This window comes from Kitasatospora sp. NPDC059160 (assembly GCF_042755465.1).
Lineage (GTDB): Bacteria > Actinomycetota > Actinomycetes > Streptomycetales > Streptomycetaceae > Kitasatospora.
Genome location: NZ_JBHZCN010000056.1, coordinates 1 through 57671, shown reverse-complemented (window position 1 = coordinate 57671; position 57671 = coordinate 1). Strand labels below are relative to the sequence as shown.

At 73.3% G+C, this 57671-nt stretch carries 50 protein-coding genes and 1 pseudogene (1 of these 51 running past the window's edge); 40 read left to right on the top strand and 11 right to left on the bottom strand.

The features are described 5' to 3' along the window. The 3 genes from ACFXOZ_RS23825 to ACFXOZ_RS23815 all read left to right on the top strand — a co-directional run. Positions 1-610: the 3' portion of a radical SAM protein gene (locus tag ACFXOZ_RS23825; protein ID WP_380592499.1), read on the top strand. 509 nt of this gene lie to the left of the window's left edge; the window shows 610 of its 1119 coding nt (coding positions 510-1119); the start codon falls outside the window, past its left edge; its stop codon occupies positions 608-610. A 2-nt stretch (positions 611-612) separates the two neighbouring features. Then, positions 613-810, top strand: a complete 198-nt coding sequence (locus ACFXOZ_RS23820; RefSeq protein ID WP_380409893.1) for a hypothetical protein — start codon at positions 613-615, stop codon at positions 808-810. An 84-nt stretch (positions 811-894) separates the two neighbouring features. Next, positions 895-1740 (top strand): GNAT family N-acetyltransferase, encoded by an 846-nt coding sequence (locus ACFXOZ_RS23815; protein WP_380528941.1) that lies wholly within the window; start codon positions 895-897, stop codon positions 1738-1740. Between the two features lie 943 nt (positions 1741-2683). On the opposite strand, the gene ACFXOZ_RS23810 is transcribed toward ACFXOZ_RS23815, so the two are convergent. After that, entirely contained in the window at positions 2684-3412 is a 729-nt protein-coding gene (locus ACFXOZ_RS23810) for a gamma-glutamyl-gamma-aminobutyrate hydrolase family protein (protein WP_375890872.1), read from the bottom strand. Between the two features lie 158 nt (positions 3413-3570). Here ACFXOZ_RS23810 and ACFXOZ_RS23805 point away from each other — a divergent pair, with 158 nt between their 5' ends. The 3 genes from ACFXOZ_RS23805 (at position 3571) to ACFXOZ_RS23795 (ending at position 7122) form a co-directional block, all read left to right on the top strand. After that, positions 3571-4971 (top strand): glutamine synthetase family protein, encoded by a 1401-nt coding sequence (locus ACFXOZ_RS23805; protein ID WP_380592497.1) that lies wholly within the window; start codon positions 3571-3573, stop codon positions 4969-4971. Between the two features lie 59 nt (positions 4972-5030). Then, positions 5031-5819 (top strand): 3-oxoacyl-ACP reductase, encoded by a 789-nt coding sequence (locus ACFXOZ_RS23800; protein WP_380592495.1) that lies wholly within the window; start codon positions 5031-5033, stop codon positions 5817-5819. 109 nt (positions 5820-5928) lie between these two features. Beyond that, positions 5929-7122 (top strand): DUF2510 domain-containing protein, encoded by a 1194-nt coding sequence (locus ACFXOZ_RS23795; RefSeq protein ID WP_380592493.1) that lies wholly within the window; start codon positions 5929-5931, stop codon positions 7120-7122. A gap of 141 nt (positions 7123-7263) precedes the next feature. On the opposite strand, the gene ACFXOZ_RS23790 is transcribed toward ACFXOZ_RS23795, so the two are convergent. From ACFXOZ_RS23790 to ACFXOZ_RS23780, 3 genes are all read right to left on the bottom strand, one after another. Continuing rightward, on the bottom strand, positions 7264-8187 hold the full coding sequence (locus tag ACFXOZ_RS23790) for a lytic polysaccharide monooxygenase (protein WP_375890880.1): 924 nt from the start codon (positions 8185-8187) through the stop codon (positions 7264-7266). Positions 8188-8435: 248 nt separating this feature from the next. After that, on the bottom strand, positions 8436-8873 hold the full coding sequence (locus tag ACFXOZ_RS23785) for a hypothetical protein (protein WP_380592491.1): 438 nt from the start codon (positions 8871-8873) through the stop codon (positions 8436-8438). A gap of 58 nt (positions 8874-8931) precedes the next feature. Next, the gene (locus ACFXOZ_RS23780; protein ID WP_380528951.1) at positions 8932-10143 is read right to left on the bottom strand and encodes an alanine racemase; all 1212 of its coding nucleotides are present in this window, start codon (positions 10141-10143) and stop codon (positions 8932-8934) included. A gap of 91 nt (positions 10144-10234) precedes the next feature. On the opposite strand from ACFXOZ_RS23780, the gene ACFXOZ_RS23775 reads away from it, so the two are divergent. Then, positions 10235-11008 (top strand): SseB family protein, encoded by a 774-nt coding sequence (locus ACFXOZ_RS23775; protein ID WP_380592489.1) that lies wholly within the window; start codon positions 10235-10237, stop codon positions 11006-11008. Positions 11009-11068: 60 nt separating this feature from the next. Here ACFXOZ_RS23775 and ACFXOZ_RS23770 read toward each other — a convergent pair whose 3' ends face one another. Next, positions 11069-11446 carry a DUF1844 domain-containing protein gene (locus ACFXOZ_RS23770; protein WP_360230223.1) on the bottom strand — a complete coding sequence of 126 codons (378 nt, stop codon included), beginning with the start codon at positions 11444-11446 and terminating at the stop codon, positions 11069-11071. Between the two features lie 499 nt (positions 11447-11945). On the opposite strand from ACFXOZ_RS23770, the gene infC reads away from it, so the two are divergent. The 12 genes from infC to ACFXOZ_RS23710 all read left to right on the top strand — a co-directional run bounded on the left by infC (position 11946) and on the right by ACFXOZ_RS23710 (position 24344). Next, positions 11946-12695 (top strand): translation initiation factor IF-3, encoded by a 750-nt coding sequence (gene infC, locus ACFXOZ_RS23765; RefSeq protein ID WP_380528973.1) that lies wholly within the window; start codon positions 11946-11948, stop codon positions 12693-12695. A 137-nt stretch (positions 12696-12832) separates the two neighbouring features. Then, positions 12833-13027 (top strand): 50S ribosomal protein L35, encoded by a 195-nt coding sequence (rpmI, locus tag ACFXOZ_RS23760; RefSeq protein ID WP_030055648.1) that lies wholly within the window; start codon positions 12833-12835, stop codon positions 13025-13027. Between the two features lie 109 nt (positions 13028-13136). Next, positions 13137-13532, top strand: a complete 396-nt coding sequence (gene rplT, locus ACFXOZ_RS23755; protein WP_030055649.1) for a 50S ribosomal protein L20 — start codon at positions 13137-13139, stop codon at positions 13530-13532. Between the two features lie 125 nt (positions 13533-13657). After that, entirely contained in the window at positions 13658-14524 is an 867-nt protein-coding gene (locus tag ACFXOZ_RS23750) for a TrmH family RNA methyltransferase (protein WP_375890886.1), read from the top strand. A 115-nt stretch (positions 14525-14639) separates the two neighbouring features. Further along, positions 14640-15743: an ATP-binding protein gene (locus tag ACFXOZ_RS23745; protein WP_375890888.1), complete on the top strand. Its 1104-nt coding sequence runs from the start codon at positions 14640-14642 to the stop codon at positions 15741-15743. Positions 15744-15966: 223 nt separating this feature from the next. Further along, a complete protein-coding gene (pheS, locus tag ACFXOZ_RS23740) occupies positions 15967-17088 on the top strand; it encodes a phenylalanine--tRNA ligase subunit alpha (RefSeq protein WP_375890889.1) in 1122 nt (373 codons plus the stop codon). Further along, positions 17088-19589, top strand: coding sequence for a phenylalanine--tRNA ligase subunit beta (gene pheT / locus ACFXOZ_RS23735; protein ID WP_380592486.1), 2502 nt, complete (start codon positions 17088-17090; stop codon positions 19587-19589). Before pheS ends, pheT begins: the two co-directional genes overlap by 1 nt. Before the next feature lie 110 nt (positions 19590-19699). Beyond that, entirely contained in the window at positions 19700-20137 is a 438-nt protein-coding gene (locus tag ACFXOZ_RS23730; protein WP_380528959.1) for a GntR family transcriptional regulator, read from the top strand. Continuing rightward, positions 20134-21060: an ATP-binding cassette domain-containing protein gene (locus ACFXOZ_RS23725; protein ID WP_375890895.1), complete on the top strand. Its 927-nt coding sequence runs from the start codon at positions 20134-20136 to the stop codon at positions 21058-21060. The genes ACFXOZ_RS23730 and ACFXOZ_RS23725 overlap by 4 nt, the downstream gene beginning before the upstream one ends. Further along, positions 21057-22022 (top strand): hypothetical protein, encoded by a 966-nt coding sequence (locus tag ACFXOZ_RS23720; protein WP_380592484.1) that lies wholly within the window; start codon positions 21057-21059, stop codon positions 22020-22022. Before ACFXOZ_RS23725 ends, ACFXOZ_RS23720 begins: the two co-directional genes overlap by 4 nt. 119 nt (positions 22023-22141) lie before the next feature. Next, a complete protein-coding gene (locus tag ACFXOZ_RS23715; RefSeq protein WP_380592482.1) occupies positions 22142-22984 on the top strand; it encodes a chitosanase in 843 nt (280 codons plus the stop codon). A 274-nt stretch (positions 22985-23258) separates the two neighbouring features. Continuing rightward, a complete protein-coding gene (locus ACFXOZ_RS23710) occupies positions 23259-24344 on the top strand; it encodes a sugar ABC transporter substrate-binding protein (RefSeq protein WP_380528967.1) in 1086 nt (361 codons plus the stop codon). A 76-nt stretch (positions 24345-24420) separates the two neighbouring features. Here ACFXOZ_RS23710 and ACFXOZ_RS23705 read toward each other — a convergent pair whose 3' ends face one another. Further along, the gene (locus ACFXOZ_RS23705) at positions 24421-25290 is read right to left on the bottom strand and encodes a 3-hydroxybutyryl-CoA dehydrogenase (protein ID WP_375890902.1); all 870 of its coding nucleotides are present in this window, start codon (positions 25288-25290) and stop codon (positions 24421-24423) included. 284 nt (positions 25291-25574) lie between these two features. Here ACFXOZ_RS23705 and ACFXOZ_RS23700 point away from each other — a divergent pair, with 284 nt between their 5' ends. Continuing rightward, positions 25575-26393: an SDR family NAD(P)-dependent oxidoreductase gene (locus ACFXOZ_RS23700; protein ID WP_380592480.1), complete on the top strand. Its 819-nt coding sequence runs from the start codon at positions 25575-25577 to the stop codon at positions 26391-26393. 51 nt (positions 26394-26444) lie between these two features. Here the strand turns inward: ACFXOZ_RS23700 and ACFXOZ_RS23695 are convergent, their stop codons facing one another. Continuing rightward, positions 26445-27374: a polysaccharide deacetylase family protein gene (locus ACFXOZ_RS23695; RefSeq protein ID WP_380592478.1), complete on the bottom strand. Its 930-nt coding sequence runs from the start codon at positions 27372-27374 to the stop codon at positions 26445-26447. A gap of 219 nt (positions 27375-27593) precedes the next feature. Between ACFXOZ_RS23695 and ACFXOZ_RS23690 the strand changes: the two genes are divergently transcribed. Both ACFXOZ_RS23690 and ACFXOZ_RS23685 read left to right on the top strand, forming a co-directional pair. Continuing rightward, positions 27594-28484, top strand: coding sequence for an SAM-dependent methyltransferase (locus tag ACFXOZ_RS23690; protein WP_375890908.1), 891 nt, complete (start codon positions 27594-27596; stop codon positions 28482-28484). Positions 28485-28622: 138 nt separating this feature from the next. Continuing rightward, positions 28623-29180 carry an HD domain-containing protein gene (locus tag ACFXOZ_RS23685; RefSeq protein WP_380592476.1) on the top strand — a complete coding sequence of 186 codons (558 nt, stop codon included), beginning with the start codon at positions 28623-28625 and terminating at the stop codon, positions 29178-29180. A 77-nt stretch (positions 29181-29257) separates the two neighbouring features. Here the strand turns inward: ACFXOZ_RS23685 and ACFXOZ_RS23680 are convergent, their stop codons facing one another. Both ACFXOZ_RS23680 and ACFXOZ_RS23675 read right to left on the bottom strand, forming a co-directional pair. After that, a complete protein-coding gene (locus ACFXOZ_RS23680; protein WP_375890911.1) occupies positions 29258-29635 on the bottom strand; it encodes an RNA-binding S4 domain-containing protein in 378 nt (125 codons plus the stop codon). 59 nt (positions 29636-29694) lie between these two features. Next, positions 29695-30099 (bottom strand): VOC family protein, encoded by a 405-nt coding sequence (locus ACFXOZ_RS23675; RefSeq protein ID WP_375890912.1) that lies wholly within the window; start codon positions 30097-30099, stop codon positions 29695-29697. Positions 30100-30182: 83 nt separating this feature from the next. Here ACFXOZ_RS23675 and ACFXOZ_RS23670 point away from each other — a divergent pair, with 83 nt between their 5' ends. The 16 genes from ACFXOZ_RS23670 (at position 30183) to cobA (ending at position 50434) form a co-directional block, all read left to right on the top strand. Continuing rightward, positions 30183-31394 (top strand): methyltransferase, encoded by a 1212-nt coding sequence (locus ACFXOZ_RS23670; protein ID WP_380529871.1) that lies wholly within the window; start codon positions 30183-30185, stop codon positions 31392-31394. 133 nt (positions 31395-31527) lie between these two features. Beyond that, positions 31528-32556 carry an N-acetyl-gamma-glutamyl-phosphate reductase gene (gene argC / locus ACFXOZ_RS23665; protein WP_375890916.1) on the top strand — a complete coding sequence of 343 codons (1029 nt, stop codon included), beginning with the start codon at positions 31528-31530 and terminating at the stop codon, positions 32554-32556. A 17-nt stretch (positions 32557-32573) separates the two neighbouring features. Continuing rightward, the gene (argJ, locus tag ACFXOZ_RS23660) at positions 32574-33722 is read left to right on the top strand and encodes a bifunctional glutamate N-acetyltransferase/amino-acid acetyltransferase ArgJ (protein WP_380529874.1); all 1149 of its coding nucleotides are present in this window, start codon (positions 32574-32576) and stop codon (positions 33720-33722) included. A gap of 111 nt (positions 33723-33833) precedes the next feature. Further along, entirely contained in the window at positions 33834-34709 is an 876-nt protein-coding gene (gene argB / locus ACFXOZ_RS23655) for an acetylglutamate kinase (RefSeq protein WP_375890951.1), read from the top strand. Next, on the top strand, positions 34706-35911 hold the full coding sequence (locus tag ACFXOZ_RS23650) for an acetylornithine transaminase (RefSeq protein ID WP_380529868.1): 1206 nt from the start codon (positions 34706-34708) through the stop codon (positions 35909-35911). The genes argB and ACFXOZ_RS23650 overlap by 4 nt, the downstream gene beginning before the upstream one ends. 23 nt (positions 35912-35934) lie before the next feature. Then, the gene (locus tag ACFXOZ_RS23645; protein ID WP_375890920.1) at positions 35935-36480 is read left to right on the top strand and encodes an arginine repressor; all 546 of its coding nucleotides are present in this window, start codon (positions 35935-35937) and stop codon (positions 36478-36480) included. Positions 36481-36610: 130 nt separating this feature from the next. Then, on the top strand, positions 36611-38041 hold the full coding sequence (gene argH, locus ACFXOZ_RS23640; protein WP_375890922.1) for an argininosuccinate lyase: 1431 nt from the start codon (positions 36611-36613) through the stop codon (positions 38039-38041). A gap of 108 nt (positions 38042-38149) precedes the next feature. Beyond that, positions 38150-38407 carry a hypothetical protein gene (locus ACFXOZ_RS23635; protein ID WP_375890924.1) on the top strand — a complete coding sequence of 86 codons (258 nt, stop codon included), beginning with the start codon at positions 38150-38152 and terminating at the stop codon, positions 38405-38407. Positions 38408-38657: 250 nt separating this feature from the next. Continuing rightward, positions 38658-39161: a GNAT family N-acetyltransferase gene (locus ACFXOZ_RS23630; RefSeq protein WP_380592474.1), complete on the top strand. Its 504-nt coding sequence runs from the start codon at positions 38658-38660 to the stop codon at positions 39159-39161. A gap of 548 nt (positions 39162-39709) precedes the next feature. Beyond that, a complete protein-coding gene (locus ACFXOZ_RS23625; protein ID WP_380529863.1) occupies positions 39710-40750 on the top strand; it encodes a methionine ABC transporter ATP-binding protein in 1041 nt (346 codons plus the stop codon). 5 nt (positions 40751-40755) lie between these two features. Next, positions 40756-41484, top strand: coding sequence for a methionine ABC transporter permease (locus ACFXOZ_RS23620; RefSeq protein ID WP_380529872.1), 729 nt, complete (start codon positions 40756-40758; stop codon positions 41482-41484). A 58-nt stretch (positions 41485-41542) separates the two neighbouring features. Further along, a complete protein-coding gene (locus ACFXOZ_RS23615; RefSeq protein ID WP_375890929.1) occupies positions 41543-42367 on the top strand; it encodes a MetQ/NlpA family ABC transporter substrate-binding protein in 825 nt (274 codons plus the stop codon). Between the two features lie 208 nt (positions 42368-42575). Further along, entirely contained in the window at positions 42576-43211 is a 636-nt protein-coding gene (locus ACFXOZ_RS23610) for a GNAT family N-acetyltransferase (RefSeq protein WP_375890931.1), read from the top strand. 163 nt (positions 43212-43374) lie between these two features. Then, positions 43375-44631, top strand: coding sequence for a precorrin-6y C5,15-methyltransferase (decarboxylating) subunit CbiE (gene cbiE, locus ACFXOZ_RS23605; RefSeq protein WP_380592472.1), 1257 nt, complete (start codon positions 43375-43377; stop codon positions 44629-44631). Positions 44632-45115: 484 nt separating this feature from the next. Further along, positions 45116-49081, top strand: a complete 3966-nt coding sequence (cobT, locus tag ACFXOZ_RS23600; protein ID WP_380592470.1) for a nicotinate-nucleotide--dimethylbenzimidazole phosphoribosyltransferase — start codon at positions 45116-45118, stop codon at positions 49079-49081. Between the two features lie 105 nt (positions 49082-49186). Then, positions 49187-50434 (top strand): uroporphyrinogen-III C-methyltransferase, encoded by a 1248-nt coding sequence (gene cobA / locus ACFXOZ_RS23595; RefSeq protein WP_375890936.1) that lies wholly within the window; start codon positions 49187-49189, stop codon positions 50432-50434. Positions 50435-50471: 37 nt separating this feature from the next. Here cobA and ACFXOZ_RS23590 read toward each other — a convergent pair whose 3' ends face one another. Next, a complete protein-coding gene (locus ACFXOZ_RS23590; protein WP_375890937.1) occupies positions 50472-53213 on the bottom strand; it encodes a SpoIIE family protein phosphatase in 2742 nt (913 codons plus the stop codon). A gap of 89 nt (positions 53214-53302) precedes the next feature. Here ACFXOZ_RS23590 and ACFXOZ_RS23585 point away from each other — a divergent pair, with 89 nt between their 5' ends. Further along, positions 53303-54109, top strand: coding sequence for a TrmH family RNA methyltransferase (locus ACFXOZ_RS23585; RefSeq protein WP_375890939.1), 807 nt, complete (start codon positions 53303-53305; stop codon positions 54107-54109). Positions 54110-55355: 1246 nt separating this feature from the next. Here the strand turns inward: ACFXOZ_RS23585 and ACFXOZ_RS23580 are convergent. Next, positions 55356-56690: pseudogene (locus ACFXOZ_RS23580) on the bottom strand (serine/threonine-protein kinase); the annotation flags it as partial. A gap of 406 nt (positions 56691-57096) precedes the next feature. Between ACFXOZ_RS23580 and ACFXOZ_RS23575 the strand changes: the two are divergent. Further along, on the top strand, positions 57097-57297 hold the full coding sequence (locus tag ACFXOZ_RS23575; RefSeq protein WP_360230161.1) for a hypothetical protein: 201 nt from the start codon (positions 57097-57099) through the stop codon (positions 57295-57297). The last annotated feature ends 374 nt before the right edge of the window (positions 57298-57671 follow it).

Here is a 57671-nt window from a genome sequence, read left to right as displayed (position 1 = left end):
CCTCTTCCGGGAGTGCCCGCCCTACCGGGTTACGGTGTCGATGTACGGCGCCGCGAAGGCCAGTTACGACGAACTGACGCAGCGCCCGGGTGCCTGGGATCTGTTCGTCCAGGGGATGAACGCCGCCCGCCACGCCAAGCTGCCGCTGCGGATGAGCATCGTCGTCACCGAGGGCAACGCGGACGAGGAACAGGCGATGATCGATCTGTGCCGGTCGTGGGGGCTGGAGTACAACGTCTTCACCAACATGACGCCGACGATCTACGGCGGCGCCGAGTCGCTGACCGCGCAGTCCAAAGAGCACTTGCGGATGCGACGACCGTTCGCCGGGTGCAACGCGGGCCACACGTTCTTCCACGCCGACCCGCACGGTCTGGTGTCCATCTGCAAGATCGGCCGTGACGACCAGATCAGCCTCCCCGGCGAAGGGATCGACGGCCTCGCCCGGCTCGGCGCCATCGCCGACCGTCTCATGCTTCGCACCGGTGGCTGCTCCGGCTGCCAGCTCTCGGGGTCGTGCACTGTGTGCCGGCCGCTGGCCAAGCACTACCAGGAGGCGAAGGCACCACTCGCAAGTTACTGCCAGCACGGGATCAAGAAAGCAGGATGACCATGACCGCTGTAGCTGTCGAACTCTCCCCGAGGCGCCCGCTGCCGGGTGACGGCCCGTCCCAGCGTCTGCCGTACCTGACGCGGCCCCTCCAGGCCCCCGCCCAGCCGGTCACCGAGATCACCACCGTGGCTGACCTGGACGACATCATGGAGTCGATCAAGTGCTCGTGCTCCGCGGGCGACGACAACCCGCACTGATCGCGTTCGGTCGGTAACGCTCAGGCCCTGGCGCGGTTCGCGTCAGGGCCTGAGGCCTGTGCGGGAGCCGAGTAGCGTGGGTTCATGGGATTCCGCTGGGACTGGATGCGTCCCCGAATGTCCGTGCCGTGCCTGCCGACGCTCGGCCCCCTGCACCCCGAGGGCCTGAGCTCGGAGCTGATGGATGACGTGTTCGCCGTCGCCGGCACCGGGGAGTTCCTTCCGCACGACAAGGACCGGCGATGGTCCGATCGCAAGGGCGAGTGGGTCGTGGTGAACGACATCGTCCAGGACCGGGAACGAACCCTGATCCCGACCCTCACCGACCGTGGAGTCCTACGCGTTCACCTCTACGGGTCCCGAGGGCACCTGTTCGAAGCTCAGGAGGCAGCCGCCAAGCTTGCCGCCGTCCACGGAGCCGGGAAGGCCCGCGTCGTGTGGTTCCAAGAGGGGCCGGACGCCTCTGCCGCGTGTACCCGGGTCCAGCTCAGGAGCTTCGACCGTCCCGCTCCCGCCGTGGACGGGATCGGGGTCCTGTCCGAGGCGGCCGCAGGGGTGGCGGGCACCTTCGACGACTTCTCGGCGAATCTCGCCGACGAGGGGTTCGCCTTCCTGAACTCCAGGCTCGACACCGTCGGCCCGGTCCTGGTCGCGGTGCGCGATGGTCGGGTGGTCGGGGCGATCGGCCCGATGGAGACGATGTCCGACCCGATCGGTCAAGTCAGGCTCCTGCCGCAGTACTTCGGGGTCCTGCCCGAGTGCCGGGGCCTCGGCCTCGGGCGCCTGCTGTGGCGCGCCGCGATGCACTGGGGGCAGGAGCACGGCGCGGACTACCAGCTGCTGCAGACCACCGTCGGTGGCCCGTCCGACCGGCTGTGCCGGAGTGAGGGGCTGATCGATCTCGGCGTGGTCTGCACCCTGGACGTCTGAGATGCCACGAGGGCGGTGCGGGCGCGGGTGGCGCCTCTGATGGTTACAGAGGCGGTGCAGCCGTTGGTGGCGGGGCGTTCCGCCCGGTCGGCGCAGGCGTGGCAGACGCCGGGCCGGGGGACGGGGTCGCGGCACTCGTTGCACTCGGCGTAGCGGGGAGTGGGAGGGCTTTCCGGGGTTCGGGGTGGCGGGAGTTTGTGGCGGAGGCGGTAACCGAGTACGGCTGGTGCCGAGTGGATGGGGGTGGGCAGGCCCGGGAGGAGGGCTTGGGCCAGGTCGGCCGGAGTGCTGCCGCGTTGGAGCCACTGGGCGACCAGGGGCGCCAGCTGCTCGGCCTCGGATTGACCCAGCCGCAGGCGGGGTTCGGGGCGGATCACCCGGAACAGGGCGGCCACCGCCTCGCGGAGAGGCGGGGGGAGGGTGGTTGCTTGCTCCGGTTCCTTTACTACGGGGCGGTCTGCGCGGCCGATGGCCGGTTCACCGGGTGCCGGACGGGTGGCAGCCGGTGTGCTCGGCCACGGGGTGTCGTAGACGTGGTTCTCTGTGCGGACGGTGCCGTCGGGCAGCCGGACCAGTTCGACGCGGTAGTAGCCGGCGTCGGTGAGTTCTTTGAGGGCCTTGCGGATCGCGCCGCGCCCCTGGGGGCTGGTGTCGGCCATGTGCCGTCCGTCCTCGTGCCAGCCGTCGGGGCGGGAGAGGAGGTCGGCGAGGAGGCCTCGGGCGGTGTAGCTCAACCTTCTGTACTGCAACATGGAGTTGGGCAACACGGTGAAGTGACGTGCGTGGTGGGTACGATGTACTCGCATCGGGAGCTCGACTCCTGGTGCCGGACCCCGGAGCGTTGGCGCGCTGCCGGGGTCAACTGTTTGTGGTTCGGGTGCGCAACGTAACACGGCCCTTGCCCGGTCAATTGTCCTTCAAGACAAGGGTGGTTATCGCACTTTCAGGCGAGGGTGGCCGCGTCCAGGGAAGCTGCGGTGGCGGCGCGCACGAGGGCCTGCATGAGGCGGAGGTCGGTGCCCTGTTCGGGGTGCCACTGGACGCCGATGGTGAAGCCGGGGCCCTCGACGGCCTCCACCGTGCCGTCCGGGGCGAGGGCGCTGACGCGCAGGCCGGTGCCGAGGCGGTCGACGGCCTGGTGGTGGAAGGTGGGCACCTCCAGCTCGGTCTCCGGGAGCAGGCCGCCGACCAGGGTGCCGGGCACCGGGCGGACCAGGTGGGCGCCGTAGCACCCCGGTGTGCCCGCGTGGACGTCCACGTCGAGGACGTCCGGGAGGTGCTGCACCAGCGTCCCGCCGCAGACCACGTTCAGCACCTGCATGCCCCGGCAGATCCCCAGCACCGGCATGCCCGCGGCCAGGGCGCCGCGCAGCAGGGCGACCTCCCAGACGTCGCGTTCCGGGGAGTCGACGTCCGTCAGCGGGTGGGCGGGTTCCCCGTAGTACGCCGGGTCGATGTCCGGTCCGCCGGCGATGACGAGGGCGTCGAGCCGGGCGAGGGCCTCGGGGGCGCGCTCGGGGGCGTCGGGCGGGAGCAGGACGGCGATCCCGCCGGAGTCCTGCACGTAGGCGGTGTACCGCTCCGGCACCAGGGCGACGCGACGGCCGCGCCAGTCGCTCCAACTCGCGTCCACCAGGTAGGTGCTGACACCGATGAAAGGCCTGCGATCCATGGCGCGCATTCTCCTCCCGTACCGTCCGGTACCTCGCCAATCACGCGCCTCGGCGCGCCACACCCGTCCGCCCTCTTCCGCCCCGTGAGCCGCAGGCCGTACGGTTCGCTGTGACCGCTTGATCTCGAAGAGTGATCGTGGAGGAGGAGGGTTTCGGCATGCCCGAGAACGCCATGCCCGAGAACGCCCCCGCGGGTTCGCGGCCCCGGCCGCCACTGACCCTGGACGAGCTGCGGGTCCTGGTGGACGCGGGCGAGGTGCACACCGTCGCGCTCGCCTTCACCGACATGCAGGGCCGGTTGCAGGGAAAACGGTTCGCCGCCCGCTTCTTCCTCGACGAGGTCGCGGATAACGGCGCCGAGGCCTGCGACTACCTGCTCGCCGTGGACGTCGACCTGAACACCGTGGACGGCTACGCCTTCTCCTCCTGGGCGACCGGCTACGGCGACTTCGCGATGCGCCCCGACCTCGGCACCCTGCGGCTGACGCCCTGGCAGCCCGGCACCGCCCAGGTCACCGCCGACCTGGCCCGGCACGGCGGCCACCCCGTGGACGCCGCCCCGCGCCAGCTGCTGCGCCGCCAGCTCGCCCGGCTCGCCGAGTACGGGCTGAGCGCCGACATCGGCACCGAGCTGGAGTTCCTGGTCTTCCGCGACACCTACGAGCAGGCCTGGCTGGGCGGTTACCGCGGCCTCACCCCGGCGAACCTCTACAACGTGGACTACTCGATGCTGGGCACCGCCCGGGTCGAGCCGCTGCTCGCCCGGATCCGCAACGAGATGGCGGGCGCCGGGCTGACCGTCGAGTCCGCCAAGGGCGAGTGCAACCTCGGCCAGCACGAGATCGCGTTCCGCTACTCCGACGCCCTCACCACCTGCGACCAGCACAGCGTCTACAAGACCGGCGCCAAGGAGATCGCCGCCCAACAGGGCTGCGCGCTCACCTTCATGGCCAAGTACGACGAGCGCGAGGGCAACAGCTGCCACATCCACCTGTCGCTGCGCGACGCCGTCGGCGCCCCCGCCTTCGCCGACCGGGACGGCCGGATGACCGACACCATGCGGCACTTCCTGGCCGGGCAGCTGGCCGCGCTGCGCGAGTTCAGCCTGCTGTACGCGCCGAACATCAACTCCTACAAGCGCTACCGCCCGGGCTCCTTCGCCCCGACCGCCGTCGCCTGGGGCCGGGACAACCGCACCTGCGCCTACCGGGTGGTCGGCCACGGCCCGGCCCTGCGGATGGAGAACCGGGTGCCCGGCGGCGACGTCAACCCGTACCTCGCGGTGGCCGGGATGATCGCGGCCGGACTGGACGGCCTGCAGCGCAAGCTCGACCTGCCCGCGCCCTGCCTGGGCAACGCCTACGGGGTGGAGGAGTACGCCCGGGTGCCCGGATCGCTGCGCGAGGCCGCCGAGTTGTGGGCGGGCAGCGAACTGGCCCGGACGGCCTTCGGGGGCGACGTGGTCGAGCACTACCTGAACATGGCCCGGGTCGAGCAGGCCGCCTACGACGGGACCGTCACCGACTGGGAGCGCTACCGCTCCTTCGAACGGATGTGAGGCGGGACATGACCGAACCGACCGAGAACGTCCCCATCCACACCGAGGAGTGACGGTCCATGACCGAGCAGGACGACATCGTCTGCCGCCGCCTGGTCGGCCGCACCGCCGTGGTCACCGGCGCGGGCAGCGGGATCGGCCTGGCCGCGGCCCGCCGGCTCGCCGCGGAGGGCGCCAGGGTGGTCTGCGCGGACCTGGACGAGGAGAGCGGACGGGCGGCCGCCAAGGCGGTCGGCGGGCTGTTCGTGCACACCGACGTCACCGACCCGTCCATGGTCGAGGCGCTGTTCGACGAGGCGTACGAGACCTATGGCAGCGTGGACGTCGCGTTCAACAACGCGGGCATCTCCCCACCGGAGGACGACTCGATCCTGACCACCGGGCTGGACGCCTGGCGCAAGGTCCAGGAGGTCAACCTGACCTCGGTCTACCTGTGTTGCAAGGCCGCGCTGCCGTACATGCGCCGGCACGGGCGCGGCTCGATCATCAACACCGCCAGCTTCGTGGCCCGGATGGGCGCGGCCACCTCGCAGATCTCGTACCCCGCGTCCAAGGGCGGGGTGCTGGCGATGTCCCGCGAGCTGGGCGTGCAGTTCGCCCGGGAGGGCATCCGGGTCAACGCGCTGTCACCCGGGCCGGTGGACACCCCGCTGCTGCGCGAACTGTTCGCCGCGGACCCGGAGCGGGCGGCCCGCCGACTGGTGCACATCCCGCTCGGCCGGTTCGCCCGGGCCGAGGAGATCGCGGCCGCGGTGGCCTTCCTCGCCAGCGACGACTCCTCGTTCATCACCGCGAGCGAGTTCCTGGTGGACGGCGGCATCTCCGGGGCGTACGTCACCCCGCTGTAGGCCCGCGCCCCCGCCCCGTCGGGGGTTCTCACCGTAATCTCATCGAAAACCTCCGGAATTCCCGGCTGCGCTGATTTCGCGTTTATCCGGCTACCTTTAGATTCTTTCTGTGAGCGAGCAGATCCCCGCCGGGTGGTACCCGGACCCGAAGAACGCCGGCGACCCGAGACCGCAGCGCTGGTGGGACGGCAAGGGCTGGACGGCCGACACCCGGCCCGCACCCTCGGGCGCCCCGCAGCCGGAGTCCCCGGCCGCGGCGGCCCCGGGGCCGGAGACGGCCGAACAGCCCAGGGTGCTGGAGGGCGAGGTCCTGGACAGCGGCCCGACGGTCCGCTACCCGGAACCGCCGCCCTTCGGCACCGCCTACGGGATGCCCGGCGCGCCCGGCGAGCTGCCGCGCAAGCCGCGCCGCAAGCCGTCCAAGCTGGTGGTGGCCACCGTCGTGGCCGCCGTGCTCGGCCTGGGCGCCGGCTCGGGGATCACCTACCTGGCGATGGACGGCCACGACAACGGCCGGCCGCAGCGCAGCGCCGCCCGCAACCAGCCGGCCCCGAACGGCGACGGACCGTTCGGCTTCCCCGGCTTCGGCGGCGGCGGCAACGGCGCCAACGGGGGCAACGGCGGGAGCGGTAACCCCGGCGGTGGCGGCGGCAACGGCAACGGCAGCGGGAAGTCCAGGCCGGGCGCCAACAAGGCGATCGACCTGGTGAACGGGCTCACCCTGCCCACCCCCTCCGGCTGGCAGGCGGGCACCACCAACGACGGCTACGCCGCGCTGAGCGTCGGCGCCTACAAGTGCCCGGACGGCACCGACAGCTGCACCCTCGGCGGGGTGAACACCGGCCGGATCAGCGGCGGCGGCACCGACGCCCAGGCGGCGGCGAAGGCCGACATCGACAAGGCCGTCAAGGACTCCTACGGCGATGTCACCGGCCACCAGGAGCTCAAGTCCGAGGCCGTGAAGGTCAACGGCCAGGACGGCTACCTGGTCCGCTGGAAGGTGGACGCCGCCAAGGGCAACAGCGGCTACGTCCAGACCGTGGTCTTCCCGACCGCGGACGGCAAGGCGCTGGTCTCGGTGCACTTCGGCTTCGACATCGCCGACAAGGCACCGGACGTCGGCGTGATGGACACCATCGTGAAGGGCATCACCGACTTCAAGGGCAAGATCCCGGGCCTGCCCGGCCTGCCGGGCTCCGGCCCCGGCTCCGGTGCGGGCGGTGGCTCCGGCAGCGGCAGTGGCTCCGGTTCCGGCAGCAGCCCGGACGGCGGCCCGGACGTCTCCGGTACGGCCACCACGTGAGCCCCCCGCTCCTCACACCGTGACGGCCCGCCCGGGAGGAACCCTCCCGGGCGGGCCGTCGCCGTTCACCTCACGGCGCCGGTGGAGCCGCGGAACCGGGCCGGACGGGGGTGGGCCGGCCCGGCCCCGCGTCGTCCGGCGTCAGGAGTCGCGTCGAACAGCCTCGACGCGACGGCGCCGGAGCACCATGCCCGCCCAGCCGACCCCGAGCGCGGCGGCACCGGCGAGCAGCAGCGGCCCGGTGGCGGAGGTGCCGCCCACGGCCGCCGAGGTGGTCGGGAGGGGCTGGCCGGCCGGGGCGTTCGGGTCCCCGCCGTGCCCGTGGTGGGCGACCGTGGACTTGGGGGCGTCGGCGGCGATCTGGGCGTCGCTCGGCGCGGCCGGGGCGGCGAACGAGGAGACGGCCGGGGCCCCGGCGGCGCTGGCGGACTTGCCGAAGTCGACGTCCGAGCAGCTGTAGAACGCCTCCGGGCTGTCGCTGCGCTGCCAGATCATGTAGAGCAGCTGGCGGCCGGTGCGCTGCGGCAGGGTGCCCGGGTAGGTGTAGTACCCGTTGGTGGCGGTGCGGTCGACCTGCACCTGGGCCACCGGCGTCGGGTCGAGGTCCGACCACTTGAGCGGCTTGGTCGGGTCGTAGCCCGGCTTGGTGATGTACACGGTCTGGGTGCCGACGTGCGGCGCGGTGGTGCGGAACTGGAAGGTGAAGCTGCCGGCGCTGACCGGGGTGGCCGGCCAGTCGGTGCGGGGCCAGTCCAGGGCCGCGTACTTGTCGCGGTTGGCCGAGCAGAGCTTGCCGTCCGGGATCAGCGCCTGGTGGTTGCCGTTGGCGTTGGCGATGTTGACCTCGTTCCAGTCGTACAGCGGCTGGGTGCCGCTCGCGGCGACGAGGTCCTTGCAGACCTGGGACACCGGGTGCTCGGGGCCCTCGGCGTAGCAGGCGGCGATCCGGCTGACCGGTCCGGTCATGGTGCCGTGGGCACTGGCGGTGCCGGCGGTGGTCGCGGCCACCGCGAGGACCGCGGCGCCGACCACGCCGACGGACAGGGCACTTCGCTTGATGGACATGGGGTGGGGACTCCTTGGCCGTCGTTCCGGGCGGGTGTGGGGGAGCGGACACGCCTGCCCGTTCGGGGGCCGCCGGCCCGGATCGCGGACCCCCGGCCAGAGCGTAGGATTGGTCTGGACCATAAGGCAATAGCTCGGCGTGATGCGGTTATTGACGGACTGTAGGCGCCCGAGCAGCACAAAGGCCCGATGGGACACCGGGGTTAGGTGTTCCATCGGGCCCGCTTAAGGCTGGGGAAAGGTCGGGCTCAGAAGTTCAGGTTGCCGTTGACCGTGTCGGACTGGACCAGCTTGCCGACGTGACCGCTCTGGATGACGTTGCCGTTCACCGTCATGTCCCTGAGTTCGTTGTGGTACACCGTGACGGCCGGAGCCGGGGAGTCCTGGGTGAACTCCGCCAGGATCTCCCGGAGTTCGCCCGCCGCCTCCGGGTGCTCGCGGAACAGCCGGCGCAGCCGGGTGCGCAGCACGGCTGTCTGGTCCGCCAGCGCCTCCTCGTCGTCGCCGGCCTCCAGCACCTCGGCCCGGATCACCTCCAGCTCGGTGCTGGTCGCCTCGTCCTCCGCGCCGCGCCCGAACATCCGGGAGACCCGCGAACTGACCTGCTGCCAGGCCGCGGTGGCCATCAGCCCGGCCAGCGAAGAGGCACCCGACGTCACCATCTGCTGGACGATCTCGGCTTCCATGCTGCTCCCTCGTCGTTCGTCGTGACGCCACCACGGTAGGGCAGGGCCGGACGAACCGTCAGAGGAACGCCTTCCCCTCGCCCCGGTACGTGGGGACGGTCCGGACGATCCGGTCCCCCTCGATCAGGTGCAGTTCGGCGAAGCGCTCGCACAGCTCGCCCGCCTTGGCGTGCCGGAACCAGACCCGGTCGCCGATCAGCAGGTCGTCGGCGGCCGGGCCGATCAGCGGGGTCTGCACCTCGCCGGCGCCCTCCATCGGGTCGTACTGCAGGCCCGGCGGCAGGTACGGCACGGGGGCGCGGTCCGGTCCGGTCGGGCCGGAGGCCGGGTAGCCGCCGCCGAGCACCGTGACCACCCCGACGCCGGGGCGGCGCACCACGGGCTGGCCGAACAGGGCGGCCGGGCGGCCCCGGAAGGCGCGGTAGTTGTCGAACAGCTGCGGCTGGTAGAGCCCGGAGCCGGCGGCGACCTCGGTGACGGCCCGCTCGGCGACGGTGGACTCCACGCTGCCGGTGCCGCCGCCGTTGACGAACTCCAGCTCGGTGACCTGCCTCAGCCGCCGCACCACGGCCGCGCGCCGCTCGGCCAGTTCGGTCCGGGCCCGGCTCTGCATCAGCCGGACCACCTGGGAGCGCACCGGCCGCCCCGGCACCCGGTCCCCGACCCCGGCGACGTGTCCCTCGTACGCCATCAGGCCGACCACCCGGAACCCGGCCCGGCGCTGGACGAGTTCGGCGAAGGCGCCGAGCTCCTCCGGGGTGCGCAGCGGTGAGCGCCGGGCGCCCACCCGGACCCGGCCGCCGAACAGGTGCAGCGCGGTGTCCAGTTCCAGGCAGACCCGGACCTCGGCGTCGCCGCTGCGGGCCTTGTCGATCAGGTCCAGCTGGGCCGGGTCGTCCAGGACGACGGTGACCCGCTCGGCCAGCTCCTGGTCGCCGGTCAGTTCGGCGTAGCCCGCGCGGTCGGTGGAGGGGTACGCGAGCAGGACGTCGCGCACGCCGGTGCGGGCCAGCCAGAGCGACTCGTCCAGGGTGAAGCTCATCACCCCGGCGAAGCCGTCCACGGCCAACGCCCGGTCCAGCAGGGCCCGGCAGCGCAGGGACTTGCTGGCGACCCGGATCGGCTTGCCGCCCGCCCGGCGCACCAGGTCGGCGGCGTTGGCGTCGAAGGCGGCGAGGTCCACGACGGCCACCGGTCCGTCCAGATGGGCGGTGGCCCGGTCGTAGCGGTGCCGGTCCGTGACAGGGGTGCGCGCAACGAGGATGGGCATGGGCGCAGGGTGCCACAGCGCGCTACCGGTGGGTAGAGGTTGTGTGCACGGAAATGCGGACGGCGGTGCCCGGTGGCATAGGGTCGGCGGGGTGGACCGCAAAGACTTCTCCAACCCGGCGTTCGTCGGCAAGAGCATCCCGAATCCCGGCTTCTCCGACGACGACGGCACGGCGGACGCGGCCCTGACGGCAGCGCTGGCCCGCTGGTCGCAGGACCGTACGGCGGAGCCCGAGGTGCTGGCGGCACTGACCCCGACCCGGTTGATGGTCCCGATCGTGGCCGTCCTGGGCGAGGTCGAGGTGGACGAGCACGGGCACAAGCACGACAAGTCCAGTGACATGGCCGTCCCGGTGCTGGAGGCCCCGGACGGGCGCCGCGCGCTGCCGGCCTTCACGTCACTGGCGGCGCTCGCCCGCTGGCGGGCCGATGCCCGCCCGGCGCCGACCGCGGCCCCGCAGGCGGCGATGGTCGCCTTCTCCGAGCGCGCCGACACCCTGGTGATCGATCCGGCCGGGCCGGTGCCGTTCCTGCTGTCGGGCGCCCGGTTGCGGGCACTGGCGGAGAACCGGCCGTACCTGCCGCCGGTCCGGGACCCGGACGTGCGGGAGGCGGTCCGGGCGCTGCTGGCGGCCGAGCCCGAGGTGGCCGGCGGGGTGCTGGCGCCGGCGGAGGACTCGGACGGGGTGCTCGCGGTGGTGTTCGACCCGGCGCTGGACCAGGCGGGGCTGGAGGAGGCCGCGCAGCGGGTCGGCCGGGCGGTGGCCGGGGATCCGGTGCTGCGGGTGCGGCTGGACCGGGGGCTGGACCTCGCGGTGCTGCCCGCGAGCGCCCAGCTGCCGGGGGAGCCGCTGTACCGGCGCTGAACGCAATGCAAAACGGGACCACCTACCACATGTGGTAGGTGGTCCCGTTGTTGATCCCGATCAGGAGTACACCGGCCCGGTGAACTTCTCGCCCGGCCCGGTGCCCGGCGCGTCCGGCACCAGCGAGGCCTCGCGGAAGGCCAGCTGGAGCGAGCGCAGCCCGTCGCGCAGCGGGGCGGCGTGGAAGTTGCTGATCTCCGGGGCGCCGGCGGTGACCAGCCCGGCGAGGGCGGTGATCAGCTTGCGGGCCTCGTCGAGGTCCTTGTCCTTCTCGCCGCCCTCGGCCAGACCGCACTTGACCGCGGCCGCGCTCATCAGGTGCACCGCGACGGTGGTGATCACCTCGACCGCCGGGACCTCGGCGATGTCGCGGGTGAGGTCGTCGAAGCCGATCGCGTCGTCGTCCGTGCCGGGGGTCTGGGTGGGCTCGCTGCTCAAGGGGGGCTCGTTCCGTCGTGCGGTGTGGGTACAGGTGGAGCGTACAAGGGGGCCGGAACGCGCCGGGAGGGCAGTGCGCCGCGCCGGAGTCCGGCGGAGCGGGGGCGGAATAGCGTTCGACAGCGCGACGCTGTAAGCTTCGAGACTGACCGGCCGGGCTCCCTCATGGGCACCTGGCCAGCAAGTGGAGGCTCCACCCAGGAGGCCCGAGAGGGCAACCGCGAAAGTCTCCCACCCGATCGGCCTCGCGGTCGACGGGTCCCGGTCCGCGACGGGCGCCGAGGCGCCGAGTCGCCCGCAGCGTCCCTCACCGGATGCCGCCCCCGGATGTGTGGAGCCCCGCTTGTACCGAGCGGGGCTTTTTTCGTGTCGCGGTGCACGCGGTGCCGAGAGGTACCGGGCAGCGCAGCACGAATGAAGCCCCGCCCAGTGGTCGAGTCCACTACGTGCGACCGCCGTCCGACGGCCGCATCGCAGAAGGTGCAACCGAGGAGGCCCCATCAGCACCGAGCCCCGCATCAACGACCGGATCCGCGTTCCGGAGGTGCGACTCGTCGGTCCCAGCGGCGAGCAGGTCGGCATCGTGCCGCTTGCCAAGGCGCTGGAGCTCGCGCAGGAGTACGACCTCGACCTGGTCGAGGTCGCGGCGACCGCCCGGCCGCCGGTGTGCAAGCTCATGGACTACGGCAAGTTCAAGTACGAGTCGGCCATGAAGGCCCGTGAGGCGCGCAAGAACCAGGCGCACACGGTCATCAAGGAGATGAAGCTCCGGCCGAAGATCGACCCGCACGACTATGACACCAAGAAGGGTCACGTCGTCCGGTTCCTCAAGCAGGGCGACAAGGTCAAGATCACGATCATGTTCCGTGGTCGTGAGCAGTCCCGCCCCGAGCTGGGCTTCCGTCTGCTGCAGCGGCTCGCCGACGACGTCCAGGACCTGGGCTTCGTCGAGTCCTCGCCGAAGCAGGACGGCCGGAACATGATCATGGTTCTTGGCCCGCACAAGAAGAAGACCGAGGCGATGGCCGAGGCCCGCGCCCTCGCGGACGCCCGCAAGGCCGAGCGACTGGGCCGGACCCCCGGCTCCGACGCCGCCGCGGACGACGACGACCTGCTGGCCGACGACCTGCTGGCCGACGACGCCGAGGTCGAGGACGCCGAGACCGAGGCGCAGGACGCCCCGGCCGAGGAGCCGGCCGCCGAGGCCGAGGCCCCGGTCGAGCAGCCGGCCGCTTCCCAGGGCGCCTGAGCCGCAAGGCTCACTGTCCGGGTTCGGCCCCCAGGGTGACGGGGCGTCCCGCCCGGTCACCACAGATCCATCCAGTTCACGCCCGCGCGGCGCAGGTCGCGCGGGCGTGGACGGGACTGACGAGGAGATACGGCGAAATGCCGAAGCAGAAGACGCACAGTGGCGCCAGCAAGCGCTTCAAGATCAGTGGCTCTGGCAAGGTGCTGCGCGAGCGCGCCGGCCGCCGCCACCTCCTGGAGCACAAGCCCTCGACGCTGACCCGCAAGCTGGCCGGGACCGTCGAGCTGGCCCCCGCTGACGCCAAGAAGATCAAGAAGCTTCTCGGCAAGTGATCGCCCTCCCGCCCGGTGCGAGCCGTGTGCGGGGCAGCTGATCCTTCCCGACCCATTCGAATGACGGACCACGTGAAGTAGTCCGTGGTCCAACCCAAGGAGTAATCAAGTGGCACGCGTCAAGCGGGCAGTCAACGCCCACAAGAAGCGCCGGGTCATCCTGGAGCGCGCCAGCGGCTACCGTGGCCAGCGCTCGCGCCTGTACCGCAAGGCCAAGGAGCAGGTCACCCACTCGCTGGTCTACAACTTCAACGACCGCAAGAAGCGCAAGGGCGACTTCCGTCAGCTGTGGATCCAGCGCATCAACGCTGCGGCCCGTGCCAACGGCATCACCTACAACCGCTTCGTGCAGGGCCTCAAGGCCGCCAGCGTCGAGATCGACCGCAAGATGCTGGCCGACCTGGCCGTCAACGACCCGGGTGCGTTCGCCTCCCTGGTCGAGGTCGCCCAGAAGGCGCTGCCGGCCGACGTGAACGCCCCGAAGGCTGCCGCCGACGCCGCCTGATCTTCCGAGATCGGTTGAGCTCTGACCGGACCCGCAGGCTCTCCTGCGGGTCCGGTTCTGCGTTCCCCCCACCTCCAGCCTCCGTCAGCCTCCGTCAGCCGACGGCGCCCCCAGAGAACGAGACCATGTCGACCACCGAGACCCCCCTGCTCACCTCCCTGCGCTCGCCGCGCGTCGTCGCCGCCCGCCGGCTCGCCAAGCGGAACCAGCGCACCAAGGAGCGCCGCTTCCTGGCCGAGGGCCCGCAGGCCGTCCGGGAGGCCGTCGCGTTCGGCCGGCTGCCGGGGACGGACGAGCACGCCGTGGTCGAGGTGTACGTGGGCCTGGAGGCCGCCGAGCGGCACGCGGACATCGTCGAGGCGGCCCTGGCCGAGGGGGTGCCGGTGCTGACCGCCACCGACGAGGTGATCGCCGACATCTGCGACACGGTGACCCCGCAGGGGATCGTGGCGCTCTGCCGCTTCATCGACACCCCGTTCGCCGAGGTCCTGGCGGCCCGGCCGAAGCTGGTGGCGATCCTCGCCCACGTGCGCGACCCCGGGAACGCCGGGACGGTGCTGCGCACCGCCGACGCGGCCGGCGCGGACGCCGTGGTGCTCACCGACGCCTCGGTGGACCTGTACAACCCCAAGGCCGTCCGGGCCTCCGTCGGCAGCCTGTTCCACCTGCCGGTGGCGGTCGGCGTGCCGGTCGAGGAGGCGGTCGGGCAGCTGCGCGCGGCCGGGATCCGGGTGCTCGCCGCGGACGGCGCGGGGGAGCGCGACCTGGACCGGGAGCTGGACGAGGGCACGCTGGGCGCGCCCGGCGCGTGGGTGTTCGGCAACGAGGCGTGGGGGCTCCCGGAGGAGACCCGCGCGCTCACCGACGAGGTCGTGCGCGTCCCGATCCACGGGCACGCCGAGAGCCTCAACCTGGCCACCGCCGCGGCCGTCTGCCTGTACGCCTCGGCCCGGGCCCAGCGGTCGCCCGGCGGCTGCCGCTCGAACGGCTGATCTGCCCCGGGCGCGCGGCGTTCTCACGTTGCAAGCCCTACTACGGGGGCCTGGGAGGCGCTAGGGTCTGCCTCGGTGGGGGGAACGGCACGGTGGGTAATCGGGGAGGCAACCCATGGTCGGCAGCGGACCCGAGCTCGACCCGGACGACCTGCCGGACGGCCTGGTGGTCGCCGACGCGCTGGGCCGGGTGGTTCGCTTCAACCGGGCCGCGGCCCGGCTCACCGGCGTGCTCCCGGACGCCGCGCTGGGCAGCGCGCTGGAGGACGTCCTGCCGCTGGAGGACCTGGACGGCCGCCGCTGGTGGCAGCTGACCGACCCGTACGGAGGCCTGGCGATCCGCACCCGCCAGCCCGAGCGCAACCTGCTGCTGCCCGGCGGCCGCGAGGTGCTGGTCTCCGCCCGGTACGTCCGGGCGGTGCCCCAGGGGCCGCTGGAGCGCCTGGTGATCGCCCTGCGCGGGACCGAGGCCCGGCGCCGCACCGAGCGCAGCCACGCCGAGCTGATCGCCACCGTCGCGCACGAGCTGCGCTCCCCGCTGACCAGCGTCAAGGGCTTCACGGCGACGCTGCTGGCCAAGTGGGAGCGGTTCACCGACGGGCAGAAGCGGCTGATGCTGGAGACGGTGGACGCCGACGCGGACCGGGTCACCCGGCTGATCGCCGAGCTGCTGGACATCTCCCGGATCGACGCCGGGCGGCTGGAGCTGCGCAAGCAGGTCGTCGACCTGGCGGCCGCGGTGCGCCGGCACGTCGAGCGCAAGGTCGCCACCGGGATCCCCGAGGAGCGCTTCGACATCCGGATCAGCGAGCCGCTGACCGTGCTGTGGGCGGACCCGGACAAGGTCGACCAGGTGCTGGGGAACCTGCTGGAAAACGCGGTGCGGCACGGCGAGGGAACTGTCACCATCGAGGTGGCACCGGCCAAGGAGGTCGTCGAGGCGCCCGTCTGGGAGCGCTCCGGCACCCCTCCCCGCATCGTGGAAGGCACCGCGGTCACCGTGAGCGACGAAGGAAGCGGCATCCCCGAGGAGTCGATGCCGCGCGTCTTCACCCGCTTCTGGCGGGGCTCCAAGCGCGGTGGCACCGGCCTGGGCCTCTACATCGTCAAGGGCGTCGTGGAGGCCCACGGCGGCTCGATCCGGGTCGACCGCGCCCCCGGCGGCGGGGCCAGGTTCCGATTTATCCTGCCCGCCGGCATCCCCGACTTCATGCTCTGAGCAGCCCCTGAGGTCGGCCCCGGGCGGGCTTGACGGCAGTCGCGCTACGCGCTGCGACTACACTCGACCTTTGGCGTTGCGCAACGCCCTGTGCGGCTGTGCCGTGGACACCACTCCCCGTGAGCACGGAGAACGGCTGCCCGCGCCCCGGCCCCGCCGGGCGTGACGCGAAGGCGAGCCCACACACCTGAGCACGGACGAGCAGGAGCACGGGAAGATAGAGATGTCGGCACCCAACAAGTCGTACGACCCGGTCGAGGTCGAGGCCCTCAAGCCCGAGGTGGTGGAGCAGGCGCGCGACGAGGCGATCGCCGCCTTCGCCGCCGCCGGCTCCCTGGACGAGCTGAAGCAGGCGAAGGTCGCCCACACCGGCGACCGTTCCGCGCTCTCGCTCGCCAACCGCGAGATCGGCGCCCTCCCGCCGCACGCCAAGGCCGCCGCAGGCAAGCTGATCGGCCAGGCCCGCGGCGCCGTCAACCAGGCGCTGGCCAAGCGGCAGGCGGAGCTGGAGGCGGAGCGGGACGCCCGCGTGCTGGTCGAGGAGGCGGTGGACGTCACGCTGCCGTACGACCGCGCACCGCGCGGCGCCCGGCACCCGCTGACCACGCTGGCCGAGCGCATCGAGGACACCTTCGTCGCGATGGGCTACCAGGTGGCCGAGGGCCCCGAGGTCGAGGCCGAGTGGCTGAACTTCGACGCCCTCAACCTGGGCCCGGACCACCCGGCCCGCTCGATGCAGGACACCTTCTTCGTGCAGGCCCCGGACGGCTCCGCCGACTCCGGCGTGGTGCTGCGCACCCAGACTTCCCCGGTCCAGGCCCGCACCCTGCTCGACCGCGAGCCCCCGGTCTACGTGGTCTGCCCCGGCCGGGTCTACCGGACGGACGAGCTGGACGCCACCCACACCCCGGTGTTCCGGCAGGTCGAGGGCCTCGCCGTCGACGAGGGCATCACCTTCGCCGACCTCAAGGGCACCATCGAGGTGCTGGTCGAGAAGCTGATCGGCGGCGGCCTGGAACTGCGCTGGCGCCCCTCGTACTTCCCGTTCACCGAGCCGAGCGCCGAGATCGACCTGCAGTGCTTCGTGTGCCGCGGCGAGAGCGTCGGCAACCCGGACCGCCCGTGCCGCACCTGCTCCTCCGAGGGCTGGATCGAGCTCGGCGGCTGCGGCGTGGTCAACCCGCGGGTGCTGGTCGCCTGCGGCGTGGACCCGAACCGCTACAGCGGGTTCGCCTTCGGCCTGGGCCTGGAGCGGATCCTGATGAATCGTCACAACGTCGCCGACATGCGCGACATGGTCGAGGGTGACGTGCGCTTCACCCTCCCGTTCGGGATGGAGATCTGATGCGCGTCCCGCTTTCCTGGCTGCGCGAGTACGTCGACCTTCCGGCCGGCGAGACCGGCCGTGACGTGGCCGAGCGCCTGGTCCGGGCCGGCCTGGAGGTCGAGACCGTCGAGCAGATCGGCGCCGACCTCAAGGGCCCGCTGGTGGTCGGCGAGGTGCTCTCCATCGAGGAGCTGTCCGGCTTCAAGAAGCCGATCCGGCACTGCTTCGTCAACGTCGGCGACGCCAACGGCACCGGTGAGCCGCAGGAGATCGTCTGCGGCGCGACCAACTTCGCCGTCGGCGACAAGGTCGTCGTCGTGCTCCCCGGCGCCGTGCTGCCCGGCCCGTTCCCGATCGCGGCCCGCAAGACCTACGGCCAGACCTCGGCCGGCATGATCTGCTCCGCCCGCGAGCTGGGCATGGGCGACGACCACAACGGCATCATCGTGCTCCCGCCGGAGTACGAGCCCGGCACGGACGCCATCGAGCTGCTCCAGCTGGTCGACGACGTGCTGGACATCGCCGTCACCCCGGACCGCGGCTACTGCCTGTCGATGCGCGGCGTGGCCCGGGAGGCCGCCGCCGCGTACGGGCTGCCGCTGGCCGACCCGGCGCTGCTCGACGTGCCGCCGGCCAACTCCTTCGGCTACCTGGTCAAGGTCAACGACCCGGCCGGCTGCGACCGCTTCGTGGCCCGCACGGTCGTCGGCGTCGACCCGACCGCCAAGTCCCCGATCTGGCTGCAGCGCCGCCTCCAGAAGGCGGGCATCCGCCCGATCTCGCTGACCGTCGACATCACCAACTACGTGATGCTGGAGGTCGGCCAGCCGCTGCACGCCTACGACAAGCAGCGCGTGACCGGCCCGATCACGGTCCGCCGGGCGGCCGAGGGCGAGCTCCTCACCACCCTCGACGGGGTCGAGCGCAAGCTCGCCGCCGAGGACCTGCTGATCTGCGACACCAGCGGCCCGATCGGCCTGGCCGGGGTCATGGGCGGCGCCTCCACCGAGATCCTCGACCCGGCCGCTGGCCCGGGCACCACCGAGGTGATCATCGAGGCCGCGCACTTCGACCCGGTCTCCATCGCCCGCACCGCCAAGCGGCACAAGCTGCCCTCCGAGGCGTCCAAGCGCTTCGAGCGCGGCGTCGACCCGGAGGCCACCCGCGCCGCCGCGCAGCGCGCCGTCGACCTGCTGGTGCTGATCGCCGGCGGCACCGCGGAGGCCGGGGTCACCGACATCGCGGCCCCGCACCCGCTGCGCACCATCACCATCGCCGCCGACCTGCCGGACCGGGTCGCCGGGACGGTGTACGGCCGCGAGAGCGTCACCCGGCGGCTGCAGGAGATCGGCTGCTCGGTCTCGGGTGCCGACGTCCTGGAGGTCACCCCGCCGACCTGGCGGCCCGACCTCACCGACCCGTACGACCTCGCCGAGGAGGTCATCCGGCTGGAGGGGTACGACAACGTCCCCGCCCGGATGCCGAACGTCCCGCCGGGCAAGGGCCTGACCGAGGCCCAGCGGGTGCACCGCCGGATCGGCGTGGCGCTGGCCGGGGCCGGCTACGTGGAGGTCAACAACTACCCGTTCCTCGGCGAGGCCGCCTTCGAGGCGCTCGGCCTGGAGCCGGAGGACCGCCGCCGCCGTACGGTCAAGCTGGTCAACCCGCTCAACGACGAGGAACCGTCGCTGCGCACCACGATGCTGCCGGGCCTGCTCGGCACGCTGCGCCGCAACATCGGCCGGGGCAACACCGACCTGGCGGTCTTCGAGACCGGCACGGTGTTCCTGCCCAAGGACGAGCTCTCGGTGGCCCCGCGCCCGGCCGTCGACCGCCGGCCGAGCGACGCCGAGCTGGCCGAGCTGGACGCCGCGCTGCCGGACCAGCCGCGCCGGGTCGCCGTCGCCCTCGCGGGCGAGCGGCTGCCGTCCGGCTGGTGGGGCAAGGGCGACCAGGCCTCCTGGGCGGACGCCGTCGAGGCGGCCCGTACGGTGGCCCGCGCGGCCGGCGTCGAGCTGACCGTCCGCCAGGGCCAGCTGGCGCCCTGGCACCCGGGCCGCTGCGCCGAGCTGGTCGTGGCCGGCACCGACCGGGTGGTCGGTCACGCGGGTGAGCTGCACCCGCGGGTGGTCAAGTCGCTGGGCCTGCCGGCCCGTACGGCGGCGATGGAGCTCGACATCGACCTGCTGACGGCCGACGGCCCGGCGAAGGTCGACGGCCCGGCGGTCTCCGGCTTCCCGGTGGCCACCCAGGACGTCGCGCTGATCGTCGACACCGCCGTCCCGGCCGCCGAGGTTGAGGCCGCGCTGCGTTCGGGTGCGGGCGAACTGCTGGAGGCCATCCGGCTGTTCGACGTGTTCACCGGCGAGCAGGTCGGCGAGGGCAAGAAGTCGCTGGCCTACGCGCTGCGCTTCCGCGCGGCCGACCGCACCCTGACCGCCGACGAGGCCACCGCCGCCCGCGAGGCGGCCGTCGCCGAGGCCGTCACCCGCACCGGCGCGGTGCTGCGCGGCGCCTGATCCGCCGCCAGGGCCTGACAGGGCCCCGTCCGGACCGTTTCGGTCCGGACGGGGCCCTTTGCGCTTCCTTGGGTTGACGGCCTGTCATCCGATCGTTTATCTCTTTACCTATGGAACTAGATAAAGGCGCTGACCAGCCCTCTCCGATCGAGTTCCGCCTGGACCCGGCCTCCGGCGTCCCGACCTACCTGCAACTCGTGCAGCAGGTCGAACAGGCGCTGAGGATGGGCTGGTTGACGGAGGGGGACCAGCTGCCCCGGGTGCGTGAGGTGGTCGCCGGGCTGGCGATCAACCCCAACACCGTGCTCAAGGCCTACCGGGAGCTGGAGCACCGCGGCCTGGCGGTCGGACGGCGCGGCCAGGGCACCTTCGTGCGCGGGCTGCCCGCCGGAGTGGTGCCGCTGCGCGAACGGGCCGCGCTGCGGCGGGGGCTGCTGGACTGGATGCGCTCGGCGCGGACCGCCGGGCTGGACGAAGGGGGGATGGTCGCGGTGTTCGAGGACGCGCTGCGCGACCTGCGCGAGGGCCGGGACGGGGTGGTGGCGTGACGGCCGCGGACACCGTGATCGACTGCGGCGGGATCGGCAAGCGCTACCGCCGCTCCTGGGCGCTGCGGGACTGCCACCTGGCCGTCCCGGCCGGGCACGTGGTCGCGCTGGTCGGCCCGAACGGCGCCGGCAAGACGACCCTGCTCAGCCTGGCCGCCGGGCTGACCCTGCCGAGCGAGGGCGCGATGACCGTCCTCGGCGACCAACTCCCCGGCTCGCCAAGGGCCTTGGACCGGATCGGCTTCGTCGCCCAGAACGCCGCGCTCTACCCCGGCCTGCCCGTGCGCGATCTGCTCGCGATGGGCCGCCACCTCAACCGGCGCTGGGACGACGCCCGGGCGCGCACTCACCTGGACGGCCTCGGCATCCCGATGGACCGCAAGTACGGCCGGCTCTCCGGCGGCCAGCAGGCGCAGGTCTCGCTCGCCCTGGCCCTCGCCAAACGGCCAGAACTGCTGCTCCTGGACGAGCCGTTGGCCGCGCTCGACCCGCTCGCCCGGCACGACTTCATGGCCGTGCTGCTGACCGCGGTGGCCGAGGACGGCCTCTCGGTGCTGTTCTCCTCGCACGCCGTCAACGAGCTGGAGCAGAGCTGCGACTACCTGGTGGTGCTGACCGGCGGCCGGGTCCAGGTGTCCGGGGAGGTGGACGACCTGGTCGGCGGCCACCGGATGCTCACCGGCCCCACCGCCGAGGCCGACGCGGTCGCCGAACGGCTGCCGGTGGTCCGCGACCGCCGGGCCGGCGCCCAGTCCCACCTGCTGGTGCGCACCGGCGGCCCGGACGCGCCGGTCTCCGCCGGCTGGCGCCAACAGCGCATCGGCCTGGAGGAGTTGGTGCTCGCCTACCTGCGCGAGCCGACCGCCTCCGCGCTGCCCGGCCCGCGCGGGGCCGTCCGTACGAACCAGAAGGTACCGTCATGAGCGCCACCACCCTCGCCCCGCCCCGCTCCGCCGTGCTGCGGGCCGCCGGGCTGCGCCACCGGCCCGCGTTGCTGACCCTGCTCGCGGTGATGGGCGTGGTCTCCGTCGCCCTGTTGCTGCACGGCTGGTACCTGCACGACGGCCTGGACCGCACCGGCGCGGGCTCCTGCGATCCGACCACCGCCGCCTGCGCGGCCACGTTCAAGCGGTTCCTGCACCAGTACGCCGACACCATGCCGATGCTCGGCAACGTGTCCTACGTCCTGGGCGGCATGTTCGGTGCCTTCCTCGGCGGCCCGCTGCTGGCGCGGGAGTTCGAGCACGGCACGGTGCGCTTCGCCTGGACCCAGGGGGCCGGGCGGACCCGCTGGACGGCGGGCGGCCTGGTGCTGGGCGGCGCGGTGCTGGCCGTGGTGGCGGCGCTGTTCGGGCTGGTGCTGCGCTGGTGGAACGCACCGCTGGAGCTGCTGGGCGGACAGTTCCACCCGGACCTCTTCGGGCAGGCGTCGCCGGTGCTGGTCGGGCGGGTGCTGGTGGCCTTCGGGGTCGCGGCGCTGGCCGGCGCGGTGCTGCGCCGCACCGTGCTCGCGGTGGGCCTGGGTCTGGCGGCCTCGGTCGCCCTGCCGTTCCTCGCCGTGGCCGTGCGCTCGCACTACATGGCCCCGTTGGACGAGCCGGTGCGCGCCATGACGTCCCTCGCGGTGGACGACCGCTGGGTGCTGAGCGTCTGGTACTCGGACCCGGCCGGGAACCGGCTCTCCGAGGCGGACTTCTACAACCTCGGCGGCGACTACGCCCACCTCCAGTCCCTGGTGCACGACGGCGGGTACACCATGCACGAGGTGTACCAACCGGCGGACCGGTTCTGGCCGTTCCAGTGGATCGAGTTCGGCTGGACGACCCTGCTCGCGGTGGCGCTGTGCGCGGCGGCGGTCTGGTGGGTGCGGCGGCGGGCGGTCTGACCTGCGCCGTCCTTGATTGTTTGAAGTGTTTTCGTCAAAACCCTTGCGGCGGCGGCGGTTCCGGGCGTTTCCTTCTCGTTAGGAAGCTTTCCTAACCGATCGAGGAACCGGAGCGTCCCATGCGTCCTCAGCCCCGTCGCGCCCTCCACATAGCCCTCGCCGCCGCCCTGGTGGCCGCGCCCCTCACCGTCGCGGCCGCCTCGGCCGCCCAGGCCGCCCCCGCGGCCGCGGCCTCCGTCCAGCTCAAGGGCGTCGGCCTCGACGACCCGCACAAGAAGGACATCGCGATGCAGCTGGTGTCCAGTGCGGAGAACTCCTCGCTGGACTGGAAGGCCCAGTACAAGTACATCGAGGACATCGGTGACGGCCGCGGCTACACCGCCGGCATCATCGGCTTCTGTTCCGGCACCGGCGACATGCTGGACCTGGTCCAGCACTACACCGACCTCAAGCCCGGCAACGTCCTCGCCAAGTACCTGCCCGCGCTGAAGAAGGTCAACGGCAGCGCCTCGCACTCCGGCCTCGGCGACGCCTTCGTCAAGGACTGGGCCGCCGCCGCCAAGGACCAGACCTTCCAGCAGGCCCAGAACGACGAGCGCGACCGGGTGTACTTCAACCCCGCCGTCAACCAGGCCAAGGCCGACGGCCTGCGCGCGCTCGGCCAGTTCGCCTACTACGACGCCATCGTGATGCACGGCCCCGGCAACAGCTCCGACAGCTTCGGGGGCATCCGCGCGGCCGCGATGAAGAAGGCGAGGACGCCCGCCCAGGGCGGCGACGAGGCCACCTACCTCAAGGCCTTCCTGGACGCCCGCAAGGTGGTCATGAAGAAGGAGGCCGCGCACTCCGACACCAGCCGGGTCGACACCGAGCAGTCGGTGTTCCTCAACGCCAAGAACTTCGACCTCAACCCGCCGCTCAAGTGGAAGGTCTACGGCGACAGCTACAGCATCAACAGCTGACGCCCGGGCCGACGCCGTGGCGGGAACCCGTTTCCCCGGGTTTCCGCCACCTCGGCGTTTCGATCACCCCCGTTCTGATCACCCCCGTTTTGATCACCCCCCCGCGAAAAGCCCAAGGGACTGTGAAAGTCCTGTTCATCCCGTAACGAATCGAGCAGGGGCATAACGAACGATCCCTCCCGCATTGACGCATTCGCCCGGTGGCGCTTGACTCCGTCCCCTGCCGCAGGGTTGCGGCGCAGTACAGGAGGCACCACCGATCATGATCAGACCCATGCGTCTCGCGGCCGCGGGCACGGCCACCGTGTCGCTCGCACTCGCCCTCACGGCCTGCGGCCAGACGGTGGCGGGACAGGCGCCGGCGGCGGGCGGGAGCGGGGGTGGCGGTGAGGGCATCGGGCTGCTGCTGCCGGAGAGTGCGTCCTCCACCCGGTACGACGCGTTCGACAAGCCCCTGATCGAGCAGACGGTGACGGGCCTCTGCACCAAGTGCACGGTGAGCTACGCCAACGCGGGAGGCGACGCGTCCGTCCAGAAGAAGCAGTTCGACGACCTGCTCGCCAAGGGCGTGAAGGTCATCCTGCTCGACCCGGTCGACGCCAAGCTCACCGGACCGTGGGTGGACGCCGCCAACGCCAAGGGCGTGAAGGTCGTCGCCTACGACCGGCTGGCCCAGGGCAAGGTCGCCGCGTACGTCTCCTTCGACAACCAGCAGACCGGTCAGCTCCAGGGCCAGTCCCTGCTCGACGCGCTCGGCCCGAAGGCCTCCTCGGCCAACGTCGTGATGATCGACGGCGCCGAGTCCGACCCCAACGCCGCGCAGTTCAAGGCGGGCGCGCACCTCGCGCTGGACGGCCGGGTCAAGATCGCCTACGAGCAGTCCGGCGAGTGGAAGCCTGACGTGGCCACCGCGAAGACGAACGAGGCCATCCAGAGCCTCGGGAAGAACGGCATCCAGGCCGTCTACGCCGCGAACGACGGCATGGCCGCCGCCGTCATCGAGGCCCTGAAGGCCGCGGGCCTCAAGAACGTGCCGGTCGGCGGCCAGGACGCCTCCCTCGACGCCGTCCGCCGGGTGCTCACCGGCGAGCAGGCGTACACCATCTACAAGCCGTACAAGCCCGAGACGGACGCGGCGGGCAGCATCGCCGTCCAGCTGGCCGAGGGCATGGACATCAGCACCACCGCCGCCACGCTCACCGACAGCGGCGGGTTGAAGATCCCCTCGCTGCTGCTCACCCCGATCGTGGTGACCAAGGCGAAGGTGGAGGCGACGGTCGTCGACGGCGGGCTCTACAAGGCGTCCGACATCTGCACCCCGCAGTACGCCCAGGCCTGCGCGGAGGCCGGGGTCAAGTAGCGCGGGCCGCGGGGCGGCCGGAAAAGGGGCGGGCCCGTACCGGAGACCGGTACGGGCCCGCCCCTCACGTCCGGGCTCAGGCGCTCGCGGTGTAGTCGTAGAAGCCGCGGCCGGACTTGCGGCCCAGCAGGCCGGCGTCGACCATCCGGGACAGCAGCGGGGGAGCGGCGTACAGCGGCTCCTTGTACTCGTCGTACATCGATTCGGCGATCGAGACGATGGTGTCCAGGCCGATCAGGTCGCACAGCCGCAGCGGGCCCATCGGGTGGGCGCAGCCGGCCTCCATGCCCTTGTCGATGTCGGAGGCGGTGGCCACGCCCGACTCGAACATCCGCACCGCGGACAGCAGGTACGGCACGAGCAGGGCGTTGACCACGAAGCCGGCCCGGTCGCGGGCCCGGATCGGCTCCTTGGCGAGGGCCTGGGTGGCGAAGGCCTCGACCCGCTCGGTGGTGGTCGCCGAGGTGGTCAGGGTCGGGATGACCTCGACCAGCTTCTGCACCGGCGCCGGGTTGAAGAAGTGCAGGCCGATGACCTGCTCCGGGCGGGAGGTGGCGGCGGCCAGCTTCACGATCGGGATCGAGGAGGTGTTGGAGGCCAGGATCGCGTCCCGGCGCTCGACGACCTGGTCCAGGGTCTGGAAGATCTTGACCTTGATGTCCTCGCGCTCGGCGACCGCCTCGACCACCAGGTCGCGGTCGGCGAAGTCGGACAGGTCGGTGGTGAAGGACAGCCGGGACAGCGCCTCGTCCCGCTGCTCGGGGCTCAGCTTGCCGCGCTTGACCGCCGTGTCCAGGGAGTTGGTCAGCCGGGTGCGGCCGAACTCCAGCGCCTCACCGCTGGCCTCCGACACCAGGACGTCCAGTCCGGCCCGGGCGAAGACCTCGGCGATGCCCGACCCCATGAGACCGCAGCCGACTACTCCGACGCGTGCGATGTCACTCACTCAGTTGCCCTTCGGTGGTGCTGGGGGTCGCCCAGCGAACTGGTGGCCCAGCGAGCTCGCTGGTCAACGGGTCGGTGTACCGGAATGGGTGCACCGGTCACCGCCCCGACGACGTTACTACTCCGTACTCGCCAGTAGGTCACCCCCTCCCCGGCACAGTGCCAGCCCGGACGGCCCCCCGATCGGGTGAGGCCGCACCGCCTGCGGGTGCGCCCGGGCCCGCCGCCGCCCGCCGCCGGACAGAATGCCGCAGACGGGGGCCGGGGACGGGAAGGGAGCACACGGTGCCGACGGGATCGCTCACAGGACAGGTCGCCCTGGTCACCGGCGGCGGCCGGGGCATCGGCCGCGAGATCGCCGTCGGCCTGGCCGCCGAGGGCATGGCCGTCGGCCTGGTCGGCCGCACCCACGAGACGCTGACCGACACCCTCAAGGAGTGCGTCAAGCACGGCTCCCGGGGCGTCGCCGTCACCGCGGACGTCTGCCGCCCCGGCTCGGTCCGGGAGGCCGTCCGGCTGGTCGAGCGCGACCTCGGCCCGATCGACCTGCTGGTCAACAACGCCGGCCTGGTCGACCGCGCCGAGGTGCCGCTCTGGGAGACCGACCCCAACCAGTGGTGGCAGGTGATCGAGACCAACCTGCGCGGCCCCTACAACCTGCTGCGCTGCGTCCTGCCCGGCATGGTCGCCCGCCGCAGCGGCCGGGTGGTCAACCTCAACTCCGGCTTCGCGCTGCGCCCGGACGGCCACTACACCGCGTACGCGACCTCCAAGGGCGCGCTGCTCCAGCTCTCCGACAACATGGCGGACACGCTGGCCGAGCACGACGTCGTGGTGCTCGACATCAGCCCCGGCGCGGTGGCCACCGACATGACCGCGGGGATGCCGATGTTCCGGGACATGAAGGCCTGGGGCTCGATCCCGTACATGGTCGCCGTCACCGTGGACGCCGCCCGCGGCCGCTTCGACGCGCTGCACGGGCGGTTCATCCACGCCGGGCGGGACGACCTGGCGGAGCTGGTCGCACAGGCCGACGCGATCCGCGCGGTGGACGCCCGGACGCTGCGGCTGCGCCCGTACAAGGACGACGACCCGATGGCCTGACCGGCTTCGGCGGGAGCTCAGTCGGGGGCGGGGAGTTCCGGTCGGGGCCGGTCACGCACACAGTTGGCTGGCGGTGACCGGCTTGAGCCCCGCCTTGGCCAGCCCGTCCAGGATCGCGGGCAGCGCGTCGATGGTGCACTGGTGCCCCATGTGCAGGGCCACCACCGAGCCGCCGCGCACCGAGCCCAGCACCCGGCGCTGGAGCTCGGCGGCGCTCGGGTCGTTGTAGTCCCGCGGATCGACGTCGAAGGACAGCACGTGCTCGTAGCCGACGGCCTTGGCCTGGTCGCGCACCATCGAGGTGGCGTACTGCGCGGCGGAGGGGCGGAACCAGCGGCCCATCGAGCCGGTCAGCCTCGTCAGCCGGTCGGCGCACTGGGCGATCTCGGCACGGGCCTGGTCCGGTGTCATCGCGGAGATGTTGAGGTGGTTCTGGGTGTGGTTGCCCAGTTCGTGGCCGCCGTCCAGGATCCGCCGGGCCATCTGCGGCTGCTGGTCCAGCCAGCTGCCGACCGCCATCACGGTCAGCTTGACGCCGCGCTGCTCGGCGGCCTCCAGCAGGGTGGTGGCGAGCTTCGGGTCGCCGCTGCCGTGGACGGTGAGCGCCACGTTCTTGCCGGTGCGCGGCCCGTACACCACCTCGTACGGGGTGCCGGCCGCCAGCGGCGTCAGGACGGGCGGGGTCGGCGCTGCGGAGGCCGGCGCCGAGGCCTGGGCGGCGGCCGGGGTCGGTTCGCCGCCGGGCTGCGGCTCGCCCGCGGCGCCCGGGGTGGTCGGGGCGGGGGAGGCGGGCCCCTCGCCGCCGTTCCAGGCCGGGTCGGTGGTGTGCTGCGGGTCGACACTGCCGGGGTGCGCGGCGAGCGTCCCGGTGTCGGCCCGGCGGGGCGTGCCGCTGCCGCAGGAGGTGAGGAGTCCGCCGGCGGCGGACAGGGCGGCCAGCTTGGCGGCGGTGCGCAGTACGGTGCGGCGGTCGGCAGTCATCGGCAGCCAGCATAGAGAGGACGGACCCTCCCGGCGATCCGGCAGAGCCGTCCGACGCCGTCCGACACACCGTCCTTGACGTGCACACACTCCGTCTTCCGGGTGTTGCAGGAACCTGAACTCCCGCTGTTTCCACGGCGTGTCGTTGGATACGATCACCGCGCACCGCGTGTTACGGGGCAGTAGGCACATTCCGGCATTGCGCATTGGGGGCGGAACATGATGCACCACGAGGACACCGCGGCCGTCGACCAGGACACCCGCACCGGCTGGGAGTGGGCCAGAGCGGACGACTGGCAGCCGCCGAGCGAGCTCGACACCGGCATCCCGCACACCGCCCGGATGTACGACTACTACCTGGGCGGCAAGGACAACTTCGAGGCTGACCGCAAGGCCGCCCAGGCCGCCATCGCCGCCTACCCGGCGCTGCCGCTGCTGGCCCGCACCAACCGCCAGTTCCTCGGCCGGGCCGTCGAGTTCGCGGCGGGCCGGGGGATCCGCCAGTTCGTCGACATCGGCACCGGCATCCCGACCGTCGGCTCCACCAACGAGGTCGCCCAGCGGGTCGCCCCGGACGCCCGGGTCGTCTACGTCGACAACGACCCGATCGTCGCCACCCACGCCCGCGCCCTGCTGGCCGGGCACCCGGCCGGGCACACCTCGGTCATCGAGGCCGACCTGCGCGACCCGGAGGCGATCCTGCGCCACCCCGCGCTGGGCGCCGCCATCGACCTGTCCCAGCCCGTCGCGCTGATGCTCGTCGCCGTCCTGCACTTCATACGCGACGAGGAGGGCGCCCAGCAGATCGTCCGCACCCTGCGCGAGGTGCTCGCCCCCGGCAGCGCCCTGATCCTCTCCCACGGCAGCCCCGACTTCGCCTCCCGCGAGAGCGCCGCCGAGGGCACCCGGATCTACCGGAGCGCCAGCGCGCCGCTGGTCCTGCGTCCCCGGGCCGGCGTCGAACCCTTCTTCGGGGACTTCGAGTTCGTCGGCCCCGGCCTCGTCCAACTCCCGCTCTGGCGCCCCACCGCGGGCCACCTGCGCACCACCGAACTGCCCGAGGGCTGGCAGGACGTCTCCGCCTACGCCGGCGTCGCCCTCAAGCCGTGACCGGACCCGGCCCGACCGTGGATCCGTGACGACGGCCGGCCCCGGCGCCCCCCTCCGGCGCCGGGGCCGACCGCCCCCACACCGAGCAGACTACGTACGGGCACTGACAATCCCTCACCCTCCCGGCTACCCTGCGGCGTGACCACCGACCTGCCGCCGCTGCCCACCGACGTCGCCGAACTGCTGCGGAGCGTCGACGCCCCGCCCCGACTGGTCGCCCACCTCGCGCTGGTGCACCAGGTCGCCGAGCAGGTCGTCGAGTTCTGCGCCGCCGAGGGCCTGGCCTTCGACCACCACGCCGTCCGCTACGGCGCCGCCACCCACGACATCGGCAAGGTCGTCCACCCCGAGGAGCTCTCGGGCCCGGGCTCCGCGCACGAACCCGCGGGCCACGCCCTGCTGTCGGCCCGCGGCGTCCCCGAGGAACTGGCCCGCTTCGCCCGCACCCACGCGAGCTGGGGCGAGCCCGGCACCACCACCGAGGACCTGCTGGTCAGCCTGGCCGACAAGGCCTGGAAGAACCAGCGGGTCCGCGACCTGGAGGACCGGGTGGTCGAGCGGCTGGCCGCCGCCACCGGCCGCGAGCGCTGGGAGGCCTTCCTCGCCCTGGACGACCTGCTCACCCGGATCGGCGAGGACGCCCCGCGGCGGCTCGCCCTGCAGGCCGCGCATCCGGTGCGTACCGGGAGGAATTGACGCGACAGCGCGCGGCGGGCGGTGTGGGGTTCCGCGGCGACACCGCCGCCGGGTGAGGCCCTTCCCCGTGCGAGCGGCTACCGCCCGCCGCGCAGCTGGTCCAGGTCGCGGCGCTCCCGCTTGGTCGGGCGCCCCGCGCCGCGGTCCCGTTCGAAGGTCGGGGCCACGAACTCGCGCGGCGGCCGCGGCGGACTGTTGTCGACCAGGCACTCCGCCGCGACCGGGGCGCCGACCCGCTTGCGGATCGGCTTGGTCACCACGACGACCCGCTCGTACCCCTCCTCGCGGACCCGGACCTCGTCCCCGGGCCTGAGGGTCTGCGCCGGCTTGGCCCGCTCGCCGTTCACCCGGACATGCCCGGCCTTGCAGGCCGCCGCCGCCAGCGCACGCGTCCTGGCCAGCCGGACCGACCAGATCCAGACGTCCACCCGCACGCTTCCCTGTTCCTCAGCCATCCCGCGAGCCTACCCACGCCGAGGTCCGGTCCGGGCTCGGCCCGGACCGGACGCACCGGCTAGGCCGCGAGGGGGACTTCCTGGACGGCCCAGCCGTTGCCGTCCGGGTCGTTGAAGAACACGAAGTTGTTCCAGGCCTCGCCGTGCCCGTTCACCCGGGCTCCGGCCACGAAGTGCTGGACGGGGCTGACCACCACGCCCCGCGCGGTGAGCTCCGCGTGGGCCTTCTCGATGTCCGGCACCACCAGTTGGAGGCCCTTCACCGAGCCGGGCGGCGACTCGATCACCCCGGCGCCGACCACGATCGAGCAGCGTGAGCCGGGGGGAGTCAGCTGGACCACCCGGACCCCGTCGCGCAGGCGGGTGTCGTGGTCCACGGTGAAGCCGGCCTGCTCCTCGTAGAAGAGCTTCGCGCGGTCCACGTCCGACACCGGGACCACCACGACTTCGAGCTTCCAGTCCATCGCCCTCACCCCTCTCGGTCGGGCTCTTCCAGTATCTGCCCGAAACCGTTCCCCGGCGGACCTTCGGATAGCCTGAGAACACGATGAATCCGCAGACCACGCCCGCTTCGTCACCCTCGGCCACCGCCTTCGCGACCCCCTGGGGCTCCCTCGACCTCACCCGCTTCCCCGCGGACCCCCGCGAGCGGCTGCGGGCCTGGGACGCCGCCGACGAGTACCTGCTGCGCCACCTCGCCGGCGAGGCCGACAGCGCCGACGGCGCCGCCACCGAGCTGGCCGGCCGCCGGATCGCCGTCCTCGGCGACCGCTGGGGCGCGCTGGCCACCGCGCTGGCACCGTACGGACCGGTCCAGATCAGCGACTCCCACCTCGGCCGGCAGGCCACCCGGGAGAACCTCGCCCGGGCCGGCGCCGCCGTCGACGAGGAGCGGCTGCGCACGACCCGGGACACCCCGCCGGAGCGCATCGACGTCCTGCTGGTGCGGGTGCCCAAGAGCCTGGCCCTGCTGGAGGACCAGCTGCACCGGCTCGCCCCGGCCCTCCACCCCGGCACGGTGGTGATCGGCACCGGCATGGTCGCCGAGATCCACACCTCCACCCTGGAGCTGTTCGAGAAGGTGCTCGGCCCGACCCGCACCTCGCTGGCCGTCCGCAAGGCCCGGCTGATCTTCTGCACCCCCGACCCGGCGCTCGACCCCGGCCCCAGCCCGTGGCCGCACCGCTACGCGCTGCCGCCGGACATCGGCCCCGCCGCCGGGCGCACCGTGGTCAACCACGCGGGCACGTTCTGTGCCGAACGGCTCGACATCGGCACCCGGTTCTTCCTGGCCCACTTGCCCACGCCCGCCCCGGGCGACCGGGTGGTGGACCTCGGCTGCGGCAACGGCGTGGTCGGCACCGCGGCCGCGCTGGCCGGGCCGGGCGCGGAGCTGGTGTTCGTGGACGAGTCCCACCAGGCGGTGGCCTCCGCCGAGGAGACCTTCCGCGCCAACCTGGGCCCGGACGCCCCGGCCGAGTTCCGCACCGCCGACGCGCTCGACCCGGCGGTGTTCGCCCCGGGCTCGGTGGACCTGGTGCTCAACAACCCGCCGTTCCACTCCCACCAGGCCACCACCGACGCCACCGCCTGGCGGATGTTCACCGGCGCCCGGCGGGCGCTGCGGCCCGGCGGTGAGCTGTGGGTGGTCGGCAACCGTCACCTCGGCTACCACGTCAAGCTGCGCAAGCTGTTCGGCAACTGCCAACTCGTCGCGGGGAACCCGAAGTTCGTGGTGCTGCGAGCCGTGAAGCGCTGACCGGGGGCCGTCGGCGGCACGGTCCGCCGGTGCCCGGGCCGGTCGCACCGGCGGGGAGCCCGGGGGTGCCGGGCTCAGCCTTGCATGGATTTTCCCTCCCGCGTATATTCATGCCACGACCAAGGAGGAAGCCATGGCTTTGCGAGTCGCCGTCGCCGGCGCGAGCGGGTACGCGGGCGGTGAGGTGCTGCGCCTGCTGCTCGGCCACCCGGAGGTGGAGATCGGGGCGCTGACCGGCGGCTCGAACGCGGGCACCAGGCTCGGCGCGCTGCAGCCGCACCTGATCCCGCTGGCCGACCGTGTGCTCGAACCCACCACCCCCGAGGTGCTGGCCGACCACGACGTGGTGTTCCTGGCGCTGCCGCACGGCCAGTCCGCCGCCGTCGCCGAGGCCCTCGGCCAGAACGTCCTGGTGATCGACTGCGGCGCCGACTTCCGGCTCAAGGCCGCCGCCGACTGGGAGCAGTTCTACGGCTCCGCCCACGCCGGCACCTGGCCCTACGGCCTGCCCGAACTCCCCGGCCACCGCGACGCGTTGAAGGGCAGCAACCGGATCGCCGTGCCCGGCTGCTACCCGACGGCCGTCTCCCTGGCGCTGTTCCCGGCCTACGCGGCCGGCCTCGCCGAGCCGGAGGCCGTGGTGGTCGCCGCCTCCGGCACCTCCGGCGCCGGCAAGGCCGCCAAGACCCACCTGCTGGGCAGCGAGGTGATGGGCAGCGTCAGCCCGTACGGCGTCGGCGGCGTGCACCGGCACACCCCGGAGATGGTGCAGAACCTCACCCCGCTGGCCGGCGAGCCGCTGACCGTCTCCTTCACCCCCACCCTCGTCCCGATGCCGCGCGGCATCCTCGCCACCTGCTCCGCCAAGGCCAAGCCGGGCGTGAGCGCCGAGGAGCTGCGCGCCGCGTACGCCGAGGCCTTCGCCGACGAGCCCTTCGTCCACCTGCTGCCCGAGGGGCAGTGGCCGCAGACCAGCAGCGTCTACGGCGCCAACACCGCCCTGGTCCAGGTCGCCCTGGACGCCACCGCCGGGCGGATCGTCGCGATCAGCGCGATCGACAACCTGGTCAAGGGCACCGCGGGCGGCGCGGTGCAGAGCATGAACATCGCCCTCGGCCTGCCCGAGGAGCTGGGCCTTCCCCTGAACGGAGTCGCACCGTGACCACCCCCGACACCGGCGTGACCGCCGCCAAGGGCTTCCGGGCCGCCGGCGTGACCGCGGGCATCAAGGCCTCCGGCACCCCGGACCTCGCCCTGGTGGTCAACGACGGCCCCTCGTACGCCGCGGCCGGCGTCTTCACCGCCAACCGGGTCAAGGCCGCGCCCGTGCTCTGGTCCCAGCAGGTCCTCAAGGGCGGCCGGGTCTCCGCCGTCGTCCTCAACTCCGGTGGTGCCAACGCCTGTACCGGCCCGGCCGGCTTCCAGGACACCCACGCCACCGCGGAGAAGGTCGCCGCCGAGCTGGACCTCAGCGCCGGCGAGGTCGCCGTCGCCTCCACCGGCCTGATCGGCGTCCGGCTGCCGATGGACGTGCTGCTGCCCGGTGTCGCCCTGGCCGCCCGGGAGCTCAGCGAGACCGGCGGCGAGTCCGCCGCGATCGCCATCAAGACCACCGACACCGTGCACAAGACCGCGCAGGTCACCAGCCCGGCGGGCTGGACGGTCGGCGGCATGGCCAAGGGCGCGGGCATGCTCGCCCCGAGCCTGGCCACCATGCTGGTCGTGCTCACCACCGACGCCGACCTGGACAGCGCCGCCCTGGACGCCGCCCTGCGCGGCGCCACCCGCACCACCTTCGACCGGATCGACTCCGACGGCTGCATGTCGACCAACGACACCGTGCTGCTGCTGGCCTCCGGCGCCTCCGGCACCGCCCCGGACGCGGCCGAGTTCGCCGAGGCCGTCCGCACCGTCAGCGCCGACCTGGCCCGCCAGCTGATCGGCGACGCCGAGGGCGCCAGCAAGGACATCCGGATCGACGTCACCGGCGCGGCCACCGAGGACGAGGCCGTCGAGGTCGCCCGGACGATCAGCCGCAACAACCTGCTCAAGTGCGCCATCCACGGCGAGGACCCCAACTGGGGCCGGGTGCTGTCCGCGATCGGCACCACCTCCGCCACCTTCGAGCCGGACCGGCTCGACGTCGCCATCAACGGCGTCTGGGTCTGCCAGGACGGCGGCGTCGGCGAGGACCGCGACCTGGTGGACATGAAGGGCCGTGACGTCGTCATCACCGCGAACCTCAACGCCGGTACGGCGAGCGCCTCGCTGTGGACCAACGACCTCACCGCCGACTACGTCCACGAGAACAGCGCCTACTCCAGCTGAGCCGCGGCTCCGCCGAGCGCCGAACCGCGACGACCGTTCCGACAAGGGAAACCCGTGCAGATCGCACCCAAGGGCGAACAGGCCCGCAACAACACCGCGTTGCCCAAGGCCATGACGCTGATCGAGGCGCTGCCCTGGCTGGAGCGCTTCCACGGCAAGACCATCGTGATCAAGTTCGGCGGCAACGCCATGGTCGACGAGAGCCTCAAGGCGGCTTTCGCCCAGGACGTCGTCTTCCTCCGCTACGCCGGACTGCACCCCGTCGTGGTGCACGGCGGCGGCCCGCAGATCAGCGCCCAACTGGACCGGCTGGGCCTGGAGTCCAGCTTCACCAACGGCCTGCGGGTCACCACCCCCGAGACCATGGACGTGGTCCGGATGGTGCTGGCCGGCCAGGTGCAGCGCGAGCTGGTCGGCCTGCTCAACGAGCACGGCCCGTTCGCCGTCGGCATGACCGGCGAGGACGCCCACACCATGACGGCGGTCAAGCGCTACGCCGTGGTGGACGGCGAGCAGGTCGACATCGGCCTGGTCGGCGACATCGTCAACATCGAGGCCGGCGCCGTGAAGGCACTGATCGCCGACGGCCGGATCCCGGTCATCTCCTCGATCGCCCGCGGTGCCGACGGCCACGTCTACAACATCAACGCCGACACCGCCGCCTCCGCCCTGGCGGTCTCGCTCGGCGCCGAGATGCTGGTGGTGCTGACCGACGTCGAGGGCCTGTACAAGGACTGGCCGAACTCCGACGACGTGATCAGCCAGCTCAACGCGAGCGAACTGGACGCACTGCTGCCGGGCCTGGCCAGCGGCATGCTCCCCAAGATGGAGGGCTGCCTGCGTGCCGTCCGCTCCGGCGTGGGCACCGCCCGCGTCCTGGACGGCCGGGTGCAGCACAGCCTGCTGCTGGAGATCTTCACCGACGAGGGCATCGGCACGATGGTCGTGCCGGACGACGAGCCGACCGTGACCGGGGGACTGGCATGACGCACAACGAGCAGCTCACCGACCGGTGGCAGCACGCCTTCACCGACAATTACGGCACCCCCCGGATCCCGCTGGTGCGCGGCGAGGGCGTCAAGCTCTGGGACGCCGACGGCAAGGAGTACACCGACCTGCTCGGCGGCATCGCCGTCAACGCCCTCGGCACCGCCCACCCGGCCGTGGTCGAGGCGGTCAGCCGGCAGATCGCCACCCTCGGCCACGTCTCCAACCTCTTCATGGCCGAGCCGACCATCGCGCTCGCCGAGCGGCTGCTGGCGCTGGACGGCCGGGAGGGCGGCCGGGTGTTCTTCTGCAACTCCGGCGCCGAGGCCAACGAGGCCGCCTTCAAGATCAGCCGACGGACCGGCCGCACCCACCTGGTCGCCCTCCAGGGCGCCTTCCACGGCCGGACCATGGGCGCCCTCGCGCTCACCGGCCAGCCCGCCAAGCAGGCGCCGTTCCGCCCGCTGCCCGGTGACGTCACCCACGTCCCGTTCGGCGACGTCGAGGCGCTGCGCGCGGCCGTCACCACCGACACCGCCGCCGTCTTCCTGGAGCCGATCCAGGGCGAGAACGGCGCGATCCCGCTGCCCGACGGCTACCTGAGGGCCGCCCGCGAGATCACCCGGGCCACCGGCACCCTGCTGGTCCTGGACGAGATCCAGACCGGCATCGGCCGGACCGGGTACTGGTACGCCCACCAGGCCTGCGAGGGCGTCGAGCCGGACGTGGTCACCCTGGCCAAGGCGCTCGGCGGCGGCCTGCCGATGGGCGCGGTGCTGGCCTTCGGCCCGGCCGCCGAGCTGCTCACCCCGGGCCAGCACGGCACCACCTTCGGCGGCAACCCGGTGGCCGCCGCGGCCGGGCTCGCGGTGCTGGACACCATCGAGTCCGAGGGCCTGCTGGAGCACGTCCGCAAGATCGGCGACCGGCTGCGGCACGGCGTCGAGGCGCTCGGCGACCCGCTGGTCTCGCACGTGCGCGGGGCCGGGCTGCTGCTCGGCATCGTGCTGACCCGGCCGCTCTCGGCCCGGGTCCAGGCGGTCGCCCAGCAGGCGGGCTTCCTCGTCAACGCGGCCGTCCCGGACGCCGTACGGCTGGCGCCGCCGCTGGTGCTGAGCGAGCAGGAGGCGGACGCCTTCCTCGCGGCCCTGCCGGAGATCCTCCGAACGGTGCGCGAGAGCGCCCCGGCCGATGCGAGTTGACCATCGTCCGGGAGAATAATCACATGACCGATTCCCGCTCCGGCTCCGCCGCCGGCCCGACGCCGCAGGTCCCGCAGACCCGCACCGCGCGCCACCGGCGGATCGTGGACCTGCTCACCCGCCAGCCCGTGCGTTCGCAGAGCCAGCTCGCCAAGCTGCTCGCCGACGACGGACTCGTGGTCACCCAGGCCACCCTCTCCCGGGACCTGGACGAGCTGGGCGCGGTCAAGATCCGCAACCGGGACGGCGCGCTGATCTACGCCGTCCCCGCCGAGGGCGGCGACCGCACCCCGCGCGCACCGATGGGGGAGTCGGCCAGCGAAGGCCGGATGGCCCGGCTGGCGGGCGAGCTGATGGTCTCCGCGACGGCCTCCGGCAACCTGGTCGTGCTGCGCACCCCGCCGGGCGCCGCGCAGTTCCTCGCCTCGGCGATCGACCAGGCCGAGGTCTTCGAGATCATCGGCACTATCGCGGGCGACGACACCGTGCTGCTGATCAGCCGGGACCCGGCGGGCGGCCAGGCGCTGGCCGACCACCTCATGCAACTCGCCCAGGCCAAGGCGCAGTAGGGCCGCGGCAGCCACAGCCCCGGCAACCACAGCCCCGGTCGAAGGATCCCCTTCGACCGGGGTTTTGTGTTCCATACGGAGTGATGCATACTTATGCCACCCACTGCACATGTGTGAAGGAGCCACCGCGATGACCGCCCAGCAGTCCTCCGACGTCCGCCTCTGGGGCGCGCGCTTCGCCGACGGCCCGTCCGAGGCGCTGGCCAGGCTCTCCGCCTCGGTCCACTTCGACTGGCGGCTCGCCCCCTACGACATCGCCGGCTCCAAGGCCCATGCCCGGGTGCTGCACAAGGCGGGCCTGCTCTCCGACGAGGAGCTGGCCGGCATGCTGGCCGGCCTCGACCGGCTGCTCGCCGACGTCGAGGCCGGGACCTTCGTCGGCACCGTCGCCGACGAGGACGTCCACACCGCCCTGGAGCGGGGGCTGCTGGAGCGCCTCGGCGCCGACCTCGGCGGCAAGCTGCGGGCCGGGCGCTCGCGTAACGACCAGATCGCCACCCTGTTCCGGATGTACCTGCGCGACCACGCCAGGACCATCGGCGGCCTGCTGCTCGACCTCCAGGGCGCCCTGGTCGGCCTGGCCGAGGCGCACCCGGACACCGCGATGCCCGGCCGCACCCACCTCCAGCACGCCCAGCCGGTGCTCTTCGCCCACCACGTCCTCGCGCACGTGCAGGCCCTCGGCCGGGACGCCGAGCGGCTGCGCCAGTGGGACGCCCGCACCGCCGTCTCCCCGTACGGCTCCGGCGCGCTGGCCGGCTCCTCGCTCGGCCTCGACCCGCAGGCCGTCGCCGCCGACCTCGGCTTCGAGGGCGGCTCGGTCGGCAACTCCATCGACGGCACCGCCTCGCGCGACTTCGTCGCCGAGTTCGCCTTCGTCACCGCGATGATCGGGATCAACCTCTCCCGGATCGCGGAGGAGGTGATCATCTGGAACACCAAGGAGTTCGGCTTCATCACCCTGCACGACGCCTTCTCCACCGGCTCCTCGATCATGCCGCAGAAGAAGAACCCGGACATCGCCGAGCTCGCCCGCGGCAAGTCCGGCCGCCTGATCGGCAACCTCACCGGCCTGCTCGCCACCCTCAAGGCGCTGCCGCTCGCCTACAACCGGGACCTCCAGGAGGACAAGGAGCCGGTCTTCGACTCCTGCGACACCCTGGAGGTGCTGCTGCCCGCGTTCACCGGGATGATGGCCACCCTGACGGTGCACCGGGAGCGGCTGGAGGAGCTGGCCCCGGCCGGTTTCTCGCTCGCCACCGACATCGCCGAGTGGCTGGTCAAGCAGGGCGTGCCGTTCCGGGTCGCGCACGAGGTGGCCGGAGCCTGTGTCAAGGCCTGCGAGGCCCAGGGCATCGAACTGTCCGACCTGACCGACGAGCAGTTCGCCGCGATCTCCGAGCACCTGACCCCCGAGGTCCGCACGGTGCTCAGCGTGCACGGCGCCATCGCCGCCCGCGACGGGCGCGGCGGCACCGCCCCCTCGGCCGTCGCGGTCCAGCTCGCCGAGGTGAAGGCGGACCTGGCGCGGCAGCAGGAGTGGGCCCAGCCCCAGGGCTGACCCCTGGAGCAGCGCGGGAGGGGCGCGGCGGTCCGACCGTCGCGCCCCTCCCGCGTGCGCGCCCCGGTCCGGGCGTAACCGGCCCCGCCCGGGCCCGTCATGCACGGTGTGTGCACCCCCCTTTCTCCCGTCCCCTCGGCCGAGGACGTCTACCTCGCCGAGCAGCGCCGCCGCGTGGTCCGCGAGACCGTCGCCGCCCTGCCCGGCCGCTGCCCGGAGCTGATCGCCGCCCTCGCCGAGGATCCGCCGCCCACCTACCGGGAGCTCTCCGAGCGCCTCGGCATGCCGCGCGGCTCGATCGGCCCCACCCGGTCCCGCTGCCTGGCCTGTCTGCGCCTCCTGCTGCACGCCGAGCGCTACCCCTGACCGGGGGCCCGCCTCACCCGGGCGCCCCACATCCGCTCCCGCCGCTCACCGCCCGTCACCGGTCGCTCGCTCCACCCCCCAGCGCGGCGTGACCCTGGCCACGTCTGCCCCGCCGAAGGTTGAGGGAACCTGACACCCGGGTAGCACGCTGGCGAACGTCACTCTTGACGGTGGCGCATACGCTCGGATACTGAGCGTGAGCGCGCCACCCTCTGCGCGCCGGGCACGACGACTGGGGAGGCCCCTCCACATGGGCATGAGCGTGATCATCTCGGCCGCTGCGGCCGAGGACGCGGAGCAGATCCTCAAGCTCCAGTACCTGGGCTACCAGCCCGAGGCGGAGCTGTACGGCGACTGGGCGATCGAGCCCCTGACCCAGAGCCTGGAGAGTCTGCGAGCCGAACTGACCGAGCAGCACGTCCTGGTCGCCCGGCTGGGCGACGAGGTGGTGGGCGCCGTCCGCGGCCACGTCGACGCCGAGGGCATCGGCCGGATAGGGCGTCTGGTGGTCCACCCCCGGATGCAGCGGCACGGCCTGGGCGGCCGGCTGCTGGACGCGCTGGAGCGCCGGATGGCCGAGGCGCCCCACCCGGTGACGGCCTACCGGCTGTTCACCGGGCACCGGAGCCTCGGCAACCTGCGGCTCTACGCCCGCCAGGGCTACCGGCAGACCGCCGTCGAGCGGGTGACCAGCCGGCTGAGCTTCGTCCACCTGGAGAAGTCCGCCGCGACCCCGCTGGCCGCGACCGCCTGAGCTCCGCCCGCCCCGGCAACCTCGACGCCGCCACCATCCGGACGCCCCGGTGGCGGCGTCGAGTCGTATCCCCCCAGCTCCGCACGGGTCGTGTCCGCAATGCGGACAGCCCTGTCGAACAATTGGGCGCTGTACGACTCATCTGTTTTACTGGCTCACATGACTGCGACGACGAACTGGACCCCCACCGGCACGCTGCCGGCAGGTGAGCGTGCCATGTGCCGTCGAATGTGTCACTGCTGAGGGCCACCGCCCCCGGGCACCCCGTCGAGGGTGCCTCCCCCTCGCGCCCCGAAGCGAGAATCCGGCGTCGCTCCCGCCCGTGCGAGCGCGCCCTCCTCCCGGAACCCTCCCTTCCGGCGTGCCCGCCCACCCGCGGCCGTCGATGACTCGTTAGGGCCACGCCGTCGCGCGGCCCGGTCGTTCTACGGCCACGATCAAGGGGTGGCAGGTCCGGATCCCCCTGGCGGGGCGTCGCAGGACACCGCCGACCGCGACCCGGTCGGCCGGTGGACACCGCCGCCCGCCCCCGACCCACGGAAGCACCTGTGATCACCACCACGGACCTGACGAAGGTCTACCGTTCCCGAGGCCGCGAGGTGACCGCCCTCGCCGGCGTCGACCTGCACGTCCGCCCGGGCGAGGTCTACGGAGTCGTCGGCACCAGCGGTGCCGGCAAGTCCACCCTCATCCGCTGCGTGAACATGCTGGAGCGCCCGACCTCCGGCACGGTCACCGTGGACGGGGTCGACCTGACGGCGCTGTCCGGCGGGGAGAACCGGGCCGGCAAGGACCTGCGCGAGGCGCGCCGCCGGATCGGCATGGTCTTCCAGCACTTCAACCTGCTCTCCTCCCGTACGGTGCAGCAGAACGTCGAGCTGCCGCTGGAGATCATCGGCCTGGACCGCACCCAGCGCCGCCGCAAGGCCGCCGAGCTGCTCGACCTGGTCGGCCTCGGCGACAAGGCCCGCAGCTACCCCAACCAGCTCTCCGGCGGCCAGAAGCAGCGGGTGGGCATCGCCCGCGCCCTGGCCGGCGACCCCAAGGTGCTGCTCTCCGACGAGGCCACCTCGGCCCTCGACCCGGAGACCACCCGCTCGATCCTCAAGCTGCTGCGCGACCTCAACCAGCAGCTGGGCCTGACGGTCCTGCTGATCACCCACGAGATGGACGTCATCAAGTCCGTCTGCGACTCCGCCGCCCTGATGCGCGGCGGCCGGGTGGTGGAGTCCGGCGAGCTGACCGACCTGCTGGCGGAGCCCGGCTCCGAGCTGGCCCGCGAGCTGTTCCCGCTGAGCGAGTTCGGCACCGGCCACCCCGGTACGACCGTGCTGGAGATCACCTTCCAGGGCGACGCCCCGGCGCAGCCCTTCGTCTCCCAGCTGGCCCGCACCTACCAGATCGACATCAACATCCTCGGCGCCGCCGTGGAGACGATCGCGGGCCGGATGGTCGGCCGGATGCGGGTCGAGCTGCCCGGCGGCCACCAGGACAACGTGGTGCCGATCGGCTACCTGCGCGAGCAGGGCCTGCAAGTGGCCCTGATCGATTCGGACGGCAACGGCAGGGCGAACGGAGCGGTGGCATGAGCGGCCTGAGCTGGGACCAGATGCAGGACCTGATGTGGCCGGCCACCCAGGAGACCTTCCAGATGGTCGGTGTCGCGACCCTCTGCACGGTCGTGCTCGGCCTGCCGCTCGGGGTGCTGCTGGTGCTCACCTCCAAGGGCGGGGCGCTGCAGAACCAGCCGGTGAACAAGGTGCTCGGCGCCGTGGTGAACCTGGCCCGGTCGCTGCCGTTCATCATCCTGATGATCGCGCTGATCTCCTTCACCCGCTGGCTGACCGGCAACTCCCTCGGCTGGCAGGCGGCGACCGTGCCGCTGACGGTCGGCGCCATCCCGTTCTTCGCCCGACTGGTGGAGACCAACGTCCGGGAGGTCGACCGCGGCCTGATCGAGGCGGTGCAGGCGATGGGCGGCAGCACCTGGACGCTGGTGCGCAAGACGCTCGTGCCCGAGGCGCTGCCCGGCATCGTGGCCTCCGTCACCACCACGGTGATCGCCCTGATCGGCTACTCCGCGATGGCCGGCACGGTCGGCGGCGGCGGCCTCGGCGACCTCGCCTACCGCTACGGCTACCTGCGCTTCGAGACCACCTTCATGTGGATCATCGTGGCCGAGATCGCGATCATCGTCACGGTGATCCAGCTGGTCGGCGACTACGCCGTGCGCCGGCTCGGCGACCGGGGCCGCGGCGGCGGACGCACCCGCCTGCTCCGCCCGCGGGCCACCACCCCCGACGAGGACCTCGTCGCCTCCTAGACCTCCCTCGTCCGACCTCCGGACGCGGCTCCCCGCACCACGCAGAAAGGCACTTTTCGTGCGCAACGTTCTGAAGTTCTCCAGTGTCCTCGCCACCGCCGGCCTCGCCCTGTCCCTGGCCGCCTGCGGCAGCTCGGGCTCCTCCTCCTCGGACCCGAACGCGCCGCTCAAGGTCGTGGCCAGCCCGACCCCGCACGCGCAGATCCTCAAGTTCGTCCAGGACAACCTCGCGGCCAAGGCGGGCCTCAAGCTCGACATCAAGGAGGTCACCGACTACGTGACCCCCAACACGGCGGTGCAGGACGGTTCGGCCGACGTCAACTACTTCCAGCACGTCCCGTACCTGGACGACTTCAACAAGAAGAACGGCACGGACATCGTCCCGGTCGAGCCGGTCCACCTGGAGCCGCTCGGCGTCTACTCCAAGAAGGTCAAGTCGATCGGCGACCTGCCGTCCGGCGCCACCATCGGCCTGCCCAACGACGCCACCAACGAGGGCCGCGCGCTCAAGCTGCTCGCCGACAACAAGCTGATCACCCTCAAGGACGGCGCCGGCACCGCCGCCACCCCGGCGGACGTGACGGCCAACCCGAAGAACTTCAAGTGGAAGGAGCTGGAGGCGGCCCAGCTGCCCCGCTCCATCGCCGACCTCGACGCCGCCGTGATCAACGGCAACTACGCGCTCGACTCGGGCCTCAAGCCGGCCACCGACGCGCTGGTGCTGGAGAAGGCCGAGGGCAACCCGTACGCCAACATCATCGCCGTCAAGAAGGGCAAGGAGAACGACCCGCGGGTGAAGAAGCTGGCCGAGCTGCTGCACTCCGACGAGGTCAAGAAGTACATCAACGACACGTTCCAGGGTTCGGTCATCCCGGCCTTCTGAACGATCTGATCGTCGTACGGTCATACCTTGTGACGCCCGACCGGGCCCCCGCCGCACCTCGGCGGGGGCCCGGTCGGGCAGTATGCACCAGGGACACCACGGCAGACCGGGTTCTGACGTACCGTCGTGCGCGCGGCGCACCGCATGGCAACCGGGGCGCGACGGAGGCGTACGGTGTTGTGTTCACGACCCGGCGAGGAGAGACGGCATGGCAGCGAGCTTCCCCGAGACCGCCATCAGCACCGAACGGCTGCTGCTGCGGCCCCTTGCGGAGGACGACGCCCCGGGGCTGGCCACCATGATGGCCGACGACCTCGTACTCGCCTGGACCGACCTCCCGCACCCCTTCACCGAGGAGTACGCGACCGAGCTCGCCCGCACCCTCGCCCCCGCCCACCGCGCCCACGGCCGCGGCATCGTCTTCGCCGTCACCGAGCACCTCACCCAGCGCCTGGTCGGCCTGGTCGAACTGCGCAACACCGACTGGCGGCTGCGCAGCACCGAGATCTCCTACGTCACCGCCGCCTGGGCCCGCGGCGAGGGCTACGCCCCGGAGGCCGTCCTCGGCGTCGCCCAGTGGCTGTTCGAGGACCGCGACTTCCTGCGCCTGGAACTGCGCACCGCCGCGGGGAACACCGCCGCCCAGCAGGTCGCCCAGAAGATCGGCGGCATCAGCGAGGGCGTGCTGCGCAGCGCCTGGATAGTCCGCGGCGAGTCCGGGGAGCTCGTCGCGGAGACCCGCAGCGACCTGATCCTGTGGAGCCTCCTCCCGGAGGACCTGGAGTCGCCCGAACTGCACCGCGACGGCTGGCACGGCGACCACCGCTACGTGCTGCGCGACTGATCCGCCACGCCCTTCCCCGCTGGTCACCCCCGCGGCGCGGACATGTGTGCGAGTTGTCGACCTCAGGGGGACGGTACCCGGTAGCCTCTCCACCGGCGCCGCACAGCCGGCGCGACGAGCCGCGCGAGGAGTCGCGCAACGAGTCGAGGGAGAACGGCCGCAGATGGCTGACCGGATCACGGTCATCGGGTGGGACGGCACGCCACTGACCGAGGCCGCCGGCGCGGCCCTCGCCGCGGCGACCCTGGTCGCCGGAGCCTCCTACCAACTGGACGCCCTCCCGGTGCCGGAGGACGCCGAGCGGATCGCCCTCGGCAACATCCAGCAGGCCGCCCGCACGATCGCCGAGCACCGCGGCGCCGCCGTCGTGGTCGCCGAGGGCGACCCGGGCTTCTTCGGCGTGGTGCGCACCCTGCGCCGCCCCGAGTTCGGCCTCGAACTCGAAGTCCTGCCCGCCGTCTCCTCCGTCGCCACCGCCTTCGCCCGGGCCGGGATGCCCTGGGAGGACGCCCAGGTGGTCAGCGCCCACGGCGGCCGGCTGCGCCGCGCCGCCAACATCTGCCGCGCCCACCCCAAGGTCGCCGTGCTCACCACCCCGGGCGCCGGTCCGGGCGAACTCGCCCTGATGCTGCGCGGGGTGCACCGGACCTTCGTGGTCTGCGAGGCCCTCGGCACCCCGGAGGAGGACGTCACCGTCCTCACCTCCGACCGGATCGCCGACCACGTCTGGCGCGACCCCAACGTGGTGCTGGTGATCGGCGGCGGCGCCCAGGCCGGCGCGGTCGGCGAGGCGGCCGGCTGGCTGGCGGGGCGCCCGCTGGGCTACCCCGGCGCGGAACGCGGCTGGGCGCTCCCCGGCGACGCCTACGCGGGCGCCGGGCGCACGGAGGGCGAGCCGGGCGCGTCGGAGGCACTGCCCGCGCACGTGCGCGCCCTGGTGCTGGCCCGTCTGGGTGCACGTCCCGGCGACCTGGTCTGGTCGGTCGGCGCGGGCAGCGGCGCCCTCGCGGTGGAGGCGGCCCGGTTCGGTGCCGCCGTGGTCGCGGTCGAGGCCTCCCGCTCGGCCTGCGCCCGGCTCACCGTCAACGCCCGCCGCTACGGGGTCGAGGTGGAGACGGTGTACGGGCAGGGGCCGGAGGTGCTGGGCGGACTCCCGGAGCCCGACGCGGCGGTGGTGGAGTCCGGCGGCCTGGACGTGGTGCGCGCGGTGCTGGCCCGCAGACCGGAGCGCTTCGTGGCGCTGGCCCGGACCTTCGCCGAGGCCGAGGAGGTCCACCGGGCCATCGTCGGGGCCGGCTACCGCGCGGACGGCGCGCTGCTGCAGTCGACCCCGCTGCGGGCCGGCGAGGAGGGCGGCGCACTGGCGCTCGGGGCGGGCGCGGGCGGCGCACTGCTGCTCTGGGGTGAGCAGATCGTGTGAAGGCCTCGGGTGCGGGCCGGGGCCGCCGGACCCACCGCGCGGTGATCCAGGTCGCATCCGGACACCGATTCGAGAGGTCACCGCGCCGGGCCGGTAGTGTGGCGTCCCAGGCGGTTCCATCCGCCGACGACCCACCCGATTCGGTCGGTTTGTCACCTTTTTGACGTGGTGCAATCCGGTTCCGCTCGGAGTGTGGGCAATTCGACGGGCCGCGTGCCGGACCTGGAGAATGCCGTAGGGTCCGGTGCGGTCGTGCCGGTTGCTCCGGGTTGTCGTTGACTCAGATGGTGCACCGCCTTCACCGGCGGTGCCCGGGCCGGGGTGCCGCAGCGCGCCGGAAGGACTTGGGCCGCAGCGCCACGGCGCGGCGGCCACGTGTGGTTGAGGGGCGGGTCGGTGCAGGCCCGGCCCGTGCGGATGGGCGCTGCGGTCGGTGGATCGCGTCGCCAAGGGGCGCGGCAGCGGCCTGGAAGGAGCTTTGACAATGACCGATGGCGGCCACGTCCCGGGCGAGGGACTGCCGGAGCACCTGCACGCCGGGCCCGACCCGCTCGGCGGACCGGAGGGCGTCGCGGGCGTTGCACCTCTGCAGGGCGTCGCGACCGACAGCGGCGTGATCCCCAACCCGGCGGCGCCGCTCGGCGGCCTGCCGGGCGCGGTGCCCCCCGGCGCGGGCGTGATCCCGCCGCAGGGCCAGCCGAACTTCACCGCCTCCGGCGTGCCGGCCCCGGCCGCCCCGGGGGACGGCTGGGCCGTCGACCAGGGCGCCCAGCGCCCGGCCTTCCACTTCGTCGACCAGCCGGACGGGCTGGACGACGAGGACGACGTCCTGCTGATGCCCGGCCCGCAGGGCTCCTGGGGCGCCGAGCAGGCCCCGTTCGCGCAGCCGGACGGCACCCCGGTCGAGCCCTCCTGGCCGCCGGTCGACCCGCCCGTGCTCGGCGGCGAGCAGTTCCAGCAGCCGCCGGCGCAGGGCGCCCAGGCGCAGCCGTACCCGCAGCAGCCGATGACGCAGGCTCAGCAGCCGCGGCGCCCGCTGCACGCCGGCCCGCCGATCCCGGACCCCTCGCTGATGACCGGCCAGGTGCCGGTCCGTTCGCTGGCCGACCGCGGCCCGTCGCTGGGCGGCACGCCCGCGCACGGCATCCCGGTCGTCGGCCGGCCGCCGATGGGCGAGCCCGTCGCGCAGGCTCCCGGCGCCGTGCCGCAGGCCGCCCCGGTGGCGCCCGCCGCGCCGGTGCCGCCGACTCCCTCCACGGTCGAGGGCGGGCCGGAGGTTCACCAGGCCGCCCAGGCCCAGGGCTACCAGCAGGTGCCGCTGGCCTCGCCGCCGGTCGAGGGCCTGATGGCGGTCGAGGCGATCGGTGCGATCGAGGTGATCGAGGTCGTCGGGACCCCGGACGCCGTCCTGGCCGCACCGCCCGCCGAGGGCGTTCCGGTCCAGCCGGCCGCCGAGGCCGTCCAGCCTGACCCGGCCGTCGTGGTCGAGCCGGTCGCGGCGGAGACCGTCGCTCAGCCGGCCGCCGAGGCGGTCGCGGTGGAGAGCCCCGCGGTCGAGACGGTGCTCGTCGACGCCCCGGCCGTGGAGACCCCCGTCGTGGAGACCGCCGCGGTCGAAGGTGCCGCCGTCGAGGTCGTGGCCGTCGAAGGTGCCGGCGAGTCCGCCGCGCCCGTCGAGTCGGCCGAGGCCGCCGCCCCGGCCGGTCAGCCGCGCCGGATCTCCGCCTTCCTCGCCGCGCCGACCCCGCACGGCCTGCCCAAGGTCGAGGCGGCCCAGCAGGCCCCGGCGGCCGTCGCGGCGGTCCAGGAGCAGACCGTCCCCATAGCGGCCGCCGACGCGCCGCAGGCCGCCGAGCAGGCCCCTGCCGTCGAGCAGGCTCCGGCCGTCGAGGCCGTCGAGGCGGTCCAGGAGGCCGGGCAGCCCGCCGAGGCCGCGCAGGCGGTCGTCGCGGAGCCGGTGGCCGAAACCGCCGCCGGTACGGGGGAGATGCCCTCCGGTCAGGTCGTCGCCGAGGCCGCCGAGCAGGAGCCCGCCACCGAGCCGGTCCAGGCCGAGGCCGTCACTGTCGAGGCCGTCGGTGCCGAGCCGACCGCCGAGCAGCCGGAGCACTCGGAGCAGGCCGAGCAGCCGCAGCCGGAGGCCGTCCCGGCCGAGCCGACCGCGGAGACCCCGGCCGAGCCGGTCCCCGGGCAGCCGGAGCAGACCGAGCAGCCGACCGTCGAGCAGGCCGCCGCCGAGGCCGTGCAGCCCGCCGAGGCCGTCGCTCCCGAGGCCGCGCAGCAGCCCGTCCCCGAGCAGGTCACCGAGGTCACCGAACAGCCGGTCGGCGTGGTCCCCGAGACCGCCGGGACCGCCGAGACCGCCGAGGTCGTCGAGCAGCCCGCCGAGGCCCCTGCCGCCGAGCAGCCGCAGCCGGAGCAGGCCGAGCAGCCCGGGGCCGAGCAGCCGCAGGCCGAGCCCGTCGCCGCCGGACCGGAGGCCGTCCAGGAGGAGGCCCCCGCCGCCGAGCAGCCGCAGCCGGAGGCCCAGGCCACCGAGGAGCCGCAGCCCGAGGCCCCGGCCGCCACCGAGCAGCCGCAGGCCGACCAGCCGTCGGCCGAGCAGCCCGCCGAGCAGCAGCCCGAGGCAGCCGTCGAGCCGACCGACTCCCCGGCCGCCGAGGACGAGCAGCCCGCCGAGCCCGCCGAGCCCCGCGGCCCCGCCGCCCCCGGCTACGACGACGCCGGCCGCGACGCCGTCCACCAGGTGATCCGCGAGCGCCGCGACATCCGCAACGGCTTCCGCCCCGACCCGATCCCGCACGAGGTGCTGATCCGCGTCCTGGAGGCGGCCCACACCGCGCCCAGCGTCGGCTACTCCCAGCCCTGGGACTTCGTGGTCATCCGCTCGGCGAAGACCCGTCGGAAGATGCACGCCCTGGCCGAGCGCCAGCGCGAGGCGTACGCGGACTCGCTGCCGAAGGGCCGGGCCAAGCAGTTCCGGGAGATCAAGATCGAGGCGATCCTCGACACCCCGGTGAACATCGTGGTCACCGCCGACCGCACCCGCGGCGGCCGGCACACCCTGGGCCGGCACACCCAGCCGCAGATGGCCCCGTACTCGGCCGCGCTGGCCGTCGAGAACCTCTGGCTGGCCGCCCGTGCCGAGGGCCTGGGCGTCGGCTGGGTGAGCTTCTTCGACGACGAGGAGCTGGTCCGCGAGCTCGGCCTGCCCGAGCACCTGGAGGTCGTCGCCTACCTGTGCGTCGGCTTCGTCGACGAGTTCCCGGACGAGCCGGAGCTGGAGCAGCAGGGCTGGGCCAAGAAGCGCCCGCTCGCCTGGGTGGTGCACGAGGAGCAGTACGGCAACCGCGCGCTGCCCGGCGAGGAGCCGCAGAACCTGCTCGCCGACACCCTGCGCGGGATCCGCCCGCTGGACGCCAAGGCGCTCGGCGAGGCCTGGGACCGCCAGAAGCGGATGACCAAGCCGGCCGGCTCGCTCGGCATGCTGGAGATCATTTCCGCCCAGCTGTCCGGCCTCTCCCGCAAGTGCCCGCCGCCGATCCCCGAGCCCGCCTGCGTGGCGATCTTCGCGGGCGACCACGGCGTGCACGCCCAGGGCGTCACCCCGTGGCCGCAGGAGGTGACCGCCCAGATGGTCGGCAACTTCCTGGCCGGGGGAGCGGTGATCAACTCCTTCGCCAAGCAGATCGGCACCGAGGTCTGCGTCGTGGACGTCGGCGTCGCCGCCGAGCTGCCGCAGGCCGTCCAGCAGGGCCGGGCCACCGGCCTGCTGCCGCGCAAGGTCAAGCCCGGCACCGACGACATGACCCAGGGCCCGGCGATGACCCGCGAGGAGGCCCTCCAGGCCATCGAGGTCGGCATCGAGACCGCCCGCGACCTGGTCGCGGCGGGCAACAAGGCGCTGGTCACCGGCGACATGGGCATCGCCAACACCACCGCCTCGGCCGCCCTGATCTCGGTGTTCACCGGCCTCGACCCGGCCGAGGTCACCGGCCGCGGCACCGGCATCGACGACGAGACCCACGCCCGCAAGGTCGAGGTCATCCGCGCCGCGCTGGCCCTCCACCAGCCCGACCCGAACGACCCGATCGGCGTCCTCTCCGCCGTCGGCGGCCTGGAGCACGCGGCCATCGCCGGCTTCCTGCTGGGCGCCGCCTCGCTGCGCACCCCGGTGGTGCTGGACGGCGTGATCGCCGGTTCGGCCGCGCTGGTCGCCAAGGCGATCGCCCCCGAGGTGCTGGCCGCCTGCATCGCCGGGCACCGCTCCGCCGAGCCCGGCCACCAGGCCGCGCTGGCGAAGCTCGGCCTGCGTCCGCTGATCGACCTGGACCTGCGGCTCGGCGAGGGCACCGGTGCCCTGCTGGCGCTGCCGCTGGTGCAGAGTGCGGCCCGCGCGATGCACGATGTAGCCACCTTCGACTCCGCCGGGGTCACCGAGAAGGCCTGACGCACCACCTCACCGCTCCGCGGACCGGCCCGAGGGCGCGCCGGCCCGCGGAGCGGCGTATCTCCGTACTTCCCCACACCCTCATCCCGATCAGGAGCACCGCCGATGAGCGCGCCCACCCCGCACCCCAGCACCGAGGGCCTGACCCCCTACCCGGTGGGCCTGCTGCTGGCCGGCCGTCGCGTCGTCGTGGTCGGCGGCGGACAGGTCGCGCAGCGGCGGTTGCCCGCTCTGATCGCCTCCGGCGCCGACCTGCACCTGATATCCCCCGCCACCACCCCGGCCGTCCAGGCCATGGCGGACGCGGGCGAGCTGACCTGGCACGCCCGCCCGTACGCGGACGGCGACCTGGCCGGGGCCTGGTACGCCCTGGTGGCCACCGACGACCCGGCGGTCAACACGGCGATCAGCGCCGAGGCCGAGCGCGAGCGGGTGTTCTGCTCCCGCAGCGACGACGCCTCCGCCGCCTCCGCCTGGACCCCGGCCAGCGGCCGTGACGGCGGCGCCACCGTCGCGGTGCTCACCGGCGACCCGCGCCACTCCGCCGCCCTGCGCGACGCCGTCGTCGGCGGCCTGCGGGACGGCTCGCTGGCCGCCCGCTCGTACCGCACCCGCGGCGCCGGCGTCGCCCTGGTCGGCGGCGGCCCGGGCGACCCGGACCTGATCACCGTGCGCGGCCGCCGGCTGCTCGCCGACGCCGACGTGGTGGTCGCCGACCGCCTCGCCCCGCGCGAGCTGCTCGCCGAGCTGCCCGAGCACGTCGAGGTGATCGACGCCGCCAAGATCCCCTACGGGCGCCAGATGGCCCAGGAGGCGATCAACCAGGCGCTGATCGACCACGCCAAGGCCGGGAAGTTCGTGGTCCGGCTCAAGGGCGGCGACCCGTACGTCTTCGGCCGCGGCGGCGAGGAGCTGCTGGCCTGCGCCGAGGCGGGCATCCCGGTCACCGTGGTGCCCGGGATCTCCAGCTCGATCAGCGTCCCGGAGTCGGCCGGCATCCCGGTCACCCACCGCGGCCTGACCCAGGAGTTCACCGTGGTCTCCGGCCACGTCGGCCCGGACGACCCGCGCTCGGTCACCAACTGGACGGCCGTCGCGGGGATGAGCGGCACCCTGGTGCTGCTGATGGCCGTGGACAAGATCGGCGCCATCGCCGCCACGCTGGTCGAGCACGGCCGCCCGGCCGACACCCCGGTCGCGATCGTCCAGGAGGGCACCACCGCCGCCCAGCGCCGGGTGGACGCCACCCTGGCCACGGTCGCCGCCGTGGTCGAGGCCGAGGGCGTCAAGCCCCCGGCGGTCATCGTGGTCGGCGACGTGGTCAACGTCCTGGCCGCCGCCTTCCAGCGGTAGCAGGCCCACGGAGCGGGAAGTCGGCCCGTCCGACTTCCTACTCCAACGGCTGCTCCGTCCAGATGACCTTCCCGGTCGCCGTGTAGCGCGTCCCCCAGCGGTCCGCGAACTGCGCGACCAGGAACAGCCCGCGCCCGCCCTCGTCCTCGGTCGCCGCGTACCGCAGGTGCGGCGAGGTGCTGCTGCCGTCCGACACCTCGCAGATCAGCGAGCGGTCGCGGAGCAGCCGCACCCGGATCGGCCCGGAGCCGTACCGGATCGCGTTGGTCACCAGCTCGCTCAGGATCAGCTCGGTGACGAACGCCGCCTCGTCCAGCCCCCAGTCGGCCAGCCGCCGGGCCACCTGCGCCCGGACGGCACCCACCGCCGCCGGGTCGGCCGGCACCTCCCACTGCGCGACCCGGTCCGGCGCCAGTACCCTGGTCTCCGCCACCAGCAGCGCGATGTCGTCCTGCGGGTGCGCCGGCAGCATCGCCCCGAGCACGTCCGCGCAGGTCTGCTCGGGCGTCCGCGGCGGCCCGCCCAGCGTCGTCCGCAGCAGCTCCAGGCCCTCGTCGATGTCCCGCTCGCGGTCCTCCACCAGCCCGTCCGTGTACAGCACCAGCCGACTGCCCTCGGCCAGCTCCAGTTCGACGGTCTCGAACGGCAGCACCGCCAGCCCCAGCGGCGGCCCGGTCGGCAGCTCCGGGTACGTCACCCGGCCCTGGGGGTCCACCACGGCCGGCGGCGGGTGCCCGGCCCCGGCCAGGGTGCAGCGCCGGGACACCGGGTCGTAGATCGCGTACAGGCAGGTCGCCCCGGTCAGCCCGGCGCTTCCGGCGCCGCCCGCCTCCTCCTGGTCGATCCGGTTCACCAGTTCGTCCAGATGGCCCAGCAGCTCGTCCGGCGGCAGGTCCAGCGTCGAGAAGTTGTGGATCGCCGTGCGCAGCCGCCCCATCGTCGCCGCCGCGTGCAGCCCGTGCCCGACCACGTCGCCGACCACCAGCGCCACCCGGGCGCCCGGCAGCGGGATCACGTCGAACCAGTCCCCGCCCACCCCGGCCTGGGCCGGCAGGTAGCGGTGCGCCACCTCCAGCGCGCTCTGCTCGGGCAGGCTCCGCGGCAGCAGGCTGTGCTGGAGGGTCACCGCCATCTCGTGCTCCCGGGTGTAGCGCCGGGCGTTGTCGATGCACACCGCCGCGTGCGCCACCAGTTCCTCGGCCAGTGTCAGGTCCTCCGGCTCGAACGGCTCGGCCCGGTCCGCCCGCCAGAACCGCACCACCCCCAGCAGCACCCCGCGCGCCCGCAGCGGCACCCGCACCAGCGAGTGCACCCCGTACGCCAGCACCCGCGCCGAGCGTTCCGGGTCCTGCTCCCGCCAGCCCCGCGCCTCGGCCAGCCGCGGCTCCAGCCCGGGCGCGCCGCTGTGCAGCGCCCCGGCCAGCGGGGTGGCCGGCACCACCTCCAGTACCGTCCCCACCGGGTGGAACGGCGCGTCGTCCCTGATCCCGGCGAGCGCGGTGCGGTGCATCCGGCCCAGCGTGCCGACCGACGGGGGTTCCTCGCCCGCCAGGACCTGCTCGGCCAGGTCCACCGTGACGAAGTCCGCGAACCGCGGCACCGCGACCTGCGCGAGCTCCTCCGCCGTCCGGGTCACGTCCAGCGAACTGCCCACCGTCAGCCCGGCGTCGTACAGCAGCCGCAACCGCCGCTGCGCGCCCTCTGCCCGGCCGGTCAGCGCCATCAGCTCGGTGGAGTCGCGCAGCGTGGCGACGCAGCCGGGCGGGCCGCCGTCCCGGTCGGTCAGCCGTACGTTCACGGCGAGCAGCCGCTCCCCGGCCAGCACCACCTCGTCGCTCACCGGCCGGTCGGCGGTCAGCAGCTCCAGCGGCGCGGGCTCCAGGCCCAGCTCGGTCACCGGGCGGCCCTCGGCGTCCGGCGGCAGGTCCAGCAGCCGGCGCGCCTCGTCGTTGCAGAGCAGCAGCCGCCCGTCCCCGCCGACGATCATCACGCCCTCGCGCACCGCGTGCAGCACCGCCGCGTGGTGCTCGTACATCCGGGTCATCTCGACCGGGCCCAGCCCGTGCGTCTGCCGCCGCAGCCGCCGGCTGATCAGCGCCGTCCCCAGCGTGGCCAGCCCTATCGCGCCCGCCGCCGCGCCCAGCACCAGCGGCAGCTGGCGCTCGCTCGCGGTGGACACGTTGCTCAGGGTGACCCCCGCCGAGACCAGCCCGACCACCGAGCCGTCCGGCGCGTACACCGGGACGACCGCCTGCACCAGCGGGCCCAGCGTGCCGGTGAGGTGCTGGGTCACCACCTGGCCGTGCAGCGCCGGCTCGTACGTGCCGATGAACTTCTGGCCGATCCGGGCCGGATTGGGGTGGGTGTAGCGGATGCCCTGGTTGTTCAGCACCACGATGAAGTCCACACCCGAGGAGATCCGCGCGGACTGCGCCTTCGGCTGGAGGATCGCGGTCGGATCGGGGGAGCGCAGCGCGTCCACCATGCCCGGTGAGTTGGCGAAGGCCTGGGCGACCGCCACCGACCGGTTGCTCGCCTCGTGGTCGGCGTCGTTGTGCGACTGCACCACCAGCGCCACCGCTGCCCCCGCGACCAGCAGCAGCACGATCAGGATCTGCAGCGCGAACACCTGTCCGGCCACCGACCAGTGCCGGTCCGGTCTCGACCGCTTCGCGCGTGGCAGCTCTAGCCGACCGTGTGGGCGCCCACCGGGGGAGCCGGCGTCGCCGGTGGCACCAGAGGCCGACGGAGCCCAGGATCGGCCCGGATTTCGGGCCATACCGTCATATTTGCACTCCGAGTAGCCTGGGACCACCCCGTCACCTCCGCCGTTTGGCCTTCCCCGTCCCGGCTTGGCAAGATCACAGGGTGTCCGAACCCAGCACCATCACCGACCCGGCCGACCCGCGCCTCGCCGACTACACCGGCCTGACCGACGTCGAACTGCGCCGCCGCCGCGAACCCGCCGAGGGCCTGTTCATCGCGGAGGGGGAGAAGGTCATCCGCCGCGCCCTCGCGGCCGGCTACCGGATGCGGTCGATGCTGCTGACCGCCAAGTGGCTCGACGTGATGGCCGACGTCATCGCCGAGGCCGACGCCCCGGTCCACGTCGTCGAACCCGGCCTGGCCGAAGCCGTCACCGGCTACCACGTCCACCGCGGCGCCCTCGCCTCGATGGAGCGCAAGCCCCTCCCGGACGCCGCCGACCTGCTCACCGGGGCCCGCCGGGTCGCCGTGCTCGAAGGCCTGGTCGACCACACCAACCTCGGCGCCATCTTCCGCAGCGCCGCCGCCCTCGGCATGGACGCCGTCCTGCTCTCACCCGACTGCGCCGACCCGCTGTACCGCCGCGCGGTCAAGGTCTCCATGGGCGCCGTCTTCGCGGTTCCGTACGCCCGCCTCGACCCCTGGCCCGCCGCCCTCGACACCGTCCGCGACGCCGGCTTCACCCTCCTCGCCCTCACCCCCGCCGACACCGCCGTCGACCTCGCCACCCTCGCCCCGCACACCCTCCCCAGGACCGCCCTCCTCCTCGGCGCCGAAGGCGACGGCCTCACCCCCCGCGCCATCGCCGCCGCCCACCACCCGGTCCGCATCCCCATGGCCCACGGCATCGACTCCCTCAACGTCGGCGCCGCCGCCGCCGTAGCCTTCTACGCCGTCACCACCCCCTGACCCCAGAGGTCGCCCCGCCACAGGCCGCTCACCCGGCGAACCTGGTGCCACCCTTGGCCGGCACCAGAAGTCGGCCGGTTCGACTTCTGCTGCGCCCCCGGAAGCTCTTGCACCTGCTCAAGACCCGTTGCCTGCGCCGAAAATCGGCAGCCCCGACCTCCGCCGTTCGCCCGGCGACCCCGCCTCCGGCTGGCGCTAGAAGTCGGCGGGCCCGACTTCTGACGCCCGCCACCTGAGCCGCGCAGGCTACCTCGCGACTGGGCCCTTATCGCCAGACCGCAGCACGAACGGCCGCCCTGCTCGACTTCTTACGCTCGCCCGCAGCTGCCCACCAAGCCCCACCGTGCGCCAGAAGTCGGCCGACCCGACTTCCTGCGCGGTCTTCTCCAGGCCCGATGTCGCCGCTGCTGTGCCGGAAGCCGCTCCGCTCGCCGCGGGACCACCCGGTCAGCTGCGCACCCTGAGCCCGCAGCCCCACCGCCGCACCAGAAGTCGGCCGACCCGACTTCCAGTGCTCGACACCGACGCGCCCGCTGCCCGCCGCCTGGGCTGTGCCGTCCACCTCACGCCCCTGGCACAGGGCGAGGCGCCAGAAGTCGGCCAGCCCGACTTCCTGTGCCAGCTCGCTCGCTCAGCCCGTCGGGGCGGTGGGTGGGGCCGGGGCGGCGGCCGGGGGAGGGGTGGTGAGGCCGGTGCCGCCGGAGGCGCCGGCGCCGGGCCAGGACTCGTCGAGGGTGCCGTCGGCCCGCGCGGTGTAGCGGGTGGAGATGATCGCGCCGGTGGCGGCCACGCGTTCCTCACGGACGACGGCGCTGCCGTCCAGGCGCCAGGCGGCGGTGGCCTGCGGGTCGGCGGTGGAGGTCCGGGAGGTGGTGGCCACGGGTGAGTCCCCGGCGAAGGTGTAGAGCTGGACGAGGTCGACCGGCGCCGATCCCTCCACCCGCCGCAGCACCACGACCGTGGCCGGCTGCCCCTTGTACCGGGCGGGCAGGACGGCGCTCAGCGCGATCTGCGGCCCGCCGCCGACCGAGCGCCCGTCCTTCAAGGTGACGGCCGGCCCGCCCGCCGCGTCGGGGTAGCTGCGGTTGGGCCAGTCCACCACGGGACCGGGCCCCTGCGCGGGCGCCAACGCACTGTCCGCGGTGCCGCGCGCGGCGGCCGGGAGCGGGGTTGGGAGCGGGGTCGCCGAGGCCTGCGGCGCGACGTCCACGGAACTCCCGGGCACGGCCAGTTCGCCGCCGCCGCCACCGCCGCCACCCGTACCGGCCGTCGCGCTCTGCCCGACCGCCGGTCGCGCCCCCTGGTTGCTCCGGTTCTCGCAGCCCTGCGCCGCCGCGATGGCCAGCGCGACGCCGATCGTCACGGTGACGAAGACGACCAGCCGCTGCCGCAGCAACCGCTGCCGTGCCGTGCCGGGCCGTCCGCCGGGTGCGGGGGTGTGCTGCCGGTCCCGGGGGCGGGGCCGGGCCGGCGGCGGGGTCTGTGAGCGGTCCCGGAGTCGGCGGGTGACGGGCGTGGCCTCGGGCCGGGGGAGCGGGGCGCCGTGCGGGCGCCGCGCGGCGCCGGCGGGCGCCTGCCCGCCGGCCCGGCCCGCACCGGCCCGGGCCCGCGCGGCCGGTGCGGCGGGTTCGGGTGAGCGCCCGGGGCCCGGTACGCCCGGCCGCCCGTTCTCCTGCTGGGGGTGCTGGGGTGCCTGCGGTGCACCGGCGGGTGCGGCGGCCGCGGTTCCCCGTCTGACCCCGCGCCCGCCGGCGGCGGCCGTGCCGCGGGCCGCCAGCTCGCTGAGCCGCTCGTGCAGGGCGGCCGCGCCGGGCCGCTCGGCGGGTTCCTTGGCGAGGCAGGCCCCGATGAGCGGGGCGAGCGGCGGGGGGACGGCGGACAGGTCGGGTTCCTCGTGGACGACCCGGTACAGCATCACTTCGGAGGACGCCCCGGAGCCGAACGGGGTGTCCCCGGTGAGCGCGTACGCGAGGGTGGCGCCGAAGGCGAAGACGTCGGTGGCCGGTGTGACGGCGACGCCGCGGACCTGCTCGGGGGCGAGGAAGCCGGGGGAGCCGACGGCGGTGCCGACGTGGGTGAGGGTGCTGGCGCCGCGCGACCAGGCGATGCCGAAGTCGATGATCCGCGGGCCGCGCGGGGAGAGCAGGATGTTCGAGGGCTTGAGGTCGCGGTGGACGACTCCGGCCTCGTGCACCTTGACCAGCCCGTCGGCCAGGGCGGCGCCGATCCGGGCGGCTTCGGGCCAGCTCAGCGGCCCTTCGTCGCCGACCCGCTTGTAGAGGGAGGGGCCGGGGACGTAGGCGGTGGCCAGCCAGGGGCGGTCGGCCTCGATGTCGGAGCCGACGACCCGGGCGGTGCAGCCGCCCCGGATCCTGGAGGCGGCGGCGATCTCGCGGGCGAAGCGGGTGCGGAACTCCTGGTCCTCGGCGAGTTCGGCCCGGATGAGCTTGAGGGCGACGCGCTGGCCGCGGCGGTCGGAGCCGAGGTAGACCACGCCCATGCCGCCGGCTCCCAGTCGCCGGTGCAGGCGGTACGGCCCGACGATGCGGGGGTCCTCACGCCTCAGCCGCATCATCGCCATGTCTCGTTCCCCGTCAGCCTGTGGGTGAGGCCCCGTCGGTTGGGGCATCGTCAGTTCCTGTCCGGCACAGCTTACGGACTGCCCGCTGCGGTGTGCTGATACGCAACACCTCAAGCCGCCGTGCGATTGTCCGATCGTGAGCTGAGCAGCAGGTCACAGGGGTGCCGAATCGCCTCTCGGGGTTGCCCCTCAGGGTTCCCCCGGGGGCGGTGCGCGACCTTCCTCCCCCTCCGGTAGTACGCCTTGAGTCTGAGCGTCATCCTCCGGGATGCCCGAGGAACAGTACGACGGCATGACGCCCGAAAGGCCCCCCGGCCAATAGCGTTGTGTCCAGCGGTGGACGGGGAGCTCGTCCCCCGAGGTAAGCCGTCCACCGCGCCAACTCGACCGGATCAGGAGCAGGGCCATGGCATCGCAGCAGACGGGAACCACCCGCCGGCGTCGACCGCCCTTCATCCAGCCCCAGTCCGCCGAGCGCCCCACCCGGCACCCCGCCGTCGCGCTGGCCATGGCCCTGCCGTGCGCCGTGCTACTGGTGATGCTGTTCGGCGGGTGGGAGCAGATGGCGAACCAGGCCGAGGCCCTGGCCGATCTGATCGGCCGCTGAGGCGGACGGCACGGCCGCGGAGCCGTCAGGAGAAACAGAGAACACCAGAACGGGCACTGTTCCCCTGGGGACGGGGAGCAGTGCCGCCGGGGAGGCCGCGGGCCGCGATGACACGCGGACGGGCGAGAGCGGTGCGCAGAGCACCCCGGCAGGCGGAGACGCCGCGTACGGACGTCGGTGAGGGCGACCGTACGCGGCTCTTCTCCGCCCTCTTCCTCGAACCCGGAACGCAAGAGGCCGAGGCCGCGACCCTGACGGATCGCGGCCTCGGCCGTTACTGTGCGCGATACTGGGATTGAACCAGTGACCCCTACCGTGTCAAGGTAGTGCTCTCCCGCCAGTCTCTTATAAACATCAACCAGCCCACCAGCAAG

Coding starts and splice junctions, on each gene's coding strand:
- ACFXOZ_RS23820 (WP_380409893.1), top strand. CDS start 613: ATGACCGCTGTAGCTGTCGAACTCTCCCCGAGGCGCCCGCTGCCGGGT.
- ACFXOZ_RS23815 (WP_380528941.1), top strand. CDS start 895: ATGGGATTCCGCTGGGACTGGATGCGTCCCCGAATGTCCGTGCCGTGC.
- ACFXOZ_RS23810 (WP_375890872.1), bottom strand. CDS start 3,412: ATGGATCGCAGGCCTTTCATCGGTGTCAGCACCTACCTGGTGGACGCG.
- ACFXOZ_RS23805 (WP_380592497.1), top strand. CDS start 3,571: ATGCCCGAGAACGCCATGCCCGAGAACGCCCCCGCGGGTTCGCGGCCC.
- ACFXOZ_RS23800 (WP_380592495.1), top strand. CDS start 5,031: ATGACCGAGCAGGACGACATCGTCTGCCGCCGCCTGGTCGGCCGCACC.
- ACFXOZ_RS23790 (WP_375890880.1), bottom strand. CDS start 8,187: ATGTCCATCAAGCGAAGTGCCCTGTCCGTCGGCGTGGTCGGCGCCGCG.
- ACFXOZ_RS23785 (WP_380592491.1), bottom strand. CDS start 8,873: ATGGAAGCCGAGATCGTCCAGCAGATGGTGACGTCGGGTGCCTCTTCG.
- ACFXOZ_RS23780 (WP_380528951.1), bottom strand. CDS start 10,143: ATGCCCATCCTCGTTGCGCGCACCCCTGTCACGGACCGGCACCGCTAC.
- rpmI (WP_030055648.1), top strand. CDS start 12,833: ATGCCGAAGCAGAAGACGCACAGTGGCGCCAGCAAGCGCTTCAAGATC.
- ACFXOZ_RS23750 (WP_375890886.1), top strand. CDS start 13,658: ATGTCGACCACCGAGACCCCCCTGCTCACCTCCCTGCGCTCGCCGCGC.
- ACFXOZ_RS23745 (WP_375890888.1), top strand. CDS start 14,640: ATGGTCGGCAGCGGACCCGAGCTCGACCCGGACGACCTGCCGGACGGC.
- pheS (WP_375890889.1), top strand. CDS start 15,967: ATGTCGGCACCCAACAAGTCGTACGACCCGGTCGAGGTCGAGGCCCTC.
- pheT (WP_380592486.1), top strand. CDS start 17,088: ATGCGCGTCCCGCTTTCCTGGCTGCGCGAGTACGTCGACCTTCCGGCC.
- ACFXOZ_RS23730 (WP_380528959.1), top strand. CDS start 19,700: ATGGAACTAGATAAAGGCGCTGACCAGCCCTCTCCGATCGAGTTCCGC.
- ACFXOZ_RS23720 (WP_380592484.1), top strand. CDS start 21,057: ATGAGCGCCACCACCCTCGCCCCGCCCCGCTCCGCCGTGCTGCGGGCC.
- ACFXOZ_RS23715 (WP_380592482.1), top strand. CDS start 22,142: ATGCGTCCTCAGCCCCGTCGCGCCCTCCACATAGCCCTCGCCGCCGCC.
- ACFXOZ_RS23710 (WP_380528967.1), top strand. CDS start 23,259: ATGCGTCTCGCGGCCGCGGGCACGGCCACCGTGTCGCTCGCACTCGCC.
- ACFXOZ_RS23695 (WP_380592478.1), bottom strand. CDS start 27,374: ATGACTGCCGACCGCCGCACCGTACTGCGCACCGCCGCCAAGCTGGCC.
- ACFXOZ_RS23690 (WP_375890908.1), top strand. CDS start 27,594: ATGATGCACCACGAGGACACCGCGGCCGTCGACCAGGACACCCGCACC.
- ACFXOZ_RS23680 (WP_375890911.1), bottom strand. CDS start 29,635: ATGGCTGAGGAACAGGGAAGCGTGCGGGTGGACGTCTGGATCTGGTCG.
- ACFXOZ_RS23675 (WP_375890912.1), bottom strand. CDS start 30,099: ATGGACTGGAAGCTCGAAGTCGTGGTGGTCCCGGTGTCGGACGTGGAC.
- ACFXOZ_RS23670 (WP_380529871.1), top strand. CDS start 30,183: ATGAATCCGCAGACCACGCCCGCTTCGTCACCCTCGGCCACCGCCTTC.
- argC (WP_375890916.1), top strand. CDS start 31,528: ATGGCTTTGCGAGTCGCCGTCGCCGGCGCGAGCGGGTACGCGGGCGGT.
- argB (WP_375890951.1), top strand. CDS start 33,834: ATGACGCTGATCGAGGCGCTGCCCTGGCTGGAGCGCTTCCACGGCAAG.
- ACFXOZ_RS23650 (WP_380529868.1), top strand. CDS start 34,706: ATGACGCACAACGAGCAGCTCACCGACCGGTGGCAGCACGCCTTCACC.
- ACFXOZ_RS23645 (WP_375890920.1), top strand. CDS start 35,935: ATGACCGATTCCCGCTCCGGCTCCGCCGCCGGCCCGACGCCGCAGGTC.
- argH (WP_375890922.1), top strand. CDS start 36,611: ATGACCGCCCAGCAGTCCTCCGACGTCCGCCTCTGGGGCGCGCGCTTC.
- ACFXOZ_RS23630 (WP_380592474.1), top strand. CDS start 38,658: ATGGGCATGAGCGTGATCATCTCGGCCGCTGCGGCCGAGGACGCGGAG.
- ACFXOZ_RS23610 (WP_375890931.1), top strand. CDS start 42,576: ATGGCAGCGAGCTTCCCCGAGACCGCCATCAGCACCGAACGGCTGCTG.
- cbiE (WP_380592472.1), top strand. CDS start 43,375: ATGGCTGACCGGATCACGGTCATCGGGTGGGACGGCACGCCACTGACC.
- cobT (WP_380592470.1), top strand. CDS start 45,116: ATGACCGATGGCGGCCACGTCCCGGGCGAGGGACTGCCGGAGCACCTG.
- cobA (WP_375890936.1), top strand. CDS start 49,187: ATGAGCGCGCCCACCCCGCACCCCAGCACCGAGGGCCTGACCCCCTAC.
- ACFXOZ_RS23590 (WP_375890937.1), bottom strand. CDS start 53,213: ATGGCCCGAAATCCGGGCCGATCCTGGGCTCCGTCGGCCTCTGGTGCC.
- ACFXOZ_RS23575 (WP_360230161.1), top strand. CDS start 57,097: ATGGCATCGCAGCAGACGGGAACCACCCGCCGGCGTCGACCGCCCTTC.